Genomic DNA, 57,671 nt, shown 5'->3' with positions numbered 1-57,671 from the left:
GAGTACAAATATGGGCCACATAAGCCAAAATAACGGCAATATGATCGGCTGGCTCTGGAAACTCACTTTGAATTTGCAGCTGACTTTGTTTTAAGAATTGGCTCATTTGTTGATGTTGTTCACCAAACAGTAGCGGTTCATCTTCAGCTTGATTCGCGCTGTTGAGGTACAAGCTAGCGTATGGCGAGGCACTATGTTTAGTGCCAACCAAAAATAATCCACAGTAATCCGCAGCCAACTCCAGCAAGGCCTTATCAGAGGTTAGCCCTTGTAGCTTAGCTACAATTTGCTCAACGTCTTGGCTAAAGCTCGGCTCTGTGGCGAGCTGCTGCCAGAAAGCTAAGGCTTGCTCACTGGTGAGCTCATGCAAGATCTGGTGATCAACCTCTTTGGCAAACAAAGAAGATAACAACTGATAGATACTTGCTCTTGCTTGGTTCATCGCTTGATCTTGTTGTGCGCTCATAGTGCTATCTCAACAGGACCGCTAAAAGCACTGACTTGAGGTACTTTGCCGCGGTATTTTTCAAATTCCACTAAACAGGTATAGGCTGCACAAGCTTGTGCTAGTTTAGAGGTACCAATATCTTGGGTTAGTGTATTCGGGTCACCGTAGCTACACAAGGCGCCAATTTCGGCTCCGCCCTCTTTACTGCCATCTTCGCCTACTGGGCCATACCATGCGCCTTCATGAATGCGGATCACGCCACGAGGGAAATTGTCAGATACCACAGCTCCTGCAAGTAATTGACCTCGGTCATTGAATACCCGAACAATATCACCTGACTGAATGCCGCGTTGCTTGGCATCAACAGGGTTTAAGTATACCGGCTCACGACCATTAACCGCATAAGATTCACGGTAAGCTTCTGATTCACACATCTGTGAATGCAAGCGTTTATCTGGGTGGCAAGACTGCATCCAAATTGGGAATTTTTCTGAACCAGGGCCACCATGGCTACGCTCTGATTTTTCCATCCAAGTTGGGTGACCAGGACAGTCATCATAACCGTATTGGGCAATCTTACGACTGAAGATTTCAATCAAGCCAGAAGGTGTACCCAGTGGATTGATTTCTGGATCTTCTCTAAATGCCGCATGGCGAGTCCAAGGCTTGCCTTCGCCAAAGTGCACATACCCTTGTTTCCAGAAGGTCTCGAAGTCCGGCATGTCAAACTTTTCAGCATTGGCTGCTTTACAGTCATTGTAGAGGTTAGCAATCCACTCACGCTCAGTAAGGCCGCGAGTGTATTCTTTCTCTTTGCCTAACAAGCGGGCAAAACGCGTGAAAATTTCGAAGTCCGATAAGCTCTCAAACAGTGGCTCAACCATTTTTTGCATCGCTAAGATACCGCGATTAGCGTAGCTACCATAAACATCAATATCGTTGCGTTCAAAAGTGGTACAAGCTGGCAATACGATGTCAGAGAAGCGGCAAGTCGCAGTCCAGTTCATGTCGATGGTGACGACACATTCCAGCTTATGGAATGCTTGCTTCATACGGTTACGATCTTGGTGATGATTCCAAGGGTTGTTACCTGAGAACACCATCATTTTGATGTCAGGGTAGGTCACTTTACTACCGTTAGCATCAATGGTTTTACCAGGCTCTAGTATCGCGTCAATCCAGCGTGCAACCGGGATTGTGCTGCTTGTGCCTTTAAAGTCATTGTTGTCAAAAATTGGCTTTTGGCCTTCATCCAAATTACGTGGAAATGCGCCTGGTGCCGCTGCACCCGATGAAGGTACACCGATACTGGAATAGTGGTGGCCATAGCTAATGCCGCCGCCAGGTAGACCAATTTGACCTATCATGGTAGCGAGAACTGCCGCCATCCAATAAGGTTGCTCGCCATGTTGTTGACGTTGAATGCACCAGCCCATCAAAATCTGGGTGCGATCTTTGGTCATCACTTTAGCGAGATCACGAATGATTTCTGCAGATACGCCAGTGATTTTTGCAGCCCATTCCGGCGTTTTTTCCACACCATCAGTTTTACCCTGAAGGTAAGGTAAGAAACGATCAAAGCCCAAGCTGTAGCCTTCAATGAAAGCACTATCATGCAGATCGTTAGCGACCATCTCGTGGGCAATACCTAACATTAATGCCACATCGGTTTGTGGATTAACATAGAGCTGCTCACAGCCTAGATATTGCTGAGTCTTAGTCACAACAGGGTCGATGCTAATTACGCGAATCTCACCTTTTGCCACTTTCTCTTTTAACTGTGCAAGATAGGCATAAGATTCATGGGTTTCAGCGTTCCAGCCCACTTGTAAGTTCTTATAAGGGTCATTTGACCATAAAATAATGGTTTTACTGTTCTCTAGAATAAGTGGCCATGAGGTACCTTGGGCATACACTTCGGTTGAACCTAAAATGTAAGGCAAAATGGTTTGCCCTGCGCCGGTTGAGTAGTCGCCGACTTTTTTAACAAAGTTGCCATGCATACCTACAGCACGCTGCATATGGCTGGTGCTTGAATGTAGCTGCCCGGTCGCACGCCAACCTGTTTGGCCAGCGTGCAAACCCGATGGCCCATACTTGGTTTGCACTTCATCTAAAGAGTCTTTAAATAGAGAAAGTGCTTTATCCCAAGTGACACGTACAAAGCGGAAATCACCGCGCTGTGTGGTATCACTCTTATGGCCTTTTAATAGGAAATCTAGGCGTACCATGGGGTAGCGTACCCGTGAAGGGTTGTACACTAAGCCTTTAACACCATTAATCATATCCGTTGGATATTTGTCGCTATCAAATGGCTTAACTTCAGCTATGACACCATTTTTACGCTTCATTTTGAATGCACCAAAATGTGAGCCTGTCGTTAACCAACCATCAGTGGCATCAGCGCCACTGGCTGCTAAAGCATTGAGCGGGGCTAACACTGATGAGCCGCTTAGGACAACGTAAGAGGTGCCAACTAAGCCTTTTAAGAAATCTCTTCTGTTCATGTTTTGCTGTCCTAATTAATGTGCTGACTTGTCAAACGTTGATGAATGCTCTTGAAGATACTTTTGCACCAGTGCTTGGGTATCTTGGTCCATGTTGACAAAGGCAATCATGCCTTGGAACATGCCTGGCCAGGTGTTAGCGTCAAAGTGCGCAGCATCAGGCTGAGTGTGGCAAACACTACAAGCGGTGTTATAGGTGCCGCGAGCATAGTCCCAAAGTGGTTGTAAATCGCTGAGTAAGTAATCGGTATCGGTCCAAATTACCGCTTCCACACGTTGCCACTTCAATCCTGTCATCGGATCTTCTTGTTCTTCAAAGGTGTTAATTACGCCTTCTTCAAGTGCTGCATCTTTAGTGAGTTGTGCACTTAAGATATTGAGTCCGAAGTCATAGTAAATCACGCGTCCGGCACCAATTTTCTTACGCCAGCCATCAATGCCGATCTTGGCGCGATTACCTTTCACCTCTAGCACTTTTACTTTGGTGGCAATGTTTAAAGTACCGGCTTCTACATCGGTTTTTTCATTGAAGTACAATGGTTTGGTTAAGGCAGTGAAGTAGCTTTGGTTCACTTCAAGGCTGCTAACTCCTGACCCTACCTGACCAATCAGTTCTGGTGCACGGGCAGTGCCCATATCAGGGAGTTTGTGAGCGATACCTTTATGGCAATCAATACAGCTTTGATCTAACTCTGCCGCGCGTTTCATCTGCTTTTGCGCTAGAGCAGACATGTCTTCCCACTTCATGGAATCATAGTTGTGGCAGTTTTTGCATGCCAAAGAGTTATCGCGGTCAAAGCGTTTCCACTCGCGGCTGGCCATTTCTAAGCGTTTTTCTTCAAACTTCTCTGGCGTATTAACCGTTTGCAATAACCAACCCCATACATCATGAGATGCTTCCATTTTACGGCCAATTTTGCGGCTCCACTCATGGGGAACGTGGCAGTCAGGGCAGGTAGCACGCACACCTGAATGATTTGACCAGTGAACAGTTTCTTGTAGCTCTTGGTAGGGCTTGCTTTCCATACTGTGGCAGCTAATGCAGAACTCTTCTGTATTAGTGGCTTCTAGTGCGGTGTTAAATCCACCCCAAAAAATGATCCCCATTAGAAATGCAGAGATACTGATTGATCCTAGGGTTAAATACTGTGCTGGTTTGTTTAATGTGCGCCAGATGTTGATAAACCATCTCATAATCGCATCCTCTTGATAAATATAAACTAAGTGATGGTTTAGTGACCGACTACGCCACCAAATGCTTGAATCATCCAAATGATGAAACCGTAAACGCTGACAAAACTGACGGCGAGTACGGGAAACAGAATAAAGATGATGAAGCTCAGTGCTTTCAACTCATCTTTTTTGTTAGCAGCTGTGGTATTTGCAGCTTGAGGCTTTGCCATGGTCTGACTCCGGCTGAATAAGCAATTTTTGATGAGGCCATTATAGGGAGCAGATATGAATGACGATGGCGATGATAATGAATGGATTAAGACAAGTTATGACAAAATATGAACAGATTTATTTTTGAATTTTTACCTTTACTATCAGTAATTTGGTGTGATTGTTTTCTAAAATATTAAAAATCAAGTTAGTAACTCATTTTATGGTTTTACTCTTTGTTATTAGTCTGCCCTGCATGATATTAACCATACGATAGGAGTGGCGATACCTATGCAGGTAGATTTTTATAAACGGCTAACAGCGCTACTAGATGAGTTGCAGCGAGAACTCAATCAAGAAGTGATTGATTATAACAAGGTTGCACTGTTTGCTGAGTTTGCCTTGAATCGAGCCTATGAAATTTTGTTATTAAATGGTGGTGAGTTTGAGTTGCAACACGCGGAAAGAGTGATTCAGTACACGCTGCAGGTGACGCCAGACATTAGCTCTTTTTTACACCAAGGGCGCAGCTTGCTAAACGATATGGCTAAGGCTAGCAATCAGCAACAGATTGCCTCAATCTGTGCTTTGCTGGTGGAGCAACTACTGTATATAAAAACGATCGCCAATAGCCGGATGAACCTCAGCGAATACCTGTTAGATTAGCAAAACTAGCTAATTAGCCAATAACTCATTAGCTAGACACGCTTTAACCAAGCAACTGCCAGCCAATAAACCCTATCCAGCTGAGGATAAGCAGCAGCCAGGGTAAGATTTGTTGATTCTTAGTGGTGGTATGCTCTGGTGTATTTGATTCAAGATCTGCGCTATCGCGCGCTTTGGCTTTGAGGGCTTGTTTGCGCTGTTTATCTTTGGCTCTTGCCTTGGATTTTTGTTGTTTCTTATATTCGGCAATGCCTTTTTCAATCCCTTGAGCGATCAGCTTAGTTTGTTCTTTCGTTTGTCCCGGCTTTTGGGTCGCTTTAGCTACCTTCATTGCCTCATTTTTAGTTTCGTTGGAGATGGTTTGTGCCATGCTGATGATTAAGTTGCTTGAATTCAACGCGCACTATATCAGGTATAGTAACCAAAATGCAGTGCGCAGATAGCAACAGCTGTTAAGCGGCCAGCTCGTTGCTTGGTGGGTTCTTTGCCAAGAACTCGAATAATCCTGTTTGCAAGTTCACGTTCCAAAATCGGCCTGCTAATGTAAGCTCTAACTGCTGTTGTTGCACTGTGGCTAAGCCATTTTGTTGCCACTTGTTGAATAAGGGCATCAGATGGTTGGCTAGCGCGGTTGGCAGCAGTGCTAAGTTTAGAAGACCTGTGTCTAAGCCGCGTTTGAAAATAGCGTCAAGCTGCGCTTTAGGGTTTGGCGTCATCATCATTTGTGGCACTTGTACCGGTGTGCTTGTTGTTGCGTGTTGATGGGCTTGATGCCAAGCCTTTAAATCGCGTCCATTCATGCAGGCATGCCCATGTATGCTGCCGCCAGCTCCTGCGCCGAAAGGTAAGATTTCAATGCCACTCTTGGCCAATGTATTGTAAATACTGCGTTCTCTTTCATCGCGGCGCCAGTGACAACTTGATAATCTTTGCCAGCCATTGGATTCAAAATGGCTAGCGCCAGTGGCGTACATTTGAGCACGGGTTTGACTGTCAGCTTGAAATTGATTGTTTGCCGGCGCGATAACCTTGCCTTTGTCTTTCGCGTGCTCCATACGCGATCCTTGCAGGCCGATCAATTGATATAAATCGATGCCGTGTACACCGCTATCAAGCACGGCTTGTAGATCTTGTTGCCAAATGTCCATGGTTTGACCGGGCAAACCAAAGATCAGGTCGATCACAACGCTCGCGGTGGGGTGCTGGCTGAGTTGTTGCAGTCGTTCGAGTAGATTGGATTTGTCATCGAAGCGGCCTGCCGCTATGCGCACATCGGTATCAAAGCTCTGCACGCCAAAAGAGAAACGGTTAAAACCATTGTTGGTTGCCGCAAGCCATTTATCATCATCAAGACCATTTAGCCGACCTTCAAGGGTAACCTCAGCATCATCGACTAAGTTGAACCGTTTGATCGCTTGACCTAAGCGACCGATCTCCTGAGCTTGCATATCCGTTGGAGTGCCGCCACCCACGTAAACCGTATCAAATGGCTGACTTTGGGCAAAAGGGGTATCCGCTGCGATATGTAATTGTTCTACCAATACATCTGCGTAGTGACTGACTTTCTCTGGGTTAGTCCCATTTTCAAAGAAGTTACAAAAACTGCAGCGTTTACGGCAAAACGGTAGGTGGATATACAAGGCTCTTTGGCTAGCTTGACTTGGTTGTTGCCACCACTGTTGCCAATGTGCCGAGTCGATATTCACCGGACGAACATTACTTCGCCCAGCATGGGGAGCACTTTTGACTTTAAAAGCATGTTGAAGTGGATCGGGACTATTGAGTCCCGTCATTGTGGGGGTAAATTGCATAGCAACCTCAAGTAACGATTTATTCGATAATAATAATCATTATCAAATGGTTTTTTGTTGCTGCGGATCAAACTTCCAGCAGGGAGTTTGTAAAACTATGTCAATTTTGTCGGTGACTTATCTCTGTCTAATGTAAGTATTTTTTACAATGCAGTTCAGTAGTGGTTCGGCCGCGACATGTGTAAATTTTAAAGGCTTTTGCAGCGCAGCAAAAAGCGGAGTGCCTGCACCTAAAATGACTGGAATTGTGGTAATAATGAGTTTGTCGATAAGGTCCCGCTGCAGAAATTGTTGAATGACCTTACCACCATCAATGTATAAATTTTGGTAACCCTGTTGATGAATGCTTTGTAGTACATCTTCAATCTCGCCGTTGACGATAAAAGCTTTGTTCTCTAACTCTAATGGTACAGAGGTTAATTGATTACTTAATACAAACACTGGCTTGCTATAGGGCCAGTCAACGCCAAAACTCAATACCATTTCAAATGTATTTCGTCCCATCACTAAGGCATCAACACTGCCCATGAACGCATTAAAACCTAAGTCATCATTGTCGGGATTAGGAATATCATGTAACCAATCCAAATTGTCATTCTCGCCAGCGATCAAGCCATCAAGACTCGTTGCAATATAAGCCGTGTTTGTCATGACATTTCCTCATTAAAAGGCCAGCATAGCTTCAGAGCCGTGTGGCAAGCAGCGCCACAATATTGAATTTGCCGACGAAATAAATTAATATTCTACACTGTAGAAAATAATATTTTATCGAGACAAATTCATGACTGTCAAGACCAAGAAGCGCGGTCGCCCGCCAGCATCGGGCCAGCCACTTAGCCAGCAGCGCATTATTTCCCAGGCGAAGCTGATGATGCTTGAGCAGGGAAAAGTTCCTAGCATTAGACAGTTAGCGGCCGAATTACAGGTCGATGCCATGGCGATATATCACTATTTCGACAATAAAAATGTGTTGCTTGAATCACTGGCCATGTCATTAGTTGCTGAAGTGGCAATGGAGCAAACTGCTGATGACTGGCAAGCAGAATTGTTAGCACTTAGTCAACGTTACATTGGCTTATTGAGTCAATATGCCGGGTTACTCGACACCTTGTTAACCATGAAGTCGACCGGGCCAGCAGAAGTGTTCACCACTCAGCTAGTTAACATCTTAGAGCCGCTGAATTTAGACCAGCAACATTTCAATCATGTATTGTGTTTACTGGTTGATTACTTACATGGATTTGCCCTAGCTATGCGCTGTGACACCACCGGGCAATTAACTGTGGCACAATTACAAGGACCCATTTCACTCTTATGTCAGGCAATTGAACTGCCACGCTAATCGCCGTTTAACTAAAACAGTAAAGGTGAGCCGCTATCAGGCGCGTTCACCACAACGGGATCGTAGTGCCAAACTTGACGTACTGTGTCTGCTGTCAGGGTACTTGCGGCGCAGCCATCACCCACGATTTGACCTTGTTCAAGGATCACCAGCCTGTCGGCATAACGAGATGCTTGGTTAAGGTCGTGTAACACGACAATAACCGCATACTGATGCTGATGAGCTAAGGTCTTTGCCAGTGATAAAACTCGATGCTGTTGAGCTAAATCTAATGCTGAAGTGGGCTCATCTAACAATAATATCGGCGTTTGCGGAGCTTGCGCCAATTGAGTCAGTACGCGTGCAAGTTGCACCCGTTGCTTTTCGCCGCCAGAGAGTGTCGGGTAGCTACGATTTTGCAGATGCAGTAGATCGACTTTAACCAATTGCTCGCGCACTAATTCCTGTCCTTGTTGCTGACTTAATGTCAACGGGTAGAGTCCCATCTCAACCACTTCATGGACTTTAAAGGGGAAAGTTAACGACGCATGCTGGGGCAATACTGCGAGTGATTTAGCCAGATGTTGACGATTCCATTGTGGGAGCGCTTGGTCAAATACCTTGATGCTACCCGCATCAAGGCTTATCTCCTGACATAAGCTTTTCAGCAGCGTTGATTTACCAGCCCCATTAGGGCCTAACAACGCGGTCACTTGACCAGCTTGAATGTCTAAGTTGATATCGGTTAAAACGGGTTTATGACCGATACGTACGCTGAGATGACGGACTTGCAGTACCGTATCGCCAGCGACTTGTTCGGGCGTTTTGTTGGGCATTGTCATTATGATACCAACCTATGGCGTTGTTTAAGTAACAGCAAGATGAAAAATGGTGCGCCCAAAAGGGCAGTCACTAGTCCTACAGGTAGCTCTGATGGCGCGACCAATGCGCGAGCGCCAATATCTGCAAGCGCCAATATTGCTGCGCCCAACATGGCGCTAAGGGGCAGCAACTGCTTGTGATCGGGTCCTACCATCATGCGTACTAAATGGGGCACCACTAGGCCAATGAAGCCGATAATACCGGTAGCGGCAACGGCTATTCCAACGCCAATAGCGCATAATACGATCAGTTTGAACTTCAATTTATCGACATCGAGCCCAAGGTGGCGTGCTTCTGCTTCACCAAGCAAAAGCGCATTGAGTGCCTTAGCGCTGCGGTTAAATTGCCAACTCACCAGTGCCAACGCTATTAACGTTAAAATGACATAGTGCCACTGTGCGCCGGCAATTGATCCCATTTGCCACAAGGTTAAATCCCTCAGTGCCATGTCATCGGCCATGTAGGTTAATAACCCGATGCCAGCACCAGCTAGGGCGGCAATGGCTACTCCCGATAACAGCAGTAACACCACCGAAGTACCACTGGGGCTGCTCGCTAAGCGATACACGGTCAAGGTGGTTAACAGGCCAGCAATGAATGCTGATAATGCAACCATGTATTCTCCGCCCTGTGGGAACAGCACGATACATATAGCCGCGCCTAACGCTGCACCGGAAGAGACGCCGATAATGCCGGGATCGGCTAGCGGGTTGCGAAACAACCCTTGCATTACCGCGCCGCATTGCGCCAGCACTGCACCGACAGCAAGGGCTAACAATGTTCTGGGTAAGCGCACATTGTTTATGACGAGTTGCTCATGGGGAGCAACATTGCCCATTTCAAGCTGCGTTGCCCAATTGACCATGGCTTGCAAACTGACGGAAGGGCTTATTTGTAGTGGACCTATGCTGACAGACATCAAGCTTGTGATTACCAATGCGCCAAGTAATCCAGGCCACAGCCAACGACGATTATCCATTGTTTATCCTGCTATTATTTGCTTAGTACTGCTTAACCATGATGAAATCACTTGCCAGTTTATCGGCTGCTTCAATGGCACTTAGGCCGAGCCCACCGAGTAAAGCTTGTGGTTTTAGTGATTGTATTTGCTTGTTCTTACCAGCCGGAGTGTGTGCTAAAAGCGGCATAGCGCTCAGTAGATCTGCAACCGGATCCTCAACAGGTTTATCTGAGCGGTTTGAGATGAGGATGACATCAGGCTGGAGCGACAAAATGCCTTCTTGAGACACCGATTTGTAACCACTAAACCCAGCGATATTATTGCCGCCGGCTAATTTAATGATGATATCTGCCGCAGTGTCGTCACCACCAACGCGGGCGGGGCGGTCAGCTTGTAACAGCAAAAATAGCACTTTAGGGGCGTCACCTTGTTGGGCAATCTTTTGTTGCTTCTGCTCAATGTCTTTGAACGATTGATTAATATTGGCTTGTAAGGTTTGGGCTTGTGGTTGTCGATGCAGCAATTCACCTATTTGCTCAATATTGCTTAGCAGCTGTGCTTTGGTATTCGCGTGGGGCAGTTGCACTACATTGACATTGGCGCCAGACAGTACATCTAAGGTGGCTTTTGGACCCATTGCATCTGTACCTAAAAGCATGTGTGGCGATAAGGCGAGTATGCCTTCTGCGCTTAACATGCGGTGATAGCCTAGTTTAGCAATGTCATCATGGCCTTGTGGCAGTTGGCTGGTTGAATCTACCGCAACCAGCTCATCAATACCGTCTAGTGCCAGCACTAGCTCGGTGACACCTGCACCTGCGCTGACGACCCGCTGTGTTGTCTCATCATTGGCCAAAGCCTGAGTTGATAACAGCATTGACGCCGCGAGTCCCAAGGAACACGCTGCTAATTTTTGTTGTGAAAGACGTTTTATTGTTCTGCTTAGCTTGAACATGGTTTTCTCCAAGGTAATAAGTTATCTGCAACCCGCGCTTTTACTTAGGGTTCCATTAAAATTTGGGTGTTACTGATTTGCTGCCGTTGCAAAAGGGCCAGCACGGTCATAAGCGGCTGTACCGGGGCAGACTTGTCCGCTGCGACAACAACTTTACTGTCTGGTTGGGCACTAAAGGCTTTGATAAAAGCGGCTTCAAAAGCGTCAAAATCATCAAACTTTTGGCCATCGATTGCCCAATGTGGCGCATCTAGCAGAATATTGATGGCGATGTGCTGCTGTTGTGAAAGTGCGCTAAGCTCAGAGTCTGCTTCTGTTGGCACCTCCACAGGCAGGGTTAATAGCTGGGTATTGGCGGTGAGCAATAGAAACACCAAGACAATAAAGATGATGTCGATTAACGGGGTGAGATCGAGGCCGAATGAGCTCGAACTATTATTGCTGTTTGCGCTAATCATTAGGCTTGTCCTACTGTTGGTGCAGCATTGATGGCGGTATTTGCTTGGCTGTGTTCATTGGCACTTTGTGCTGAACGCGAACTGCAGCATTGTGCTTGTTCACAGGTGGCGGCTTTAGAGCAAATTTGTGCGGTGGTATCACGGCCGATGCTTAAAGCACCATCAAAGCCATCTAGCCATAAATTAAGTAAGTTAAGTGCATGGGCAAGTTTGTCACAGCGACGTTCTGCCCACAGGGTAAACAGGTGCGCTAAGGTAATCGCAGGGACAGCAATAATTAATCCTGCTGCGGTGGTGTTCATCGCCAGTCCTAACCCTGATGCGAGCTGAGAAGGGGTAACAGGTCCATCGGAAGCACCAAGCTCTGAAAACATATCAATTAGACCCAATACCGTACCCAGTAGCCCCAGTAATGGTGTGATCACGCCAATAATTTGCAGTACCTTTAGACCAGAGAGTAGGCGGCCTTTTTGCTTAACTAGCCATAAACTGACAATCTCTTCTCGCATGCTGCGCGAGTGTTCACTGTGGCTCAACAAGAGTGCGGTGCCCTGAGCAAGCATGCTGCGACCTTGGCTAATATTGTTCATTAATTGCTTTTGCTCTTGCGCGGTTGCGGTGCGAGCTTGCGCACGTAACTGTGCTAACCATTTATCTCGTTTGGGGAGTTCAAATAGCACCAAAGCTAAGCGCTCTAGGGTGATCAACAAACAGATAAATGCGCAAATAAACAGTGGCCAAGTTAAATAGCCAAGTTGTTCAGACCATTGTTGATAAAGCGGTTGTGACATGATTTTTTCCTCGGTGATCTCTTCGATCCCATAGCCAAAACAAATACGCTGGTGTCATTCCTAAATTGCTGTTGGCATCATTAAACAGATGCAGCCTAACTCCGAGTTAGGTTGTTGTGTGACGAAGTCAGTTAAGGGCAAATTTAATCGGCACCCTAACGGTATAGGCATAAGCGGTTTGCGGCTGCGGTGCTGCAAATTGCCACTTTTCGACTGCGGCCAATGCCGCTTTATCTAAGAGGCGATAACCCGAACTATCCACGAGCTCTAATGACAGTTGCTCACCATATTGGTTGAACATTACTTCAATGGTTGCCGTACCTTGTAGGCCACGTTTACGTGCTTTTTTGGGGTAGTGGGGTTGTGCTGGAGGTGTTGCAAAGGTTGGACTGCTGAGTATTACATTTTGTTGGGTCACACCTTGCTTAGCATCGCTTGCTGCCTGATTGTGTGCCACTTCTAAATCAGGTGTGGTTGATTGTTTGGTATCGGTAACAGGTTGCAATGGTTCTGCTGGAGTTGCTGATTTAGCCGTCGCCGTATCTGAGTCGTTGGTTTCAGCTGTCGGTTTTGCCTGCTTGATAGGTTTAGCTACTTTAGGTTCAGGCTTTGTGGGCTTTTCAATGGCTGGTTTTGGCTTTGGTTTTGCCGCTGGTGCGGCCTTAGCCACTTCCTTAACGGGTTCAGCTTTGGGTTGAGGTTGTTTCGCCGCAGGAGGCTCAGAAGCCTGACTTGCACGCATTGCAATTGATACATTGACTGCTTGGCTTCCCATGGCACTGCCTGCGCTTAAGGCGATGCTAGGTTGAGAATTTTGTGACGCTAATACCGCTCCTTGAAGAAGAACAGTGATGCAACCAAAAGCAAAATAACGTTTAGGAGTCATGAGTAACTATCTTAAAATAATCAAATCAAGCTCAAAATAATCCATAATTTCAGCCTGTTAATACCTAATTCAATCCTTTAGCTAAATAGTGATATCGCCATCTAGTGTAAATAGGTTATACGAATAAAAATAAGATCGCAAATGATAATGATTTTCATTTGATCTGTATTTTTTTCTCAGGTAAAGTGCCCGAAATAATGACAATGGGTGCGGAATCTTCACGCTTAATGGACTAAATGAGTCGACTCAAGCTACCCCTTTTTTACCATTTGAGGATTGAAACATGACCAAGAAGCCGATAGTTGTCGCTGTCGCAATGGCGATGAGCGCATCAGCAGTTGCGCAGCAAGCGGCCAGCGTGACAGAGTTCGACGAAGTACTTGTTACCGCAACGCGAGTGACTGAGAAAGCCTCTGAAACCAGCCGCAGTGTCGCGGTTGTTAATGAAGAGCAGTTACAAGAGTCACAACCAGCTTCAGTTGCGCAAGCGCTAAAGAACGAAGCCAACGTCAATGTCACTAATGGTCCACGCGCATCTTCACAAGGGGTTGAGATCCGTGGTTTAGGCGGACAACGTGTTTTACAAACTATTGATGGTGCCAGACAAAATACTAACTCTGGTCACCGCGGTACCTATTTCATGGACCCTGAATTATTGAGTTCAGTGGAAGTGGTTCGTGGCCCAGCGAGTAGTTTATGGGGGAGTGGCGCTATTGGTGGTGTTGTTGCACAAAATACTAAGTCAGCACAGGACTTTCTTGATGAAGGTGACGGGTTTGGTGGCTATCTTAAGCAAGGGTTTGAAACTAACGGCAACCGTTTAAAAACCAGTGGTGCAATATACGGCCTGACCGAGCAAGCAAGCGGTGGCAGTGTCGATTGGTTAGTTAATGGCAGCTATTACGATAATGACAACATTAAAATTGGTGGTGACAAAACCTTAGAAAACAGTGCCTCTCGCGGTAGCAGTGGTTTGGCTAAAATTGGTTGGCAACCGACTGACGATCAGCGCTTACAGTTATCGGCGCGTTTTTCAGATATTAATGAGTTAGTACCGAGCAACCCAGCCACCGAAGTGGGTAGCTCTGTGCCATTAGTGCGCCGTATGACAAAGGACACTAACGTCACCCTAGATTACAGCATTAACCCGACTAACAATGCCTATTTAGATCTTAATGCCACCTTGTACTGGAATGGCACGGATTACGATGAAGATCGGGTAACTAAAAACCAATTTGATAGCACTGAATATGAAACCCTTGGGTTTAGCATCAATAACCGCTCAGATTTTGGCATGACCAAGCTGACCTACGGGGTAGATGGTTATAAAGACAGCATTAATACCGTGCGTGACGACAGTGGGCAAGCGGGTCAGCGACCAGATAGTCTAGATGGTGAAACCACGGTTTGGGGTGCCTTCACCCGTGCGGATATTGAGCTGACTGAGCGTTGGGCAATTGATGCTGCGGTTCGATACGATGCGTTTGAAAACCAAAGTAATAACCTTAATGCCTCAAGTGACGATAGTGCGTTCTCGCCTTCAGTGGGTTTAACCTGGAAAACGACCAATTGGTTGACCCTAAGCGCGCGTTATGATGAAGCGTTTAGAGCACCTAGCATCGAAGAGATGTACTCAACAGGTACTCACTATTGCATTCCTCCTATTCCAGGTTTTTTACCTAACGGTTTATGCAATACCTTTGAAATCAATCCAGATTTGCAAGCTGAAAAAGCGCAAAACAAAGAGATCAAAGCTGATTTACGATTTGCCAATATGGCAGGTAATGACGAGTTAGCTATGACTTTGAGCGTGTTCAGAAATGATGTCGATGACTTCATTGAGCAGTCTGTTTCTAACCCGCTAATGGGCATTCCAGGTCTTGAGCAAACCACTTCTTGGGATAATGTTGATGAAGCCAAACTTACCGGCTTTGAGTTTTCGACAAAGTACCGTTACCAGCAAACTCGAGTATCACTCAATTATGGTCAAACTGAAGGTAAAGATAAGGCAAATGACGAGTACTTATCGAACATTCCTGCTAAGAAGTTAGCCATCGATCTATCACAGGGACTGATGGAAGGGGATGTCAAAGTCGGTACTCGCTTTACTTATGTTGCTGAGCAAGACCAGCTTCCAGAAGAAAACTTAAATCAATACGACTCTTACAAACTTTGGGATGTATATGTGGCTTGGGAACCAGCCATGGGTACGTTTGAAGGGTTAAGAGTTGACTTTGCGATTGAAAATATCGGTGATGAGGAATATCGCCAAGCGTGGCAAACCTTGTATGAGCAAGGCAGGAACTACAAATTGTCAGCGCGCTATAGCTTTTAACTTGCCGATGTTTGCAAGTTAATCAGCCACTGTATCTGAGGTCGATTTGAGCTAAAGGTCAAATAGGCCTCTTGGTGGTTTTAAGTCTTAACCGTTTTGAGTCTAAGCCTTTTAAGGATAGGCCTTTTTAAGACCAAGCCAATTTAAGGTTAAGTCGTTAAACCTCTTAAATGAGACGGAACAAGATAGGAGATATTCCATGTCAGTCACTGTGACTCAGATTCAACAGTACATTGAAGCCAATCCAAGCGCTATGCCCGGGCAAGTTGCTAGTGAATTGCAAGTGAGCGAATTTACTGTGGCGTCAGCCTTGCCTGCAGAGCAAGTCGCCTTGGTACCACTTAGCCAAAAAGATAACTTGCTTGCCGATTTACCATCGTGGGGAACCATGACCACGATTGTGTCAGCATCAGGCAGTATTTTTGAATTTAAAGGGGCATTCCCAAAAGGAAAATATGCCCATGGGTACTACAACCTCATCACCAAAGGCGATGGCCTGCATGGTCATCTAAAGCTAGATGATATCAGTGCTATCGCGTTAATCAGTAAGCCATTTAGAGGCACTGAAAGTCACTCTATCAACTTTTTTGGTGCCCAAGGAGAGGTGGTATTTAAAGTGTACCTTGGTCGCGACAAAAAGCGTCAGTTGTTACCAGAGCAAGTCGTTCGCTTTATGGCGTTACGTGAATCATCAACGGTAGCTGCTTGATTAGCAATGCCAACTAATGTCACGACAGTTACGAGGAAAAAATCATGACCACAGAAAAAGAGCAACGTCTACGAGACAAACTACTGCCTGAAATAGAAGCCTTCAAACATGAGCGCAACTCATTGCAACTGGCCACCCAAGATGCAACGGGGACACCTAACGCCAGTTATGCGCCGTTTGCGGTTGCCGATGATGGTTTTTATATACTAGTGAGTGAGCTAGCGCGCCATGGTACCAACTTAAAGGTGTCTAACAAGGTATCAGTCATGTTGGTGGAAGATGAGGCGGATGCGAAAAGTGTGTTTGCGCGTAAACGATTAACGTTTGATGCTACAGCCCAATTGATTCAACGTAATACCGACGCTTTCGACAAAGGTATTGACGTTTTAGCGCAGCGCTTAGGCTCAATCATTGATAACTTAGCGACGCTAGAAGACTTTAATTTATTTAAGCTTTCACCTCACCATGGCTTATATGTGAAAGGTTTTGGCCAAGCATTCAGCCTATCGGGTAACGAGTTATTGGATGTTGATTGGAAGCGCGATGGCCACCATGGAACACCAAAAGCTGAGCTTGCCACTAGCAACGAGTCTGTCAGCTAGCTTAAACCCAATTTCAACATCATTGAATAAACATTGCCCGCCCTTGTGCGGGTTTTGTTATTCTAGTGGCGAAATGTGCCTGAGACTTCGCCCAAAATTTTAAGGAATAAGCTTGAGTAATTCTACCGCACCCGCAGATGCTGTTACCCAAAAGTCGACAGCTTCAGAGCAAGTTCAATCAGCTCCTAGTGCTAAACAGCGCGCGATTTTGCCATGGATTGGTGCTTTTTTACGTCCCTATCGATTAAGAGTGGTGGCGGCCATTGTATTTTTGTTTATCGGCTCCCTGGCATGGTTATCTCTAGGCCAAGGTGTGAGGTTAATGGTTGATGAGGGATTTCTTGCTGATAACGGCTCACGGCTCAATGAAATTATCTTATTGGTGATCGCGATTACTGCCTTAAGTAGTTCAGCGATTTTTTGCCGATTTTACTTAATGACCTGGCTAGGTGAGCGTGTCAGTGCCGATATTCGCCTTAAAGTTTATGACCATCTATTGAAACTGTCGCCAGGGTTCTACGCTAAACAGCGCACCGGAGAAGTGATTTCTCGTTTTACCGCAGACTCCACCTTACTACAATCAGTGGTGGGCTCGAGCTTATCCATGGCGCTGCGTGCCAGTGTCACTGTGATAGGCGGCATCTCGATGATGGCGGTTACCAGTTTAAAAATGACAGGCCTAGTATTACTTGCCGTGCCTATGGTGCTAGGACCGATTTTCTTTTTCGGTCGTAAAGTAAGGGATTTATCCCGTAAGAGCCAAGATAAAATGGGCGACCTTGGTGCTTATGTAGATGAAAGCTTACATGAAATTCATACCGTACAAGCCTATTCCCATGAAGATAAAGACCGCGAGCTATTTAATGACCGCATTGAAGCGATAATGGCAGCTGCGAGTGGCCGAATAAAATACCGCTCCATTTTGATAGCCTTAGTCATGTTCTTAAGTATTTTGGCGATCGCATTAGTGACTTGGGTTGGTGCCCATGATGTCATGAGTGGCAATATTACAGGTGGTGAGCTTTCAGCATTTATGTTTTATGCCGTAATGGTTGCCGGCTCCGTGGCGACAATCAGTGAGGTTATTGGCGAAATACAGCGTGCAGCTGGCGCGACTGAGCGGTTAATTGAATTGGTTGAAACGCCCATTGATATTCCAGTTGTGGCTCAACCTGCGACATTACCTGCCAAGGTGAAAGGGCAGCTGCAGCTAAATCAAATACGCTTTAGTTACCGAGATAGCGAATCTGAGGCTTTGGCAGATAACGAAACCGTTACCCCACAGGCGGTTATTAATGACCTTAACTTGCACGTTCACTCCGGCGAGCGAGTGGCATTAGTCGGAGCCAGTGGTGCAGGCAAAAGTACCTTGTTTGAACTGTTGCAACGGTTTTATGTACTTGATAGTGGGGAAATTTTACTTGACGGTATCGATATTGCTCAGCTGTGCCCACAAACCTTGCGAAAGCAATATGCTTTGGTGCCACAGGAGTCGGTTATTTTTGCCACTAGTGTCTTGGAAAACGTGCGTTATGGGCGATTAGATGCCACAGAGCAAGAGGTGAAACAGGCCTGTATCGCTGCCAGAGCGGATGAGTTTATCAGCGAATTTAGCGAAGGGTATCAGACTTACCTTGGTGAGCGAGGTGTCCGCTTATCTGGTGGTCAGAAGCAGCGTATTGCCATTGCCAGAGCGATTCTTGCCGATAGACCGATATTACTGCTCGATGAAGCAACTAGTGCACTGGACGCGGTGAGTGAACTGAAAGTGAAACAAGCGCTCGATACCTTAATGATAGGAAAAACCACCTTGATTATTGCCCATCGATTGGCAACAGTGATAAATGCCGATCGCATTGTGGTGGTCGATAAAGGTCAAATTGTGGCCAGTGGTACCCACCAACAACTGATGCAAAGTAGCGATCTGTACCGTGAATTTGCCAGTTTACAATTGTTGACCGATGACGGCCGAACTTTAGCTGAACAACACAATGAAATACGCCCTAACTAATTGATAAAATAGTGATCGATTCTTTTAACAAACTGGTATTGGGTTTTTAGTATCTTAGGTTTTAGCATCTTTGGTATTTAGCATCTTTGGTTTTTAGTATCTTAGGTTTAGCACCTTAGGCCGAACAAACGAGGTAGTGTGATGGCAAAGTGGATTGGATTGCTTATGTTAGTGTTGTCAGGGTGTACTAGCTTGCCTGATGATATTACCCCGGTAAATAATTTTGAGTTACCTAAATACTTAGGTACATGGTATGAAGTCGCTAGGCTCGATCATAGCTTTGAGCGCGGTATGTCTGCGGTTACGGCGACCTATTCGATGCGAGCAGATGGTGGCGTTAAAGTATTGAACCGTGGTTATATTGATCAAGAGCAGCAATGGGATGATGCTGAAGGGAAAGCTTACTTTGTTGAAAGTAGCGATGTGGGTCACCTAAAAGTGTCGTTCTTTGGTCCTTTTTATCACGTACGCCCACGGTCGATAATGGGTTGAATCAGCGTGTTATACCAATCGGCATAAAGATGTGATCGCTCAGCGAGAGTTTAGCGCTTCTGAGACAAGGCAACGAATGAAGGGCATAGTTACTCTACGTTCAAGTTCGTTTACACAGTATCAGAAGTGCTAAAACTCGCCCTTTGGGAGCTTTTTTGGCTGCCTACTTCTTCGTTGAATAACTTCCCAATAGAACCACTATTACTTAAGTTATTCGTCTCGAACTCGTTTGCCAAAAATAGCTTTGAGTAGATCACTTTCTTATGCCGATTGGTATTAGTGAACAAGCCAAGCAGATGGGTTTTGATACTCAGCAAATTATCTGGGTTGATCAATCGAAAAACGGTTAATAAAAAAGGGAGCTTAGCTCCCTTTTTTATTGCTGATAGCTGAGATTGAAGGTCAATCCGCTAAGCTGGGTTTCTTAATTCTCTACGCAGTATTTTACCTACTGTGGATTTGGGTAAACTGGCAACAAACTCGATAATTTTTGGTACCTTATAAGCAGTAAGCTGCTCACGGCAGTACTGCTGTAGCTGCTGCTTGGCGTCATCTTCTATGGCATTTGGGTCCGCCAATACGATAACCGCTTTGACAGCTTCGCCACTGTGTTCATCACTTACGCCTACAACCGCACACTCAAGCACGGCGTCGTGGCTTGATAAAATATCTTCTACTTCGTTGGGGTAAACATTAAAACCTGAGACAATAATCATGTCTTTCTTGCGGTCGACTATTTTGTGCAGCCCATCTTTAGTCGCAAGGGCGATATCACCGGTTTTGAAGTAGCCATCCTGAGTCATGACCTTGGCAGTTTCTTCAGGTTTATTCCAATAGCCCTGCATCACTTGCGGGCCACTTACTGCTAATTCACCGATCTCACCGATGGCGACTTCATTGTCGTCCATATCTAAAATCTTAACTGAGGTTTCTATAACAGGCTTACCTATGGTGCCAAGCTGCTCTAACCCTGGGGCGTTAAGCGAAACCACCGGCGAGGTTTCAGATAAACCATAGCCTTCGCTAATGGTGCAGCCAGTGGTTTGTTGCCACATTGATGCGGCAGCTTGAGTGAGCGCTGTACCTCCTGAAATGGTGACTTTTAAACGACTAAAATCAAGCGCTTTAAAGGCGGGCTGGTGGCATAAGCCGACAAATAAGGTATTGAGGCCAGCAAAACCGGTAAACTGATGTTGGCTTAGTGTGTCGATGAGGCCAGAGATATCCCGCGGATTAGGGATAAGCACCGAGCAGCCGCCTTGTTCAAAATACAGCACTAAGTTCACCATAAAGGCGTAGATATGATAAACCGGAAGTGGGGCTACAAATACCTCTTCACCTTGAACGAGACGGTCGCCAATACGGGATTTAATCTGCATGGCATTGGCAATCAAGTTTCGGTGACTAAGCATCGCGCCTTTAGAAAGCCCTGTAGTGCCGCCGGTATATTGCAGGACAGCAAGATCGTTTAACTGTGCTTTAACTGGCTGGTAATCAAGTTGCTTACCAGCCTCGATTGCGTCCATCAATCGGGTGAACTCAAAGCCACATGGAGCAACCTCTTGTACTTGATGTAAATCGAGTGCGTGGGTGGCAAATACGTGCTCGATACCCGTAGCTGCGACCACCTCGGTGAGGGTAGGCAGTAAATCTGATAGGACGATTAATGCTTTTGCGCCAGAGTCATTATATTGATGGATAAGTTCACGTGGGGTGTAAAGCGGGTTGGTATTGACCAAAATCATTCCCGCGCGCATGGCGCCATAGGCGGCAATCGCGAACTGAGTAATATTAGGCAGTTGAATGGCAACCCGATCGCCTTTCTGCAGTGGCGTATGATGTTGCAAGTATGCGGCGAAGGCGCGGGATAATCGCTCAACATCATTGAAGCTAGTCGTTTTTTGTAAACACGAGTATGCCGTTTTATCCCCATAGCGCTCAGCAGATTGTTCGATCAGATCTATCATCGATTCATATTGGGAGAGATCGATACGTGTGTCAGCGTCATAGGCCATAAGCTACCTCGTAAATTATTAATTATTGTTGTCGACTTATTTTTGTTGCTTGTTATTCCGCGCATGTTTCGTCTTTGATATTGACGAATTTGTTAATTCAAACGGTTGTTTAGATTAGAGCTAAAAATCACCATAGGTCAACAGCTAATATGAACAGGGTTACTGGTAGGATGAGTGTGGTCGGTTAATGCAAGGCCCGTGACCGACTCTATGAAAGAGTCGGTCAGAAAGTTAATTGGATTAGGTCAACAAGCCCTACGCTTATGGTCGATAAAAGTTGGTATCTTGGGCGACGAGTTGGCTGTAATCACTGATATCTTGCACAATGAGGGTTAACTTACTAAACCCTTGGGTATCGACGGGGGCGGCCTGTACGATAGTGATGGGGTAAGTGAGCTGCTCACCCGCTTTAATAAACAGTTCGGTTTCACTGTTTATCACGTAGGTTTGATTCGCTGTTGTTGCTAACTCATAGTTCCTATCTTGTTGAGTTTTATTGCGAATTTTTAGGGTGTAGCTATTTTCTATTTGTGCTTCGTTGTTTTCTCGATACAAGGCTTGTCGATCACGTAAGATATTGAGTTCAATCGCTGACTTCTGCTGTAAATCGACGGCAAAAATCGCCAGTACGGCCACAAAGGCTAGACCATAGCCAACAAACTTTAGGGATTTAAACCGGTTAACAGTAAGGCCAGCCATGGCATTTTCGCTACTGTAGCGAATAAGCCCTGTTTGATAACCAAATTTGCCCATGGTTTCATCACAGGCATCAGCGCAAGCTCCACAGTTAATGCATTCGTATTGCAAGCCATTACGAATATCGATACCAGTTGGGCAAACATCAACACATAGGTGACAATCTACGCAATCACCGAGCTCGGTTGCTTGATTGCGCTTACGGGGACCTCGAGATTCACCTCGAGTTGCATCATAGGTGACAGCCAAGGTATTGGCATCGTACATCGCCGATTGAAAACGGGCATAAGGGCAGCAATGTAAGCACATTTGCTCACGCATCCAGCCAGCATTTAAGTAGGTGCAGGCGGCAAAAAACCATACCCAAGCGCCTACCCAAAACGACGTATTGAAGCTAAAAACATCGTAGTAGAGTTGATTGGCTGGGACAAAATAGGCAATAAACCCACAGCCAGTAATTAAGGCGACGAGGGCCCAACTAAGGTGTTTGCTACCTCGCTTGAGTAGCTTTTGTGGGTGCCACTTTGCTTTGTCTAAGGCATGGCGTTTATTACTGCTACCTTCAATCTTTTCCTCAATCCAAATATAGATAAATGACCAAGCGGTTTGCGGACACAAATACCCACACCAAATACGCCCCCAGAACACGGTTATAAAAAACAGTAGGAAGGCGGCTGCAATAAATACCCAGGCAAGTAATGTAAAGTCTTGTGGCCACAATGTGGTGCCAAAGAAACGGAACTGCTGCAATTCTAAATCAAATAAAATGGCTTGTTGCCCTTGGTATTGAATAAACGGAATCGCAAAAAACAAGACGATGAGAAAACTATTAAATATACTTCGCAGCCGTTGATAACGACCCTTTTGTGATTTGATATGGATCTTTTTTGGGGTGTCGATGTTTTTAACTTTTATTGCTTGTTGTTGATATTTATGACTGACTTTTTCGGACGATGAAATTGCCACTGAAGAAGTTTGTTTAGCATCAAGGTGATATTTAACCTTGTTATTATTAGGGTTAAAGGCGCTATTATTCATTTTGGTTCCAACTGCTGAATTGCCCACATAGTGACACTGCTATAGCAATCTAGAGACCAACTTTTTCATTGTTTAAGTTCTTGAATAACAACTGGTTTTTTAAATGGTAGCGTTGGTTGGGTCGCGATATATCGTGTCTTGGCGATATATCGTGACTTTATTAGCGCTAAATTCACATCATGGAACTGAAATTAGGGGCGAGTGATGGCAAGTTTATGCATGCGGGATCGTAAGGTGCTAGGCGGCAAGCCAAGGGCATTTGCGGCACCATTTGGCCCAGAAATGCGCCAGTTGAAGCGTTGAAGTACTGATTCGATATGCTGCTTTTCAATCTCGCTTAGGCGCATGTCATCGCTATGGGGGGCCGTAGCGGTGGTGGTGAGTTTGGGTATTTGTAGCAGTTCACCTAGAGCCAAAATGCTGTAACGCTCCAGTAAGTTTTGCAGTTCACGGACATTTCCTGGCCAGCTGTAAGCGCTGAGGTGTTGTAAGCTATTGCGGCTAATACCGGTTATTTTTTTACCCAGCTTTTTATTGATATCCGACAGAATATCACTAACCAGCAAGGGTAAATCTTCGAGTCTATCCCTTAGTGGCGGTACATGGATGGGAAATACGTTAAGTCGGTAGTATAGGTCCATTCTAAACAAACCTTGCTCTACCCGCTTACTCAGATCATGGTGGGTGGCTGCTATCAGACGAATGTTAACCTTAATTGTTTGGCTGCTACCGACGCGCTCAAATGCTTGTTCCTGTATGACCCTGAGCAATTTTGATTGTGCTTCTAGGGATAGCTCTGCAACCTCATCAAGAAACAAGGTGCCATTATCTGCCAGTTCAAAGCGGCCTTTTCGCCTTGTGGCAGCCCCGGTAAAGGCGCCTTTCTCATGGCCAAACAGTTCACTCTCTAACAAACTGGGGCTGAAGGACGCGCAGTTGACGCTAATCAGTGGTTTATCAGCTCGGTCACTTAATTGGTGTAAGTTTCGCGCGACTAACTCTTTACCTGTACCATTTTCACCGCTGATCAATACCGTGCTGTCGGTATGGGCAACAAGTTTTATTTGCTGAGCAACTTGCTGCATTTTAGGACTATCGCCAGATAAACTGACATCGCCATTGTGGTTGGCTAGCTCGCTGAGCAGGTAATGGTTTTCGTTGGCCAGCTTCTCCGAAAGCGCTTGTACTTGTTCTAATGCTTGGCGCAATGAGTCTTCAGTTTGCTTTTGAATGGTGATGTCACGAAATATCGCGACTACGCCAATGAGCTGGTTGTCTCGGTAGACTGGGGTAGAGGTGTAATGTACTGGAAAGCTACTGCCATCTTTACGCCAAAACACATCGTGACTCACTTCGCGAGCAATACCGTCGTTGAGGGTATTGTAGATGGGGCAGTCTTCTTGGGGGTAGTGACTGCCATCAGCATGACTGTGATGGTGGCAATCATGAATGTTTTTGCCTAATAGCTCGGCACTGTCCCAGCCTGTCATCTTTTCAGCAGCAGGATTGATAAATACCGCGTGACCGTTGAGATCGAAACCATATATGCCTTCATTGACTGCATTAAGTATCAGCTTATTTTCCGGCAAAAATTGGGTAAGCTGTTGTTCACTATTGCTTTGTTTTTTACTACTTACTCGTAATGTGGGCTTGTCCATATTGCTAAACCAGCAGTTTCAATGGCCTTACATTGTAGCCTAGTTTATCAATATTAACGATATATCGTGACTCACAAATAAGTTGAATGCAGTGGCCACTTTTGCTGGTTTGTTATTTCCTCGCATCATCACAATCACCCTTGCCAAACAATATAAAAATATTTGCGAATGTTTTTAGTTATTAAATCAGGGCTTAATAAATTTGAGTGCTAGACCTTGGTCGAGTCTCACTAATTTAGCGTTAGCTTTTATTTCTTTTTTGTTATAGAAAAGTAAATGAAATGTTTAATTTCATTTCTGGGGAAGGCCTGTTTTGCTGTAAAATTCGCCAGTAATAAGAGCGAGGCAGTAAGCAATGGGGTCAAATTATAATAATCAAAAGAGAATAATGATGACTTTTGACAATAACAACGCAATAAACAAAAGTGCGCTGAGTTTAGCCGTTTCATTGGCTTTATCCGGTGCGAGTTTTTCAACTTTGGCACAAGAAGAAGTTAGCCTTGAGGATGTGGAAAAAATCGCTGTAGTGGGGTCACGTGCCACACCAAGATCAATTGGTGATTCGCCGGTTCCCATTGACATTATTGGCTCCGAAGAGCTCACTAAATCGGGTAATTCCGATATGCTCGAAGTGCTTAAAGGTTCAGTGCCTTCGTTAAACGTACACTCTAACCCAATTAGTGATGCGGCAAGTCTAGTGAGACCTGCAAATTTACGTGGCTTGTCGGCGGACAGTACCTTGATTCTTTTAAATGGTAAGCGTCGCCATCGCTCGTCAGTTATTACCTTTTTAGGCGGAGGGATAAACGATGGTGCCCACGGCCCTGATATTTCTGTAATACCGAGTATCGCATTGAAACAAGTGGAAGTCCTTCGTGATGGTGCTGCGGCTCAGTATGGCTCAGACGCAATTGCAGGGGTGATTAACTTTGTCCTTAAAGATAACGCTGAAGGCGGCAGTATCGAGGCAAAAGTCGGTGAGTATTATGAAGGAGATGGGCAAACCACAGAGGTGGCTGGCAACATTGGTATGCCGTTGACAAAAGATGGCTTTGCCAACTTTAGTTTTCAATATAAAAACGCCGATCCAACCAGCCGCAGTGTGCAGCGACCTGATGCACAAGCCTTTAATGATGCGGGGTTAGAGGTGGCCGATCCTGCGCAAATTTGGGGCTCGCCTGAAATCAAGGATGATCTAACAATCTTTGCCAACTTTGGTATTGATTTAGACGATAAGTCAGAAGCTTATATGTTTGGTAACTACTCTGAACGTGATGTTAAAGGTGGCTTTTACTACCGTAATCCCAATACCCGTGGTGGCGTATATGGCGGCATAGTGCGTAATGTGGGTGGCGTCAATATGTATCGTCCAGGTGATGATGACCCAACGGGTCAAGAAGCATGGGATAATGCGACACCTACCGTACTTGTTGGCTCGTTAGACGGTCGAGACCAACAGCTCAATTGTCCACTGGTTGAAATTGGCGCCAATGGTTTGCCTAATCAATCAGCGCTTGATTCTTTGGCTGCGGCCAATTGTTTTGCGTTTAACAACATGATCCCTGGTGGCTTCACTCCTAATTTTGGCGGCAACATTAAAGATAGCTCGCTAACGTTAGGTACCAAGGGTGAATTTGAGATTGAATGGCTAAGTGGTGTGTTGTATGACTTTAGCGCCAATATGGGACGCAATGAATCTCGCTATTTTATCTATAACACAGTAAATGCTTCACTCGGCCCAGATACGCCAAGAGATTTCAGCCCAGGTAAATATATCCAGTCGGAAACCAATTTTAACGCGGATTTCGTCAAGTTTGCCGATTTTGGCCTTGCTGATGATGTGTCAATTGCAGCAGGTTTAGAGTGGCACGATGAAACCTTTGAAGTGGTCGCGGGTGATGAGCCATCATTTATCGCCGGACCGTTAACTGACCAAGGCTTCGGCATTGGCTCAAATGGATTCCCTGGCTTCCAACCTTCGGCTGCCGGTGAGTATAGCCGCAATAACTCAGCCATTTATGTGGACTTGTCATTACCGTTTACTGAGAGCTTGCTGGCTGAGTTGGCTGTTCGCTATGAAGACTATGATAGCTTTGGCTCTACGGTGAACTATAAAGTTGCTGCTAATTACGCTATCACCGATGATATTGCGTTACGTGGCTCTTATAACACGGGTTTTAGAGCGCCAACTGTGGGTCAGGCCAATGTCAGTAACGTGCAAACTAACTTATCTAATGGTCAACTGGTCGACTCGGCATTGTTGCCACCAACCAACCCTATTTCGGTACAGTTAGGCGGTACGGAGCTGACACCTGAAGAGTCGAAAAGTTATACCTTCGGTGCGGTATATAACCAAGGTGATTTCTTCTTAACTGTCGATTATTACAATATCCAGGTTGAGGACCGTATTAGCCAGTCGGAAAAAATCACTTTAACCGAAGCCGATAAAGAAGCGTTAAAACAGGCGGGCGTTCCCAATGTGGATGGTTTATCACAGGTGAGTTTTTTCACCAATGACTTTGATACCACCACTGAAGGGGTCGACATTGTCGCTAATTACAGTGCTGATCTCTTTGCTGGCGATTCAACCTTCTCGTTGGCCTATAACTGGAATGAAACCACTGTAGACAGTTATTCTGATATCACTGGCGACTTTAAAGTATCTCGATTGGAGAACGACCTTCCTAATCATCGAGCCACATTTACCTGGGCATCAAACTGGGATCATATTGGTCTATTTACTCGCGTGAATTACTTCGGCGAATACCAAGGTGTGCACGTGGATTATGATGCCACTATTAATACGGGTGAAGCTGCGGTCACGGTTGATATGGAGCTAAGCTATTTTATTAATGAATCGTTTACGGTTTCGATTGGTGCGCAAAATATCTTTGATCAACAAGCCACAGAGATTAACTTTACTGAAGAAGGCGCGGCGGCTTGTGGAGGCTGTGTCAATAATCAGTGGGGTGGTAAGTATTATGAAACATCGCCATTTGGCTTTAACGGCGGTTATTACTACCTAAAAGGGGCTTACAACTTTTAGCTGCTAATCGCATAACTGAAAAAGCCCTGCAGTATTGCAGGGCTTTTTAGGTTATTGCACGTATTAGGTTATTGTACGTAGCTAAGCGCTTGCTCAACATCATCAATGGTAAGTTTGCCGGGTAACACCACGCCTTGTGGCACTTTGGGGCCATATACTCGATTATAAGGGATGCCTGATTGACCATTGTGCTCTAAAAACTGCTCCACTAACGCATTGGGCGAACTAAGATCGCCACGCATTAAAACGATGTGGCTGTTATCGAGTAAATCGACAATGATTTCACGATTAATCACGCTGTCTTTATTACGTTTACAGATACTGCACCAATCTGCGGTGACATCCACAAACACAGTTTTACCTTCAGCAACCAGTGAATTGATTTGGCTTGGTGCTAATGGCTGCCAAGTCAAACGTTTATAAGCGTTAAAATCTTCTTTTGGATAAACAAAGTAGCTTACCGCAGCATTCATACTGCAAAATATAGCGAGTAAAACAATCACGCCTGAGGGAAGCGTGCTGCCGCGCAGCTTTTTATACAGCAACCATAAGGTCACAGATACGAGTAGTAACAAGGTGATCAGGCTTGCCAGCACAATGGTATTCATCAAATAAGCCAATAAGAAGAAAGCCTTAGTTTAGCAAACTCATTGCAGAAATTAATCGGTTAGATTTTTTGCTCGCTCACAAATTTCGCGATAAGCTGGCGGCTTTTGTAATGCAATTCATATCAAGGTGGTTTTATGACCTTTAGCGCGTGGCTAGGGCTGTTAGCAATTTGCTGTCTCGGTGCAATGTCGCCTGGGCCAAGCTTAGCAATGGTAGTGCGCCATACATTAGGCGGTGGCAGAGGCAAAGGGATTATTTGTGCGTGGGCCCATTCTATTGGGATTGGGGTCTACGCGTTGATCACCTTGCTTGGTCTTGCGGTACTACTTAAGCAAGCGCCCATGGTGTTTAATGCGATTGCCATATTAGGGGCGTTATACCTTGCGTGGATGGGGATTCAAGCGTTGCGCTCAAAAGGGGGCGTGTCTGAAAAGTTACAAGCGGGCGAGCAAACTGATGCTTGGACAGCCGCGCGTGACGGTATCGCGATTTCTTTGTTTAACCCTAAAATCATGTTGTTCTTTTTGGCTTTGTTCAGTCAGTTTGTGATGGTAGCCGATGACTTATGGGGCAAATCTTTAATCGTACTAACGCCGCTCATTGTTGATGGGCTTTGGTACACACTAATTGCGTTGGTACTGTCCCATAGCGCGATTTTGCCTAAGCTTCGGCAACGTGCCGCCTTAATCGATAAGTTATCTGGTGTGGTGTTGATTTTGCTAGCTGTGCGGGTGCTGGTGACGATGTAAAGGGTAGATGCGGGGAATTGCTGTTTATTGACGATTAAGGCCATGAAAACAGCTTTAACTTGCAATAAAAAAGCCATCAAAAAGATGGCTTTTTTTGTGATAATGGCCGGTTTTATTGACCGTTAAACACCTGTACTGACTCATCCTTTTTAGGCTCTTCAGCAGCCTTTGGTGGGTTTTGGATGTGGTCATCTAAGTTGTCGCTCAACATATCGTGGAACTCTTTAGTGAACCACTCAAGTGCGTTGTCTTTTTCTGCTTTTAGATCAGAAGATTTAATTGCTGCTTCAAACGCATTAAAACGGGCGGCAGCGAAACGCATCGCGGTACCCACTTTACCGACATCTTGCTCTTGGCTATTTAACTCATTGGCTAGGGCAATGAATTGGTCGGCTAGTTGAAAAATAGTCGTCGCTTTCTGTTCTTCTGACATGCTGTACTCACTCTTAGAATGATAAATTTGATGTTATTTTCGAGCATGAATACTAACGTAATTCAGCAATGAATGAATCATCAAATTTGGGTTTATGGGATCTAACTCAAGCTGCTAGCCGTGTGGTTAGCTGGTTGGATCGGAGTCTGTGATAACTCGTCCGTCGCGGGAGTCATAGTAAATTGATAAGGTTGGCAGTGGGTTATAAAAATAACGGCATTGATCTGGCGAGATATAAGTGGCCTGATAGGTTGAGTTTTCAGGATCGCTTGAAGTCGAGATGCTCGGTGCATCTTGCAAGATAGTGCGCCAAACAGACATACAATCATTGGTGTTATTTAGTCGAGGGCTAGACTCAAAAGGTGGGTAGTTTTGTGCCGGAAACCCCCACAAATTGATATCGAGTTGGCCTTCAGTTCCGCCAGGGAAAATCTGTAAATTGTCAGCAGGACCAGTGTTACCTAGCGCCGCCCATTTTACATTAGCCAGCGTAATCCCCCCGCTAAATGCACCGCCCATGCCTTGAACAGTAGCAACTTCAGCATCCTGTTTGATATTAATAAACTTAGGCAGGGCTATGACAGCCAAAATCGCCAATACAATAATGACAACCACAAGCTCAATTAATGTAAAGCCAGTTTGTTGATATTGTGTTTTTGACGGCGAATTAAATAACACTGATTAGCCTTTGGGTATTTATTGACAATGATTTGAGTATAACATCGGACTTTTCAAGCAGATAGCCAAATGGCTAAATAATTTTAACGCCTGAGTTTCAAAGTTTGCATTTTGCTACAACTAGCTCAATTTTAGATAGAAGGTCAGATGACTTGCGTCAGGCTAGCTAGCCCCTTAAGCTTGGGCCAGTGATGAAATAGCGATAGTGTTGAGACGGTAATGGCAGATTGGCAAGCTTTTTTGGCTGAGCAGCAACAGCAACAGTATTTTAAACAGCTACAAGATTTTGTAAGTAGTGAGCGTCAAGCCGGCAAAGTGATTTTCCCACCTCAGGAGCAAGTGTTTAGTGCATTTGATATCACTGCACTTGAACAGGTGAAAGTGGTGATAATTGGTCAAGACCCTTATCACGGCCCCAACCAAGCTCATGGACTGTGTTTTTCAGTACAAAAAGGTGTAAAAGTGCCACCTTCGTTGGTGAACATTTATAAAGAATTGGCTGACGATATTGAGCAGTTCACCATACCTGAACATGGCAATTTAACCCCGTGGGCGCAGCAGGGTGTGCTGATGTTAAATACCGTGCTTACAGTAGAGCAGGGTAAAGCGCATTCTCATGCCAAAGCGGGCTGGGAAACCTTTACAGATAATGTTCTGAGCTTATTAAATCAGCAAACACGGCCGATAGTGTTTGTGTTGTGGGGGGCCCATGCGATTAAAAAGGGCAAGCTGATTAATGCGCCACAGCACCAGATTGTTTCTGGCCCGCATCCATCACCTTTGTCAGCGTATCGTGGCTTTTTTGGGTGTAAGCATTTTTCTAAAATCAATCAGTTACTCATTGAAGCAAAAAATACCCCTATTGATTGGTGTCTAAACTAACCTTTGCACACTTGCTGTATCAGCAAAAGCTGATTATAGTTATCTATGTAAGCGGTAACAATGGATGTACTGATTGCGTAGATTTATGTGCAATCTACCTAATTAATGGATTATGCCTCGCAAGCCGAGGAAGGTAGCAGATTATGTTTTTTGCAATTAAACGGGGTTCGTTAACCCGCTGGGATGGCAAAAGTCATGTGGGGTTTATCGAGCCAGACGATGGCACTGAGCCCCTCATGGTGGCAGCTAAACACCTTGAACCTATTGATTACCTTCCGAAAGTCGGCGACCGAGTCGCCTATTTAAGAACCTCCAATACCCAACATCCACTGTTAAGTGTGCGCGCACAAATTGATAACGGTGAGCCGATCCGTTTAAGTCGCTATAAGCGGCAGATATTCGATGTTGATTGGCTGTCGAAAATGAATGTGCTACTGGCGGTTTTGTTAACCGTTGGCATGGTGTTTTTGAGCTTAAATGTTGAATACAACCCATTTGTAGGCGACCGAGTGCAGCCGCCTGAGGGATTGTTTCCTGCAGGCTCTGAACACTATGTTGGCAAAACCGATACCAGTGATATGGTGTTTGAATGTCAGGGTAAAACCCAATGTATGCAGATGACGTCCTGTGGAGAGGCGAAGCATTATGTCGCCCATTGTCCCAACATGCAGACCCAAGTCGGCAGTTCGTCTTGTTTGAGCTTATGGTGTATTAACCCATAAGCCCTTATGTCCTTGAACCTATCAGTGCGTTTTGGTTAAACGATAGTGTTCAGCCAATGCCCCTTGAATCCGCTTGCCTTGTTTATCAAGCATGAACAGTTGATTTTCCCCTACCAAAAATAGTGGTTGTGACTCGCCTTCGCCCAACCGGATGATATTACCTTGCCCCAACCAAAATAGGGTGCCGGTTGATTCAAATACTTGCTCATTTTCGCCCAAGTATTGGGTACGCATAGTAAAGGTGTTATCACGATTTAGGGTTATTTCAGTGGCAATACCTTCACAGCTAGCACACGGGGTGACGCCTTGATAAGTGCCATTCCAGTCGAGGGCATTTTGGCTGGTGTCTCCCACGGGGATCGGATCAGCTGCTTGTAAGTGAGCAGGCATAGGCGTTGGGCTAGCAGGCTGCTTTGTGGTGCTGCAACCTGTTATCATCAGCGCCAGTATCATTGGGGCAACTATTTTCATTACTTAATGCTCAGTGAGTCATGGGGTAGGCTTATCATCTGAATTAATACAGCGCTTGTCTAGGTCGAGTTGAGCTTTCGTGCTGATTTTAGCAGTTAGTTGTTGATTATTTGAATAAGGCTGCAACTTAAAAACTTAATGACTCTACTTAAGACGCATAATAGTTAGGTGCCATACTGCTAGCCAATCGAAAGCTATTTTGATGAGCCATCCCAATCAGCATAAAATTCAACCTCAGCAGTTCAAACCTGAACGCCATTTACCTTGTTGATACGATCATGCTCACCGTAACCCATATAACCTGTCTATACTAAAACTTAGCTACTAGAACTAAGCTACTAAAACATTAGCTAATAAGATTAGTGTAGGTCACCCATATTGAATGCTCGGACTCTTTTATTCACAGCGCTGATTTGGTCGCAGTTTGTTATCGCCTGCAGCACTCCTAACGCGAGTGCGGCTTCACTGAAAACGGTGTCAAATGATTATGCGCCATTTTACTCTCAAGACATGCACTTAAATGGCGTCGTCTATCAGTTGGCCACCGAAGCGTTACATCAAAGTGGCTATCAAACCGACCATGACTTTTATCCGTTTGTACGTGCCACCGCGTTAACCCGAAATGGTTTAGCTGATGGGATTATTGGCCTTTGGTATCGGCAAGAGCGTGAACAATGGGCCAGTTACTCTGAGCCATTATTATCGGTAAACATCGTGCTGCTTAAGCGAAAAGACAGTGATATCCATTTTAAGTCGTTGGCGGAGCTAGCTCCTTACCGCATTGGTATTGGTCGTGGCTATGCCAATCCCGAGGCTTTTAAGCAGGCTAGCCTTAAAACCGAGGCGGGTAGCTCCGATGCTGAAAATTTGAAAAAGCTATTTTTAGGCAGGGTGGACTTAGTGCTGATCAGTGAGGATGTGGCTCAGCATCTTATCGCATTAGGTCCTACTGAGTATCGCCATGCGTTTACTGTGGTAGGCCAGCCGCTGAGTGTAGAGCTGTTTCATTTTGGTGTCTCAAAACAACGTCAGGATCATTTAAAAATTGTTGAGCAGTTTAATCTGGCGCTTAATGAAATGAAGCACAGCGGTCGAGTCAATGATATTTTGCGTCTGCACGGATTTGAGGACAACAGCTACTGGCTACAAGAGTTTAAACGTAAAGGGTTAAAGTAGCGCTGTTGGCCTAGCCGTTGTTAACTCCTAAAATCAAACACCTCAGTAGGCGTAATAATCATAGGTAAGGGAACATCCCAATCTGCCTGGTTAAGCTGGATGACCTGTTGGCAATCGTGCGCGTAGCCAACGGGCAGTGGTTTTCCTAGAGTCTGCCAATTACTCAGGGTTCGGTCATAGTAACCGCCGCCCATTCCCATGCGTGCACCGCTGGCGTCAAAAGCAACTAAGGGAGTCACAATCATATCGAGTTCATGGGGCAATACCATCTTGGTAATATCCAGCTTTGGCTCGGCAATGTTTAATTTATTGATGATTAATGGCGTGTCAGCTGTGTAGGCCAGAAAAATCAGATTTCCGCGGCTAAAAGGGTGTAGTCGAGGTAAGTAAACTTCAATCTGGTTTTGCCAAAGCGCCTGAATAAGGGGTTGTGTGTCGAGTTCACCGTCATTGGTAAGGTAAACCGCAATACGTTGCACACCTTGCTGTTTGACGATAGATAATAGGCGCTCCATGGCTTGTTGAGCAAACAGAGCTTGCTCGGCGGGCCTAATGGCATTGCGTCGCTGACGCACTGTTTGCCTGAGGGAGTGTCTATCGATGTTATCTTGTTTATTTAGTGGCATAGCGGCATGGTTGCGCAGGTTTCAAGTATATTTGCTGATTATGCGAAATAAGCTTAGTACTTATCAAGTTGATGCCAGGCTTTCACGCTTAACTTGTTAGCAATTACGGTGAAGGGCATTAGCAGCTTTATTTCAGTGCTAGTGCTCAAGTGAGACAGTGAAGATGAAAAAAGCCACCTATGAAGGTGGCTTTTAAGTGTTTGAATTGCTCCCCAGAGTGCCGACCTGTCGGTGTAGCCCTTGAACCGTAGGTTCAAGGCGGGTAAACGATTAAATCCTAAGGCTTCTCGGTTCAAGCCGAGCTTGCGCAATGTCAATAAAGCATTCACCCTGAGATTGTAAATATCGGCACAGGGACATAACCAACTGACGCACACCCCAGGGAGCAAAAAAGTTCATCGATACCATGCAATAGTGCATTTATCTTGGTACCTTGCCAGCAAGGCTGACTACTGTATTGCTACAGTTTAATCTGCTTTTGAAGAGCGCTCAACCAGTGCACCTTCAAGTGTAGATTGTAACAGACCGATTTTATCATCCATCTGCTTGATATAATCTTGGTTTTTCTTCTGCTCTTCGAGCAGTTCATAACCAATGTTTAAGGCTGCCATAATGGCAATCTCTTCACGGCTTAGATTGTTAGTACGCGATTTTAAGGTACTTAACTGTTTTTCTAGCTTGTCAGCCACCTGCCGTAATGCATTCTCTTGCCCAACTGGACAAGCGATGGAGTAGGTTCGGCCTAATAAGCTAATCTCAATAGCATGGCTACTCATTGCAAAGGGGCATCCGTTAATGTGGCTCTTGTGCGGACTATATCGGTCTGTTAGACAAAGTGCAATAAGTAGCTCGTGCTAATAAGATATAGTTAGATTAAATGTTGTTTAGATAACCAAAATTCAGATTAACCGTGCAATTTTTACCATTCTGAATCGCAAATTTTAAGCTTTAATTCAGCCAAGCAAGCCGCGCAATGACATAAGTAAACATTGCCATTGTGAACGGTTGCAGTTCACACTGTGGCATAAAAGCTTGCTAATTGGTTGGTTTTCACCCAAAACAGCTCGATAGCTTATGTGGCTTTTTCTTGGTGGCTTTAGTCAGATCTGCTAGCATGGCGCAAGATTATTTAGATTTGGAATCAGGTTATGGCAACTCCTCCCTCACTTAGCATCGATAGCCTTTTGGCAGAATTGAATGCCGCCGAAATTGGTCAACACCCCGTTGAAGTTCATGGTGCCTTAGTTGGCTTAATTTGCGGAGGAGTCAAGCATGCGCGTTCAGCTTGGGTAAAACCACTACTTGAGCTGATTAATGACGGCCAACCTTTGCCAGAAACACTACAACAGTTAGTTGAAGAGTTATTTCAAGACACCTTGACCCGCATCACCGATGTCGATTTTGGTTTCAGCCCTATGTTACCCGAAGAAGAAGAGTCGCTTAGCCAACGTGTTGAAGCGCTATCTTTGTGGGTACAAAGTTTTCTAACCGGTGTTGCCATAGTGCAACCTAAGCTTAATAAGGCTTCTGCTGATGTGCGTGAAGTGATTAGTGATTTGGCTGAGATTGCTCAAGTCGAGTTTGATGTTGCCGAAGACGATGAGTCAGAAGCTGCTTATATCGAATTGATGGAGTTTGCGCGCATGGGCGCATTGCTGTGTTATTCAGAGTTTGGTCCAGAACCTACCGACGATAGCGGCGAAAGCGACCCAGTTATCCACTAATCGACAGCAATTAGTTCGCAAAGCTAGGCAGAAATTTGTATGAGTGATGATTCATCCGCAGGCGAGATGCCAACCAAGGATATGACAGCCAAAGTACAACAGGTTGATATTGCTATCGTCGGCGGTGCCATGGCCGGCAGTACGTTAGCACTGGGATTGCAGCAACTAAGCCAGTCGCTGGATAAGCCGTTGACAATAGCTTTAATTGAAGCAGCAGCGCCCAGCGATAGTCACCCAGGGTTTGACGCACGCTCGATCGCTATCTCCCATGGTTCGATTTTTGAGTTAAATCGCTTAGGTGTATGGCCGATAATCTCAAAGCTTGGCACCGACATTAGCCATATACATGTATCCGACAGAGGCCACTTTGGCATGACTAGTCTTGATGTTGAAGACTTTCATGTTGATTGTTTTGGCCAGGTGGTAGAGCTTGCCCCTGTGGGGGCTGCATTATTTGCCCAAGTAAAAAAATCATCGGTAAGCCTGCATTGCCCAGCCAAATTGGCAAAATTAGACACCTTCAATGACAAGCAACAGTTAACCTTAGATGACGGCAGCATACTTGAAGCAAAGTTAGTTGTTGCCGCTGATGGCGCGCATTCGCAAGTTCGTCAAAGCGTGAGCCAAGCGGTGACTAAAGTCGAGTTTGATCAGGTCGCTATTGTCGCGAATGTCAGTGTTGATAAGCCTCATCAGGGGCGTGCTTATGAACGCTTTACTGATTCTGGACCGATTGCTGTATTACCTATGGCAGACAGTGATGGACTGGCGCGAATCTCTTTGGTGTGGGCGCTGAAAAGCACTGATGCTGAGCGCGTACTAGCGCTAGATGAAAGTGCGTTTTTAAGTGAGCTTCAACAAGCTTTTGGTCATCGGGCTGGGCGCTTTATTGCGGTTGGTAAGCGAGTTAGCTATCCGTTGGCGTTATCGTACATGCCAAGGCCGATTTATCATCGCACCGTGTTTGTGGGCAATGCTGCGCAAACGCTGCACCCTATTGCGGGTCAAGGCTTTAACTTAGGTTTACGCGATATTGCCACCTTGCTGGCTGAGATAAAGCATCAGCTGCTCCAGGGCAGTGATGATGTGGGTGAAACGGAGTTATTGCATCGCTATTTAACTGCGCGGCAACACGATAGGGATACCACCATCAATAATGTTGAAATTTTAGTGCGCGGTTTTTCCAACAATCATTGGCCTTTAGTGCTTGGACGCAATTTGGGGTTGCGGTTACTGTCTTGGTTGCCGCCGTTGAAAACACCAGTAGCAAGAAAAGCAATGGGCTGGAAAGCGCCGCAAAAGTTAACCGCCCAATAATCATGGCGCGGTTAACACAACAGATTCTAAGAATTGGCTAGAGGAAAGTTTCATGTTTAGTGCACAAACCTATGATGTCGCCATTGTTGGTGGAGGTATGGTGGGCTTAGCCACAGCAATTGGTCTAGCAATGGCCGATATGCGTGTGGTGGTGATTGATGCAGGGGAAACCCAAACCCTATCCGGCGAAGCTCGCCTGCGGGTCAGCGCTATCAATAAAGCGAGCGAGCGCTTACTTAATTACCTAGGAGCGTGGCATTACGTTGATGAAGCACGCGCAGCGCCATATTCAAAAATGGCGGTGTGGGATAAAGACAGCTTGGGTAAAATCGGTTTTGATGCCGATTCAATGAGCGAAGACCATTTAGGCAGCATCATCGAAAATGACAATATTTGCCAAGCACTGGCAAAGCGCGCTAGCGAGTTTAGCAATATTAATCACCTTGAAAATCAGCGTCTCAGTCAACTGGCCTTTGGCGAGCGCGAAGCTTGGCTTAGCTTAGAAAGCGGCGACAACCTCAGTGCCGCCTTGGTGATTGGTGCCGACGGGGCTAACTCTTGGGTGCGCGGACAGTGCAATATTCCGATGACATTTTGGGATTATGGTCATCATGCGCTGGTGGCCTCTATTCGCACTGAAATCCCCCATGGTGATACTGCAAGACAGGTATTTCTTGAAGGTGGGCCGTTGGCATTTTTACCGTTATTTGAATCTGACTTGTGCTCAATTGTATGGTCTTTACCGCCTGAGCGCGCTAAACAGCTACTTGATGCAGAACCACAGTCTTTTGAACGACAACTGACCGCCGCGTTTGACGGCCGCTTGGGCTATTGCCAATTGGCGAGTCAGTTGCAAGCGTTCCCGCTTCGCATGCGTTACGCGCGTCATTTTGCCCGCCATCGTTTGCTGCTGGCCGGCGATGCGGCCCACACCATTCATCCATTAGCTGGGCAAGGGGTGAACTTAGGCTTTTTAGATGCAGGTGCGATTATTGAAACCATTAGCGAGCTGCAAGCCAAAGGCAAAGACATTGGCGATTACGGCAATTTGCGTGCCCTTGAACGTTGGCGTAAAGCCGATGCTTTAGAGATGATTGCGGCAATGGAAGGCTTTAAACGCTTATTTGAAGGCAATAATCCATTGAAAAAAGCGGTACGCGATCTCGGCTTAAATCTGGTCGATAACCTTTCTCCTGTGAAAACACTGTTTATGCAACAGGCCATGGGCAATAAAGGCCGCTTACCCACCCCCTGCCAACCTCAATAGAGTTTTATGGTCAAAACGCAGAATAAGTTAAATAAAACAGTGGTTTGTTTTAACTTATTCTGCATGAACTTTTTTCATGTAAAAAAACTACACAAGTAACATGAGAAAAAGTAATGACAAAACCGTTCGGATTAGAAAATTCTCTTGTATACAAAACTGTGACGCAAGGTATAATTTCGCCGCATTTTGATACCATTGATGGATCTGCATCCTAATGTGAATGACAGATTATCGATGCATCTTTATTTATCCTAGAGGCTAGTTTGACTATCCTTTAGTCCACACCTTGTCCTTATGTACCCTAACCATAGAGGCGAGGCCCCGACAGGGCATAAAGAAGAGATAATAATGGCTAATAAAACTGTACTCTTTAACAAGCACTTAGAAGCTGGCGCTAAAATGGTTGATTTCCACGGCTGGGATATGCCAATCAACTATGGCTCGCAAATCGAAGAACACCACGCAGTGCGTCAAGACGCTGGTATGTTTGATGTATCACACATGACCGTAGTTGACGTGACTGGCGACCAAGCTTGTGACTTCCTACGTAAACTGCTTGCTAACGACGTTGCCAAACTTAAAGTACCGGGTAAGGCACTTTACGGTGGTATGTTAGACCACAATGCAGGCGTCATTGATGACCTGATCACCTATTATCTTAGCGATACCCATTACCGCATCGTGGTTAACTCAGCCACCCGTGAAAAAGACTTAGCTTGGATTGCTGAGCAAGTTAAAGGTTATGAGGTCACCATTACTGAGCGCCCAGAGTTGGCAATGATTGCCGTTCAAGGTCCACAGGCCAAAGCCAAAGCTGCTGCGGTATTTAATGATGCGCAAAACCAAGCGGTTGAAGGCATGAAGCCATTCTTTGGTGTGCAAGCTGACTCACTGTTTATCGCCACAACCGGTTATACCGGTGAAGCGGGCTATGAAATCATCGTGCCAGAAGCTGAAGCTGAAGCGCTATGGCAGGCACTACTTGATGCTGGCGTGCGTCCATGTGGTTTAGGTGCACGTGATACGCTGCGTCTTGAAGCTGGCATGAACCTATATGGCCTAGATATGGACGAAAGCGTTAACCCGCTAGCGGCGAACATGGGCTGGACTATCGCATGGGAACCAAGCGATCGTGACTTTATTGGCCGTGAAGCATTAACAGCGATTAAAGCTGCGGGCACTGATAAGTTAGTTGGTTTAGTGATGGAAGCTAAAGGCGTCATTCGTCCAGGTATGGCTGTGTTCTTTACCGACAGTGACGGCGTTGAACAACAAGGTGCTATCACCAGTGGCACATTCTCGCCAACATTAGGCTATTCTATTGCGATGGCGCGCGTACCAAATTCTGTTGGTGATGTCGCAGAAGTAGAGATGCGAAAGAAGCGCGTCCCTGTTAAAGTTATCGCACCATCGTTTGTACGCAATGGTAAACAAGCATTCTAGTTCCTGTGGGTTGGGCTAAACGCTTAACCCCTCAAGGACATTGCTAGGTTGATATGCAGGAAAATTAGCCAAATGGCTAATTGAGTTAATCTTAGCAACAAGTAAACCTTTGGCTAACTTGTTGCGTATTAGCGATAAGCTCATCAACCTAGACACAGTTTTAGCCTAATAGACTTTATAAAAAGCATTAGAACATCAGATAAAGGATCGAAAAAATGAGCAACATCCCTGCTGAACTTAAATATGCCTCTTCACACGAGTGGATCCGTAAAGAAGAAGACGGTTCTTACACTGTTGGTATCAGTGAGCACGCCCAAGAGTTGTTGGGTGACATGGTATTTGTTGAGTTACCAGAAGTTGGTGACACAGTAAGCGCTGGTGAAGATTGTGCGGTTGCAGAGTCTGTTAAAGCTGCTTCAGACATCTACTCGCCACTATCTGGTGAAGTATTGGCGATTAACGAAGCACTAGAAGATTCTCCAGAGCTAGTTAACAGCGATGCATACGGTGACGGTTGGTTCTTCCGCGTTATGCCATCAGATGTCGCTGAAATTGATAACCTGCTTGATGCTGAAGGCTATCAAGCAGTTGTTGACGACGAGTAAGCGGTCGTAAACTACAAAGCCCCAACGCGCTGTGCTTGGGGCTTTGTTCGTTATACTCGCTTTCATTGGTATAGCGAATGACATAGCTAAGTGACTTTTACGGGTAGGGGATAACACCCTATCGCAGACCTCAAGCTCAATTATCGAGACTAGAAGTTATTTAGCTATTGCGTACAGGGTTTGTTCTTGGCCTAGCCAGACAAACACGACTTAACAACGAGACCGGTAACTCTGCACCCTACAGGCAAGATACTGGCAAATATGGAACTAGGTTAATCATGACCAAAGAAACACTCACACAGTTAGAGCAGCATGATCGCTTTATCGGTCGTCACATTGGCCCAGATAGCGAGCAACAACAAGAGATGTTGAACTTTGTTGGTGCTGAATCTTTAGAAGATTTAACCGCACAAATCGTCCCGGAAGGTATTCGCCTTAACCGTGACCTAGCGGTTGGTGATAGCGTTGGTGAAGCTGAAGGTCTTGCCTATTTACGCACTGTAGCGAATAAAAACAAGGTTAATAAAAGCTACATTGGTATGGGTTATTACGGCACTGAAGTCCCATCGGTTATCCTACGTAACGTATTTGAAAACCCAGGTTGGTACACCGCGTATACGCCGTATCAGCCAGAGATCGCCCAAGGCCGTCTTGAAGCCATTTTGAACTTCCAGCAGTTGTCTATGGACCTCACCGGCCTAGACTTAGCGTCTGCATCACTGCTTGATGAAGCAACCGCAGCGGCTGAAGCCATGGCGCTGGCTAAGCGTGTATCGAAAGCCAAAAAAGCCAACATCTTCTTCGTTGCTGACGATGTGTTCCCACAAACATTAGACGTGATTAAAACCCGCGCTGAGTGTTTTGGTTTTGAAGTGATTGTTGGCCCAGCCAATGAAGCGGTTAACTATGAGCTATTTGGTGCACTGTTCCAGTACACTAACAAGCACGGTCAAATCAGTGACTACACTGAGTTGTTTGCTGAGCTAAAAGCCAAGAAAGCGGTTGTGACGGTAGCGGCTGACATCATGTCACTGGTGATGCTGAAATCACCTGGGTCTATGGGCGCAGATGTCGTCTTTGGTAGCGCACAACGCTTTGGTGTGCCAATGGGCTTTGGTGGTCCACACGCTGCGTTCTTCGTATCGCGTGACGCCCACAAACGTTCACTGCCAGGCCGTATCATTGGTGTATCACAAGATACCCGTGGTAACCGTGCACTGCGTATGGCAATGCAAACTCGTGAGCAACATATTCGCCGTGAGAAAGCTAACTCAAACATCTGTACTGCACAGGTGTTACTTGCCAACATGGCGTCGTTCTATGCCGTTTTCCATGGTCCACAAGGCCTGAAAACCATTGCTGAGCGCATTCACCGTCTCACTGACATCTTGGCTACTGGTTTGAGCCAAAAAGGCGTGCAGCTAGTTAACGACACTTGGTTTGATACCGTATCGTTTAGCGGCCTTGATGTTGCTGCTGTTAAGCAGCGCGCAGCAGAGGCTGGTGTTAACCTGCGTTTTGATACTGACGGCATTGTTGGCGTCAGCTTGGCAGAAACTACACTACGCACTGATATTGCGGAACTATTCGATGTGATTTTAGGTGCAGGTCATGGCCTTGATGTTGACGCATTAGATGCAGAAGTGATGGCAAACAGCGCATCAGTTCCGGCTGAACTCGTACGTGACGATGCTATCTTGACGCACCCAACCTTTAACCGTTATCACAGTGAAACTGAGATGATGCGTTACATCAAGCGTCTAGAGAACAAAGATTTAGCGCTTAACCATTCAATGATCTCGCTTGGCTCATGTACCATGAAGCTAAACGCGGCCACAGAGATGCTACCGGTGAGCTGGCCTGAATTTGCCAACATGCACCCATTTGCACCACTGGATCAAACTGAAGGTTATGCGCAGCTAGTTCAAGAGCTATCTGACTGGTTAGTGGATATCACAGGTTATGATGCGGTTTGCATGCAGCCTAACTCTGGTGCACAAGGAGAGTACGCAGGTCTACTTGCGATTGCCAAATACCACGAGTCTCGCGGTGAAGCGCATCGTAACATCTGCTTAATCCCACAGTCTGCTCACGGTACTAACCCAGCATCAGCCCAGCTTGCGGGTATGAAAGTGGTCGTGACTGCATGTGATAAAGACGGTAACGTCGATATGGAAGACTTGAAAGCGAAGGCTGCTGAAGTGGCTGAGAACTTGTCTTGCATCATGATCACTTACCCATCAACTCACGGTGTATATGAAGAAACCGTGCGTGAGATTTGCGAAGTGATCCACAGCCATGGCGGCCAAGTTTATCTTGATGGTGCTAACATGAACGCGCAAGTCGGCCTAACTTCACCTGGCTTTATCGGCGCTGATGTATCACACCTTAACCTGCACAAAACTTTCGCTATCCCACACGGTGGCGGTGGACCAGGTATGGGCCCAATCGGTGTTAAATCACACCTAGCGCCATTTGTTGCTGGTCACGCGGTAGTGAAGCACGGTCGCGACTCTGACAACAATGGTGCGGTTTCAGCAGCACCATACGGTAGCGCGGGTATCCTGCCTATCACTTGGATGTACATCAAGCTACTTGGCAAGCAAGGCCTTAAGCAGTCAACGCAGATGGCACTACTGAATGCCAACTACATGACCAAGCGCCTAAGCGACCATTACCCTGTGCTTTACACTGGCCGTAACGGACGAATTGCTCACGAGTGCATCATTGACCTACGCCCGCTTAAAGAAGCCTCAGGCGTGACTGAAATGGACATTGCTAAGCGTCTTAACGACTATGGCTTCCACGCGCCAACCATGAGCTTCCCTGTTGCAGGTACGCTAATGATTGAACCAACCGAGTCTGAGTCTAAAGTTGAGCTAGACCGTTTTGTTGATGCGATGATTGCCATTCGTGGTGAGATTGCACGTGTTGAGTCAGGTGAGTGGCCAGCGGATAACAACCCGCTACACAATGCACCACACACCATGGCAGACATCATGGACCCAGCGTTTGATTCACGTCCTTACAGCCGTGAAGAAGCTGTGTTCCCAACGGCGGCGGTTAAAGCGAACAAGTTCTGGCCAACGGTTAATCGTATTGATGATGTGTATGGGGATAGGAACCTTTTCTGTGCCTGTGTACCAATGAGCGACTACGAGTAATCTTTGCTGCTTAGGCTCGCTACTGCGGTGTTGAACCTCGGCTCCAGTCCTCATTGACAACAGTCAACTCCGGGCTAGAGCCTTCGGTTCGCCTAGCATTAGCATCGCCAGCGACGCAATGACAGTGGTAGTTGGGTTATAGAAGTTTGTTATTTATAAAGAGAGAAAGCGACCTTAGGGTCGCTTTTTTACAATACACTCTTTATATATTCGGTTTTTCTCCAAAATACTCGAGCCAATGTTCTTCCCATTTTTCAGCCAATGAAAAAGTTTTAAACTTTGTATGCAAATCATCTCTTATTAATAACCATGGTTGCTGGTTTAGACCTGTAGTTCGTAATGCTCTAGAAACATTGGGAGATGCTTTTTTGTTTTGTTCATCAACAATATACATGTTAATTGTCTTGGTTAAGTCTATGCCTTGACTTGCTTCATGTCCTAAGAACTTTCTAATTAACAATGCCGTGAAAATCAAAGGTGCATATTCAGATTTCTCTTCTCGTACTATATCGAGAGTTGTAGGTATGAGGTCTGCGATTAGCTCTTCTAGATCACTTTCATCATTTTGTGGTGTAGATGAAATATCATCGATGCCACCAAATTCGAAACTAGATTGTAATAGGTTGCTATTCTGATATGTTTTTTGTTTGAAGTTTGATTTTAGGTAGTTAATGAAGTCGTCTATTTTTTGTTCTGAAGCTTTTATTTCTGAGTCTGAATTTAATAGAGATTCGCATATGCGTTCTTGTTTAAATTGATTTAATAGGTATGACGATATGGAGCTACTCAACCCCGAATTTTCAATAAGCGATAATCCATCTCTGATTACTTCTGAATAGGTGTCCCCCATGTAAGAAAAAAATTCTTCATACTCCTTTTTAGTGGAATTAAAATGTTCTTTATCGTGGAATGGGAGTTCATTTGCTATCAGGGATAGATATACTTTGTTACTTACTATGTCTTTAACAAGGATTGCACCTAGTGGGGATATTTTAAATGTTTTTCCTTGGCTAATTGTGAAGTTTAAAGTGTTTCCGCCATCAGTGGGTATTTCTACGCACTCAATTAATCTGTGCTTGATAGATTCCTCTATCGCGATAGTTATCCAATTACTATGGTAGCCATACATTTTTGCAAAGCTAATAAGCTTCTTTAGAGGAGTTCCATAAGGTGAGTCATTATTCAACAAAAAATGAAGTAGCCTTAGTTTTAGAAAGTATGATTTGTTTATATTCTTTGTTGGTATGAATATATTAGGTATTGGAGCTAGCGCATAGCTGTCTTCTGAAATCATGAGTGAGGCGATAACTTCTTCAAACTCCCATAGTTTATCATTTCCTATTTTCTTGTGAGTGCTTTTTAAAATCTTGTGGAACATTCTTATGTTGTGCCATGATATACAGGATAGTGTCTCTAGGATTCGTTGTCCTACAATTTTTCTTTGTATGGTTTTTTTTAATACTTCTGCATGTTCTAGACAAGATTTCTTGAATTCATTTAAATCGTAAGATTTTCTCCACTCTTTTATTCTAAAGTCTTCGTCGAAGTGTTTTTCAATATACTTTATTCTTTTGGATATTATTTTGTTGAAATCTGGTGCTTTAAGATGAATTACTCTATCTCCACTTCTTACATCTAACCAGCCACTATCCTTGTTGGTGAAGTAAGTAAACTCTCTCATGGTTATAATGACTGTTGAACCAGATTCTTTTGCGATTTTGTGTGCTAAAACATATGTCTCCTCTTGAAAGTGTTCTGAAGCCCTGTCTACATTATCAATGATCAAAATTGCTGGTTTTCCCTTATGCTTCTGATTCTTTAGCGTCCTAATTACAAAGTTATCGGTTTTTGATTTTAATTTTTCTAAGAGCTCCGCTTCTTTGTCAATGTATTTACTAAAATCAGATTTGAATTGTAATTGATAAGGCCCACTTTTTAGGGCGTTTATTTCACTGTTATACGTTTGTTTTAAGTTCTCGTATTCAAGAGTTTCTGGGAATTTTTCTAATAGTGCTTCATTTACACGATTTATTATTATATTTTTCGCATCAACCTCCCTCTGGGTAACATCATTTATCAGATCCACAATTATTGGTGTGGTAGAGTGTTTGTGATTTATTTTTGTCTCATTGATTACTTTCTGAACTAATGTAGACTTTCCACAGCCGACTGAGCCGGTTATTAGAATAACCTTTCCAGTTTGATGGTCGTTGATGATTGCTCTTGCGCTTTCTCCAGGATCTAGGTCTTCAGTGTCAAAAGGAAGATAGTTAGGCGTTGTATCTTTAAGTAAACGCTTTAAATCCCCTTTGTACTGTTCTAGTTTAGAGTCTGCTACGAAACAGTGCTCAAGCATTTTCTTTTGATTGCTATTAGTTATTTCGTCAAAAAAGCTTAAGTAAAATTCGTCTGTATACTTAGTAGAGTGGTAACTCCCCCATTTTAACTTTCCATAGTGGTTGCTCAAAGTTAAGTTGATAGGTGATGGGGCATAGTTTATCTCATTTAGGTATTGCTCTAACTCTCCAGATGAAACGCTATTTTTTGATAACAAGTCATAAAATAAATCGTAATAGAAATTGTCAGTAAATAAATTTCCAAAATAAATACCTTTCATACCATCAATGGACTTTCCAGGCTTTGGTACAAGTTGCATGGCAAACCACTCTGCGCCATTCGTAATCACAGCATGTGTGACCCGATTATCTTTACAGTACTGACTTGCTTGATTAATGGTATCTGTTAGGTTCTGCTTGAAGGCTTGCTTAAAATAAGAAATAGCGTAGTCGTTGTTGTGCATTTTTCTATTTGATGGCGAACTAAATGTTACGCCTATTTTCTTAGCTTCAACAACTAACTTAGGAACACCATCATGTGTTAACAGGTAATCTACGAACCCATTTGATGTTGTATGACTTTCTGGGTTAAAGTCGTTTGGGTGCCATCCTAAAATCTTTAAAGTTTCATCGATTAAAAGCAAACGAGTTGAGGCTTCGTTTGCATTATGAATAGTCGAGCTTTTGTTTGAATATTTTGCGATGAGCGATTTAATTTTGTCCAGCCCAACCTCTTTTTCGCTTTTATTAGTTTTCAACTCTAGTCCTTATGCTAACTCACTATTTTTCAATGCATGCGATATGAGTTTATTGAATCAAATAATAAATGGGTTAAGAGTAAACTTTTCAATTGGTGCTTGTATGGTTCAAATGAACTGAATTTTACAAGCGAATGATTGGCTTCTTCTTCCCTGAAAGGCGCTCTCTTATTGGATTAAGAGCTTGGCCTGCGTTTATTTATTTTGGTTATAGATTACGCTATTTCTTTTACAGTTTTCAATAGTGTATACAATCTAATCACGATTATTTTTGATGATAATTAGAGAGTTGTGGTTTATATGGGGTTAACTAATTTAATTAGCCTTTGCTAAATTAATTTGGCTGGCAAATAGGTCAGCTATTTTTCCTTTTGCCTTTTTTAGTCCAACGCTTTTAAGCATTACTGATTTAGCGTTATTACGTGTTTGGAATAGTGACTTTTGGGTAAGGACACAAAATGTCACATCTGTTGAGTGCTCGGTGTGTTCTGCATTGTGGCACCAAAGGGTTATTTCTGATATTGCTTATGGTTGAATTGCTATCGTTTAGGTAAATTGGTTGTGTTAGGTTTTATAGTTGCCTGCTTTTATCGAAGTAGTGTTCATATTGGTTGTACATAAAAGGGATTTTTATGAGATGTTTACCAGCCTTATTCTTGCTTGCCACGCCGTTTTCATCGCTCGCGATAGATGCTTATCATGTGGAATGCACAAGCTGCTTCACTGAAAGTGAGTTTGTTCAGGTTGCGAAAGAAAATGCTATTGATAAACAGACCATTGTCGTTAATGTGTTTAATGCCGAAAATGCTGACTTACGCAAATACTTAGTTGAGAAAAGTTCGAGAACGGTATGCGATCCAGACGGTAGAGAGCCCGATGCAGAGGGCGGTGTTATCGCTAATTGTTGGCAAGAAAACATTTTGACTGCTAAAAAGCAGGGTTTGATAGATGTTGAGCAGACAAACTTTCATGACTTTTCTTCGGCATTGATAGAGTTCAGGGCGCTGTCAGAAGGCACCTCAGTTAGTATTCCAGAAAAGCTTGTTCCTAGCGGCTATGACTTAGTAGGCGCTTCTTTTCGTCAAAACGATGTTATCGATTACTTTAATGGCCAACCTAGTAAGAACAAAGTTTATGAGAAGCTGATTCACTATATTAATTTGGGTTCAAAAATAAATGATTTAGGTATGACATTCCCAGTACCCGCGATCGCTTTTGAGTTTCCAGATAAAAGTAAGGCCTATGCGATAGTGGACTTTGTCGATATAGATAACAATATCCATTTTAAGTTCTCTAAAGTTATCGATAACAATGGCAATGTAGTGGATTTGAAAGCGCAAAATCCATTCTCCAAGTTTTATGATGTAAGTGGACTTTCTTTACCGTCTTGGCAATCGCTTCATCGCGCACTAGAAGCATACGGGCTGGGGGTGGTTGACGTAAGTAGGCAAGTAGTCCCCCAAGGCGTCATCACTATTATTGATTGTTCAGCGAGTACAGAAACGGTATGTCGGAATCCTAAATAGGAAGCAAGCCGCTTTGCAATAAGAACTGCCACTGGCAGCTCTTTAGCTAGCAAGAAAAGTGGGTATACTGGTTGCCTTCACTCCCCTATGTAATCTATCGAAAACTTAGCCAATCCTTCGTAATAGTGCTTCCCTAAATTCCTGTGGGTTTCTATGTAGTGCTTCGAAATAGGCTACATAAGCCGCATATTTTTGCGTTTGCATAAGTATCCTAGCTAAAACAGGTAGTGATATGAGCATCATGAAGAACCACTTGTACTCATGTTCAAGCACCATGGCGATAAATAAGTAGCTAACTAGATTAAAGAAAATGCTAGCCTTGTTAACTAATACAGCATTAGCTCTGCCTCTAATAACGAGTAAGTTAGCGATGATGAGTGGCAAAGCTATCACTAACTCTATAGACAACAAAAGAATTCCAAAAGTTTGGTTAGAAAACTCACCAACTATGGATTGCAGCGATAGCAATAATAATGGTGCGATAACGCCAGAGCTAATGATTAGCAGCATGATTACTGTTATACCAACCGCAAAAATCCATAGCGAGAAGTCGTATTCATCGAAGAAATTATCGGTCATTTTCACTCAGATCCTCATAGATGCCGATGGCAATAGTTTTTATCGAGCCATCGAATGTGCTTCCTGTAACACTTAAGCTTGCACTGACAGCATTTTTTAGATTTAAAGATACCGCGTTAATGATTGCTTGACTGCCGTAACGCTTTGTTAGTTTTCCTGAATTTGTTAAAGCCTTTAATGTTTGAGTACCAATTCCCGGATGATTTAGTCTTTGAATCTCAAGCGTTAGCCTACGTCTTTCTGGTCGACTAAGTCCTTTTAGTATTGCTGGTAAGGGTTTAGAGGTCGTGACTCGAAGTGTTTGTACCATTTTTATGGTTGTAGCACCTGCTGAAACAGCTCCCCCAAGTGAGATAATATCTAGCGATGTTGTAATAGCTTGATACCATTCTTGGTTATCCAGCCAATCCAGTTGCTGGGGGTTAGTAGGCTCTAAGGTTATGCGTCCCAAGCCATTAATACATTGAAGCCCCGAGGCCACAGCTGCTGCATTTCCTAGGTAGGTAACAATGGTACTAGCACCACCTGTGAGAGGAATTGCTGTAGTGGCGCCAGCAACGACAATCCAGCTTAGTACTGCGGCAGTGCAGCTCAATCCAGTATTTATTAGCTCGCCTGTTAGCTTACTTTCACGGCGTGATGTTTTTAGTTCACTAGCATAGTTTGCGGGTGAGAGTTGTTTTGGTGGTTCTCTTAAAATTAGCCGTATCGGATCTTTACGGCATATTGGAACGAATGGTCTTAATGTGACAACAGTGAATTCATGATCAATGAAAACTACGCCAGCACCTGTAGTATTTGGATCTGAGTCCAATGCTTTGAATATATCAGCAATATTCAATTGGTTTTTAAGGCGTATTTTGAGGCTTTGTTCTCTGTATTCCTGCAGGGGAGAACGTAAAAAAGTCGCAGACATGTTTTATTCCTTTAATCTTTCTCAACCATCCATTGGTTGAAAACGATTCTACGACGAAACCTTTCTATTTTATAGCCGCTAGCTCTTCGAAAACCGATGGTTTCTATTATTTAATACTTACAGTTTATTTAGCATGTATAAAGGAGGGGCATACTAGATTGTTGTCAGGCAAGGTAGTCGGGGAAGTGGGTAAAAGCAAACATGTTGCCGATTGCTTTTACCCACAATGACACCCATAGAAATATTTAGGTTGCTTTGTGAACACCTCTCTTTAGCAATTTAGGTGTGGTTTTTGCAAAGTCGGTGTTAGCTTACTCATAAAATAATCCGTGAAATTACTTTAACAAACATACCGTTTTTATCAAGAAAGGTAACACTGGAAATTCAATATTTTCAAATTCATAGACTTGTTCGTCGTTGGTTAACTCAGCATCTAGACTCTTCATTAGTTCGATAAATGTATCGGGTGTGTCAGTTTCTCTTTGGTATGCGAGCCAAATAAATAACTCTTGAGATTGAAATTCAGTAAACAAAATTTGCCTTATGGATATCTCATGAAATATGTTACCCGGCAATCTAGATTTAATTGATTTTCTTGGAAATTGAAACGTGCCATCTAGATCCGTTATACACTTGTCAACAATTTCGTTGTCATTGTATGTAAGGCTTCTAATAACGGTTTGATTTGGAAGTGGTAGACCGTTGTGCGTCAATCTTCCATTAACATCTGGACATAACTCAACGGTATATTTCTTAAGCATTCCTAGCATGATGATTGCTCCTTGCAATTTAGTTGCTGATTATATGTACTGACCACTACAGACACCCATAGTTAATGGCGTAAATTACAACCTCCGACTATGCTTGATTTGCGCATTTAACAAGGAGGTTGCATGCCAAGGCCTAGACGAACCCTCATTAGTCTCGAAGATACTGCTTACTATCATTGCTGCAGTCGAGTTGTACGACGCGCTTTCTTATGTGGTGATGATAAGTACACTGGCAAAAATTATAATGACCACTACAGACACCCATAGTTAATGACCACTACAGACACCCATAGTTAATGGCGTAAATTACAACCTCCGACTATGCTTGATTTGCGCATTTAACAAGGAGGTTGCATGCCAAGGCCTAGACGAACCCTCATTAGTCTCGAAGATACTGCTTACTATCATTGCTGCAGTCGAGTTGTACGACGCGCTTTCTTATGTGGTGATGATAAGTACACTGGCAAAAATTATGACCACCGCCGTGGTTGGGTAGAAGCTCAAATCTTGAAACTTACCGAAGTATTTGCCATTGACGTGGCAGCCTATGCAGTGATGAGCAACCACCTTCATGTCGTCCTTCATATTGATCTTGAACAAGTTAACGCCTGGTCAGATAGGGATGTCGTATTACAATGGCATAAATTGTTTAAAGGAACTGGCTTAACGCAGAAATTTGCCAAAGGTGAAGTGATTGAAGAGTATGCAGTTGCTCAGCTTAAACATCTGATAGCGACGTATCGCTCGCGCCTTTGCGATATTAGCTGGTTCATGAGGTGTCTAAATGAGCCTATTGCAAGACAAGCTAATCTCGAAGATAACTGTACAGGACACTTCTGGGAAGGGCGGTTTAAATCACAAGCATTACTCGGTGAAGCGGCGGTGTTGGCCTGTATGGCCTATGTAGAACTTAATCCGATACGCGCTAAAATGGCGAGTACGCCAGAAAAGTCGGACTTCACAAGTATCAAACTCAGAGTAAAAGCAGCACTTACAGGAGAGCAACCTAAACGCCTTTTACCATTCATTGGAAATGAACGTGCCAACCAACCCAAAGGTATCGCTTTATCACTGCAAGACTACCTCATACTAGTCGATGAAACAGGCAGAGTGATTCGAGATGACAAGCGGGGCGCTGTTGATTCAAAGGCTTGTGACATACTAAATAGGCTAAATATCCCCTCAGCCAACTGGCTTAAAATTGTCACTGAGTTTGGTCAGTTGTTTCATGGCCCAGTAGGGACATTGGAGGAGTTTAGCCACTACTGTGAACATCTAAATAGGCGAAGGCGACACTTCTCAAGTAGTTGCCAGTTTATGCTAGCTAACTAAGTTTAAACTTTCACATTTCCCGCAACCCTCAGTTCCTTTAGCAGAGTTAACGCCCCGTGCGCTAAAAACAGCAATTAACGCCAGATTTTGCCAATTTAGGCTGATTTATAATACTAACTTTTACTAAGCACAGCATTAGAAGGTACAAATCTAATTCGTCTTTGAGCAGTTAGCAGCAACCTTGTTATATTGTTGATTAATAATGGCTGTCTATAGTCTCGTTTTCTTCTGTGATTGGTGTTCAGCCGATCCGTTCAGAATGCTCGGTAATGTTGTGCATAAATGCGCAAATTCCGATCCGTTCGTACCTCACTGAGCGAAATTTGCGCATTTTCGCACAGTCGCTAGCTTCGCTAGCTCCTCTAGTAAGGACTTTTTACATATATGAAAAAGGAATTTGGGTATGTGGTACAAACACCCGAGATATTTGAATGCTAAAAAGCGCTTTATAAAAGAGTCAAATGCTTCAACTTTGGGTAATTTGTCAAGCCACCTTCCTAAAATCATTTTTATTTGTGGTGGTGATGAAAAAAAGTGCCATAACAGAGAAAAGATCGAGTCTTATTTGGATCGGTACCATAGTAAATTACTGCATTTTCGGGCTGAATACGCTTGGGCGGAGATGTCTAGTGTCGTAAGTAAGAGCAATACTAACGCCCTAGACTTAGAGAAGTGGCTAGCTGGTTTCTCGGACGCTGTCGTTATCCTTGTTGAGTCATTCGGTACAGTTGCAGAGCTCGGGGCATTCTCAATTAGTGACCCGCTCAGAAAAAAATTATTGCCAATATTAGACAAGAAGTTCCAAAATGATGACTCGTTTATTAATACAGGGCCTATCAGGTGGGTTGATAATGATTCTGTTTATAAGCCGAGTGTTTATACCGACTTCTCTACGATCCTAACCTGTATGCCTGAAGTCGTTTCAAGGCTTGAAGCCAAGACCGTTTATAAATCAAGAGATTTAGAAGACCGGTTTGGAAACCTTGAGTTTTCACGTAAAGAGTTAATGTTTTTTATCCTCTATATAGTTACAGCTTTAGGGCCTATTTCTGCGAAAGAGATTTGTGATATATCTCACAGCATTATTGATTACGGCAAAGGGGCAAAACATAAAAATGAGATATCTTTTATCTTGTCACTATGTATTGCGTTGCGGTTGGTAGAATTTACGGTTATAGATGAAACAAAGCTATTTACTTGTGTCGACTATGTGAAACTATACCGCCATGAATCGACGAAGAGAGCATTAAGGTTATCGCAACATCTAAGAGCTAGATGCCTTTCTGATCTTTTGTTAATACCAGAATTTAATGAAACTTTGAGGAAGGTTGATAAGAATGTTGCTTGAGTATCTATCGAATACTTTACTTCTAGAAAAGTCATACATAGCAGATATTGCAGATACAGCATCTCAAAGATATAAGTTATTTCACGTTAAGAAGAAGTCTGGCGGACAACGAACAATTCTTCATCCTGCTAGAGAATTAAAAGCTCTTCAAAGAGTTATTCATGATGATATATTGAATTCTCTTCCTCTTCATGAATCGGCATTTGCATACCGTAAAAATATTAGTCTACTTAATCATGCAAAAGTTCATGCTGGTGGGAGCTTTGTTTTGAGGATGGATTTTAGTAACTTTTTTGAGTCCATATTACGTGATGATGTTGTGATTTTTGTCGAACAAAATAAGAGTTTGATGGGGGATGGTTGGTGCAGTGAAGATACGGAACTCTTCACTAAACTAGTTTGTTTCGGGAACTCGCTAACAATTGGTTCTGTTACTTCACCTTCGTTATCAAATGTAATGTGCTACGGGTTAGATGAGAAGCTTAAAAAATTATCTTACGCACATGATGTAAAATATTCTCGCTATGCAGATGATTTATATTTTTCGACACATAGGCCAAATGTATTAAGAAAGATACAGCTTGAGGTTGTAAAAATCGTTAGGCAAATTAGTTTACCTAGCAATTTATCAATAAATACATCCAAAACTCATCATACTTCACGGAAAAAGAAAATGGCCGTTACTGGCTTGACTCTTACTACTGATGGTAGTGTTTCTATTGGTCGTGAAATGAAGAGGAAGTTGAGAGCAATGATTTTTTCTTGGGAGAAGTTGAATGGTAAGGAAAAGAAGTTTTTAGTTGGATATTTATCTTTCTGTTCGTCAGTAGAGCCGGAGTTTATAAATTCTCTATGTAGAAAGTATGGAGCAGAACTGATTACTAAAATCCAGCGATCGATTTTAAAGTAGTTTAATTCAAACTAGCATTGGAAGTTTTAAGGCCTCATTTTGGCTATTTTACATCGGTAATAGCATACGAAAATCCCAGTTATTCCTCCTTTAAGACACACAACACCACCCCAAATTAAAAATAATTGAAATTATTTTTTAGTCATTTAAGCCATCTATTTTCCCTCAAAATTATAACTTTCTCTGAAAACATCATTTTTCACCTATACGTAACCGATTGAAAAATAGACACTCTTAAAAAAGTCCTCGCGATTCGCATTGGTAAGCCGCTTGTTCTTTGGCTCTAGCTAGCATAGCGATTTCATCATTTAGTGCATAACAGTAACCAAAGATGAACAGTGTCAGTAGGAGTATCGCGAATAATGCGTGAGCTTTTTTGTTGTTCAATAGTTTCATAATTCATAGTTATCTTGTGCTCACAAGTAAGCGTTATTCTTTAAAGGTCGTTGTTGATTGACGCATCAGTATTTGTACTATCAGTTTTGTGTCAGTACTTCGGTATTGTTGATTGACCTGCTCTGCTAACTCTAATGCATTAAGCTCAGTTGATTTTGCTCTAAGTGATATATCTGCGCCATGTGCTATTAGAAACTTCACTGAAGAAAAATCCTGATTTAAGATTGCCGCATGCAATGGTGTTAAACCTAGCCCATCAATATGGTTAATACCGTCGATATTTACGCCTTTGTTTATAAAATACTCAGCCAAGGCGAGTTTTTTTTGCTGATTATTACCTGCCAATATGAAGCTAAGTCCCGTGGTTTTCGATAACTCCTCAGCATAGGCTTCGCCCCCTAGATTCGTAAGTTGAAATTCACATATGAAAGGCGGCAAGTAATACCCGCTCGCATCATCGCTACAGACGATAAGCTCCTCTACTGACATATTGTATAGATTGTAAGAGGTTGCTATAGCTGTAGAACACAATATGAGCGACATTAAAACTGCTATTTTTTTCATTAGCGTATTTACCCTAGGCCGAGTTGTTTTTCGATAGCCGGCGTTAATATAAAAGCAATTTGCTGGTTTTGCTTGTCATTGATGTTACTGAGACCTGTCGCTAAAAGTTGAAATTTGGTTTTAAATCGCCTTGCGAGTTCATTACGAACAGCAACGTAGATCTTCACATTTTTTAGATCGTTTATCGTGGCATATTTAAACCAATGTTTAGCAGCATTTTTGGTGAAATCTTGGATTACTTTTTGTGTCGATGTGGTTGGGTTGGCAGTAGCTCTAAACAGTGCTTCTACGTAACCTATTGAGTAGCTTGCATCAATAGCACTGACCAGCAATGCTTGGGTAAACTCTTTGATAGAGTCATTGATTGTTAGATTGTCTATCAGATCGACTGGCATGCGATTAAAGATGAATTTAAGTACTAATTTAGTTTCTTCGCTAGTTAAAATGAGTTCGTCTTGTGTAAAGGTTCTTAAGTAGATAGGTCTAGTCATGGCTCATCCTTGATATGACTCTAAGAAACAGAGTGTTCTAACTCTAAATGGAGAGGCTGAAAGCTGCTTATTTTCAAGCTCGTAAACTTGCTCTTCAGTAGTCAATTCAGCGTTTAACTTACTCATTAATCGAATAAATACTTTTGGGGTATCAGTTTCTCTTTGGCATGCGAGCCAAATAAATAACTCTTGAGATTGAAATTCAGTAAATAAAATTTGCCTTATGGATATCTCATGAAATACGTTACCCGGCAATCTAGATTTAATTGATTTTTTTGGAAATTTAAACGTGCCATCTAGACCCGTTATACATTTGTCAACAATTTCGTCGTCATTGTACGTAAGGCTTCTAATAACGGTTTGACTTTGAAGAGGCAGATTGTTGTGAGTTAATCTTCCTTGAACCTCAGGGCATAACTCGACGGTATATGTCTTTCGTAGCATTCCTAGCATGATGATTGCTCCTTGCAGTTACTTCAATGCACAAAGAGCTCTAATAATTAACGGGTAAGCAGGCGCTTCAACATTGGCTAATTCATACACTTGTTCTTCATTAGATATATCTGAAACGAGATTACGTAAGTGCAGTTTGCAAATTTCTGGACAAGAAATGTCATGTTGGTTTGTTGCCCAAATATAAGTTTCTTCTTTGTGATTAGAGAGAGTAAACTCAATCACCTGCCTCACTACCGGCTCATGGAAAATATTTCCAGGAAGGCGAGATTTGATAGACTTTTTATCAAAATGAAACTCACCATCAGCATTAGTTAAGCAATTATCTGAATACTCTTCATCAGCGTAGGTTAAGCTGCGTTCTATAAGAAGGTTTTCTATTGGGGTACCATCTTTAGAGATTCTTCCATGAACCTCAGGGCATAACTCGACGGTATATGTTTTTCGTAGTATTCCTAGCATTCCTAGCATGATGATTGCTCCTTGCAATTCAGTTGATGATTATATGTACCGCATATTGCCATGTAAACTTATTTCTTAATTACGTATAGACTCTGTTTAGTTGCTAATAAATAAAGATAATTTTGTAATTGAAGTAATACTTGTAGGCGTAGAATAAAGGCCCGAGTGATGAATATTGAAGACCTCAACGTCAGTGAATTTGTGCCCCAGTTTAAGTACGTTTTTGCTGTCAGTTATTTTGGCTGGCTGGGGAGATGTTGACGCGGTTTCGACCTGTAGCCTTGGCTTGGTAGAGTGCTTTGTCGGTACGTTCTATTAACTCTTTGTAAGACTCTTTGCCTTTTTCGCCCACACCAAAGCTTGATGTCACTTTGATTGCATAGGGCCAGCGATGATCTTCAATGAGCTCACGCAGTGATTGTGCCAGTTGGTAGGCATCGGCCAATCTTGTGTTGGGACACAGGAGCAAGAACTCCTCGCCACCCCAGCGGCATAAAAAATCGCTGGTTCTGATGTGCTCGCTAATAACGCGAACAATAAGCTGTAGCACTTCATCTCCTGCATTATGCCCATGGGTATCATTGATTATTTTAAAATGATCGATATCGAACATAATGATTGAGACAAGTGGCATATCGTTGGCGAGTACTTTTCCAATCCCGTGTCGATTCAAGGCGCCGGTTAATGCGTCTCTCTCTACCTGAGTTTTTAATGCCGCGGCCTCATCATTTAGCAGCTGGTTTAATTGTTTTAATTCGTAGGCTCGTTGCAGGGCGTTAGCCAGTTTGGCCTTCGCGCGAAAGATGTTAACACACACTCCGGTACACGCGGCCAGCAGCCACATGATAATCAGGCTACGATAAACAGCGGTGTCGCTAAATCGCTTACCAATAAATTCAATGCTTTCTATTCTAATTAAGTATTTACCGGGCTTTATGTTATTACCTGTTGCAAATTCTAGCTCGACAACATTGTCCAACTCAGGGGCAATCATATCGATCGGTAACTGCTTTTCTACTAACCACCATGTGGGAACCTGTAACGCTGAAAGTGGGATAGTAATATGACGTTGTGCGACAGTGGGCCAATATTCAATGCCACTATATTTCCATGAGGCTTCATCATTAATAGAAGAGTAGTGAGGGTTAAAGCTTCGCAGATGCAGTCTAAATCCCGATAATGGCTGGCGTTGATTTAAATAATAGGCAGACACCTTAACGGACGTAAACTGGGTTAGGTCGATCGTATTGGCCACAGTGTGTGTGGCATCTAACCCAAAGCTGAATGATAACT

At 44.0% G+C, this 57,671-nt stretch carries 52 protein-coding genes, 1 other RNA gene and 2 pseudogenes (2 of these 55 running past the window's edge); 23 read left to right on the top strand and 32 right to left on the bottom strand.

Annotated elements, in window-relative coordinates:
- The 4 genes in view from torD to torE are tightly spaced (at most 38 nt apart) and all read right to left on the bottom strand, a layout consistent with a single transcriptional unit that may run on beyond the window.
- A protein-coding gene (gene torD / locus ACHUFW_RS11390) for a molecular chaperone TorD (protein WP_394203144.1) crosses the window boundary here: on the bottom strand, window positions 1-466 show its 5' portion. The gene continues 170 nt to the left of window position 1, outside the view; the window shows 466 of its 636 coding nt (coding positions 1-466); it begins with the start codon at window positions 464-466; its stop codon lies beyond the left edge, outside the window.
- The gene (gene torA, locus ACHUFW_RS11385; protein WP_394203142.1) at window positions 463-2,955 is read right to left on the bottom strand and encodes a trimethylamine-N-oxide reductase TorA; all 2,493 of its coding nucleotides are present in this window, start codon (window positions 2,953-2,955) and stop codon (window positions 463-465) included. The genes torD and torA overlap by 4 nt, the downstream gene beginning before the upstream one ends.
- Before the next feature lie 15 nt (window positions 2,956-2,970).
- Window positions 2,971-4,149, bottom strand: coding sequence for a pentaheme c-type cytochrome TorC (gene torC / locus ACHUFW_RS11380; protein WP_394203141.1), 1,179 nt, complete (start codon window positions 4,147-4,149; stop codon window positions 2,971-2,973).
- A 38-nt stretch (window positions 4,150-4,187) separates the two neighbouring features.
- A complete protein-coding gene (torE, locus tag ACHUFW_RS11375) occupies window positions 4,188-4,358 on the bottom strand; it encodes a trimethylamine N-oxide reductase system protein TorE (protein WP_394203140.1) in 171 nt (56 codons plus the stop codon).
- A 271-nt stretch (window positions 4,359-4,629) separates the two neighbouring features.
- Between torE and ACHUFW_RS11370 the strand changes: the two genes are divergently transcribed.
- The gene (locus ACHUFW_RS11370; protein WP_394203138.1) at window positions 4,630-5,004 is read left to right on the top strand and encodes a hypothetical protein; all 375 of its coding nucleotides are present in this window, start codon (window positions 4,630-4,632) and stop codon (window positions 5,002-5,004) included.
- A gap of 43 nt (window positions 5,005-5,047) precedes the next feature.
- Here the strand turns inward: ACHUFW_RS11370 and ACHUFW_RS11365 are convergent, their stop codons facing one another.
- From ACHUFW_RS11365 to ACHUFW_RS11355, 3 genes are all read right to left on the bottom strand, one after another.
- The gene (locus tag ACHUFW_RS11365; RefSeq protein WP_394203403.1) at window positions 5,048-5,374 is read right to left on the bottom strand and encodes a DUF2956 domain-containing protein; all 327 of its coding nucleotides are present in this window, start codon (window positions 5,372-5,374) and stop codon (window positions 5,048-5,050) included.
- Window positions 5,375-5,456: 82 nt separating this feature from the next.
- Window positions 5,457-6,815 carry a heme anaerobic degradation radical SAM methyltransferase ChuW/HutW gene (gene hutW / locus ACHUFW_RS11360; protein WP_394203136.1) on the bottom strand — a complete coding sequence of 453 codons (1,359 nt, stop codon included), beginning with the start codon at window positions 6,813-6,815 and terminating at the stop codon, window positions 5,457-5,459.
- 117 nt (window positions 6,816-6,932) lie between these two features.
- Complete coding sequence (locus tag ACHUFW_RS11355; protein ID WP_394203135.1) at window positions 6,933-7,466, bottom strand: dihydrofolate reductase family protein; 534 nt, start codon at window positions 7,464-7,466, stop codon at window positions 6,933-6,935.
- A 130-nt stretch (window positions 7,467-7,596) separates the two neighbouring features.
- Between ACHUFW_RS11355 and ACHUFW_RS11350 the strand changes: the two genes are divergently transcribed.
- Entirely contained in the window at window positions 7,597-8,157 is a 561-nt protein-coding gene (locus tag ACHUFW_RS11350; RefSeq protein ID WP_394203133.1) for a TetR/AcrR family transcriptional regulator, read from the top strand.
- An 11-nt stretch (window positions 8,158-8,168) separates the two neighbouring features.
- Here ACHUFW_RS11350 and ACHUFW_RS11345 read toward each other — a convergent pair whose 3' ends face one another.
- From ACHUFW_RS11345 to ACHUFW_RS11320, 6 genes are all read right to left on the bottom strand, one after another.
- Entirely contained in the window at window positions 8,169-8,978 is an 810-nt protein-coding gene (locus ACHUFW_RS11345; protein ID WP_394203132.1) for a heme ABC transporter ATP-binding protein, read from the bottom strand.
- Entirely contained in the window at window positions 8,978-9,997 is a 1,020-nt protein-coding gene (locus tag ACHUFW_RS11340; RefSeq protein ID WP_394203130.1) for a FecCD family ABC transporter permease, read from the bottom strand. Before ACHUFW_RS11340 ends, ACHUFW_RS11345 begins: the two co-directional genes overlap by 1 nt.
- A gap of 22 nt (window positions 9,998-10,019) precedes the next feature.
- A complete protein-coding gene (locus ACHUFW_RS11335; protein ID WP_394203128.1) occupies window positions 10,020-10,934 on the bottom strand; it encodes a heme/hemin ABC transporter substrate-binding protein in 915 nt (304 codons plus the stop codon).
- Between the two features lie 44 nt (window positions 10,935-10,978).
- Complete coding sequence (locus ACHUFW_RS11330) at window positions 10,979-11,392, bottom strand: ExbD/TolR family protein (RefSeq protein WP_394203126.1); 414 nt, start codon at window positions 11,390-11,392, stop codon at window positions 10,979-10,981.
- Entirely contained in the window at window positions 11,392-12,183 is a 792-nt protein-coding gene (locus ACHUFW_RS11325; protein ID WP_394203124.1) for a MotA/TolQ/ExbB proton channel family protein, read from the bottom strand. Before ACHUFW_RS11325 ends, ACHUFW_RS11330 begins: the two co-directional genes overlap by 1 nt.
- A 127-nt stretch (window positions 12,184-12,310) precedes the next feature.
- Complete coding sequence (locus ACHUFW_RS11320; protein ID WP_394203122.1) at window positions 12,311-13,069, bottom strand: energy transducer TonB; 759 nt, start codon at window positions 13,067-13,069, stop codon at window positions 12,311-12,313.
- 283 nt (window positions 13,070-13,352) lie between these two features.
- Here ACHUFW_RS11320 and ACHUFW_RS11315 point away from each other — a divergent pair, with 283 nt between their 5' ends.
- The 5 genes and pseudogenes from ACHUFW_RS11315 to ACHUFW_RS11295 all read left to right on the top strand — a co-directional run.
- The gene (locus ACHUFW_RS11315) at window positions 13,353-15,404 is read left to right on the top strand and encodes a TonB-dependent hemoglobin/transferrin/lactoferrin family receptor (RefSeq protein ID WP_394203120.1); all 2,052 of its coding nucleotides are present in this window, start codon (window positions 13,353-13,355) and stop codon (window positions 15,402-15,404) included.
- A 199-nt stretch (window positions 15,405-15,603) separates the two neighbouring features.
- Window positions 15,604-16,113 carry a heme utilization cystosolic carrier protein HutX gene (gene hutX, locus ACHUFW_RS11310; protein ID WP_394203119.1) on the top strand — a complete coding sequence of 170 codons (510 nt, stop codon included), beginning with the start codon at window positions 15,604-15,606 and terminating at the stop codon, window positions 16,111-16,113.
- A gap of 44 nt (window positions 16,114-16,157) precedes the next feature.
- Complete coding sequence (hutZ, locus tag ACHUFW_RS11305) at window positions 16,158-16,715, top strand: heme utilization protein HutZ (RefSeq protein WP_394203118.1); 558 nt, start codon at window positions 16,158-16,160, stop codon at window positions 16,713-16,715.
- Between the two features lie 205 nt (window positions 16,716-16,920).
- The gene (locus ACHUFW_RS11300) at window positions 16,921-18,726 is read left to right on the top strand and encodes an ABC transporter transmembrane domain-containing protein (RefSeq protein WP_394203401.1); all 1,806 of its coding nucleotides are present in this window, start codon (window positions 16,921-16,923) and stop codon (window positions 18,724-18,726) included.
- 141 nt (window positions 18,727-18,867) lie between these two features.
- A pseudogene (locus tag ACHUFW_RS11295) lies at window positions 18,868-19,188 on the top strand (lipocalin family protein); the annotation flags it as partial.
- 440 nt (window positions 19,189-19,628) lie between these two features.
- Here ACHUFW_RS11295 and ACHUFW_RS11290 read toward each other — a convergent pair.
- From ACHUFW_RS11290 to ACHUFW_RS11280, 3 genes are all read right to left on the bottom strand, one after another.
- Window positions 19,629-21,233: an AMP-binding protein gene (locus ACHUFW_RS11290; protein WP_394203117.1), complete on the bottom strand. Its 1,605-nt coding sequence runs from the start codon at window positions 21,231-21,233 to the stop codon at window positions 19,629-19,631.
- Between the two features lie 261 nt (window positions 21,234-21,494).
- The gene (ccoG, locus tag ACHUFW_RS11285; protein WP_394203115.1) at window positions 21,495-22,967 is read right to left on the bottom strand and encodes a cytochrome c oxidase accessory protein CcoG; all 1,473 of its coding nucleotides are present in this window, start codon (window positions 22,965-22,967) and stop codon (window positions 21,495-21,497) included.
- Between the two features lie 191 nt (window positions 22,968-23,158).
- The gene (locus ACHUFW_RS11280) at window positions 23,159-24,625 is read right to left on the bottom strand and encodes a sigma-54 interaction domain-containing protein (RefSeq protein WP_394203113.1); all 1,467 of its coding nucleotides are present in this window, start codon (window positions 24,623-24,625) and stop codon (window positions 23,159-23,161) included.
- 391 nt (window positions 24,626-25,016) lie between these two features.
- On the opposite strand from ACHUFW_RS11280, the gene ACHUFW_RS11275 reads away from it, so the two are divergent.
- On the top strand, window positions 25,017-27,671 hold the full coding sequence (locus ACHUFW_RS11275) for a TonB-dependent receptor plug domain-containing protein (protein ID WP_394203399.1): 2,655 nt from the start codon (window positions 25,017-25,019) through the stop codon (window positions 27,669-27,671).
- A gap of 68 nt (window positions 27,672-27,739) precedes the next feature.
- Here the strand turns inward: ACHUFW_RS11275 and ACHUFW_RS11270 are convergent, their stop codons facing one another.
- The gene (locus tag ACHUFW_RS11270; RefSeq protein WP_394203111.1) at window positions 27,740-28,279 is read right to left on the bottom strand and encodes a thioredoxin family protein; all 540 of its coding nucleotides are present in this window, start codon (window positions 28,277-28,279) and stop codon (window positions 27,740-27,742) included.
- A 135-nt stretch (window positions 28,280-28,414) separates the two neighbouring features.
- Between ACHUFW_RS11270 and ACHUFW_RS11265 the strand changes: the two genes are divergently transcribed.
- A complete protein-coding gene (locus ACHUFW_RS11265; RefSeq protein WP_394203110.1) occupies window positions 28,415-29,029 on the top strand; it encodes a LysE family translocator in 615 nt (204 codons plus the stop codon).
- 112 nt (window positions 29,030-29,141) lie between these two features.
- Here ACHUFW_RS11265 and ACHUFW_RS11260 read toward each other — a convergent pair whose 3' ends face one another.
- Window positions 29,142-29,462, bottom strand: coding sequence for a DUF3144 domain-containing protein (locus ACHUFW_RS11260; RefSeq protein WP_394203109.1), 321 nt, complete (start codon window positions 29,460-29,462; stop codon window positions 29,142-29,144).
- A 126-nt stretch (window positions 29,463-29,588) separates the two neighbouring features.
- Entirely contained in the window at window positions 29,589-30,140 is a 552-nt protein-coding gene (locus ACHUFW_RS11255) for a type II secretion system protein (protein WP_394203107.1), read from the bottom strand.
- Window positions 30,141-30,359: 219 nt separating this feature from the next.
- On the opposite strand from ACHUFW_RS11255, the gene ung reads away from it, so the two are divergent.
- Entirely contained in the window at window positions 30,360-31,022 is a 663-nt protein-coding gene (gene ung / locus ACHUFW_RS11250) for a uracil-DNA glycosylase (protein ID WP_394203105.1), read from the top strand.
- 143 nt (window positions 31,023-31,165) lie between these two features.
- The gene (locus tag ACHUFW_RS11245) at window positions 31,166-31,744 is read left to right on the top strand and encodes a hypothetical protein (protein ID WP_394203103.1); all 579 of its coding nucleotides are present in this window, start codon (window positions 31,166-31,168) and stop codon (window positions 31,742-31,744) included.
- Window positions 31,745-31,765: 21 nt separating this feature from the next.
- Here ACHUFW_RS11245 and ACHUFW_RS11240 read toward each other — a convergent pair whose 3' ends face one another.
- Window positions 31,766-32,215: a copper resistance protein NlpE gene (locus ACHUFW_RS11240; RefSeq protein WP_394203102.1), complete on the bottom strand. Its 450-nt coding sequence runs from the start codon at window positions 32,213-32,215 to the stop codon at window positions 31,766-31,768.
- Between the two features lie 378 nt (window positions 32,216-32,593).
- Here ACHUFW_RS11240 and ACHUFW_RS11235 point away from each other — a divergent pair, with 378 nt between their 5' ends.
- Window positions 32,594-33,391, top strand: coding sequence for a substrate-binding periplasmic protein (locus ACHUFW_RS11235; protein WP_394203100.1), 798 nt, complete (start codon window positions 32,594-32,596; stop codon window positions 33,389-33,391).
- Between the two features lie 20 nt (window positions 33,392-33,411).
- Here ACHUFW_RS11235 and ACHUFW_RS11230 read toward each other — a convergent pair whose 3' ends face one another.
- The 3 genes from ACHUFW_RS11230 to ACHUFW_RS11220 all read right to left on the bottom strand — a co-directional run bounded on the left by ACHUFW_RS11230 (window position 33,412) and on the right by ACHUFW_RS11220 (window position 34,793).
- On the bottom strand, window positions 33,412-34,017 hold the full coding sequence (locus ACHUFW_RS11230) for a 5-formyltetrahydrofolate cyclo-ligase (RefSeq protein ID WP_394203099.1): 606 nt from the start codon (window positions 34,015-34,017) through the stop codon (window positions 33,412-33,414).
- A 205-nt stretch (window positions 34,018-34,222) separates the two neighbouring features.
- Window positions 34,223-34,405, bottom strand: a non-coding RNA gene (ssrS, locus tag ACHUFW_RS11225) — 6S RNA.
- 79 nt (window positions 34,406-34,484) lie between these two features.
- Complete coding sequence (locus tag ACHUFW_RS11220; RefSeq protein WP_394203097.1) at window positions 34,485-34,793, bottom strand: cell division protein ZapA; 309 nt, start codon at window positions 34,791-34,793, stop codon at window positions 34,485-34,487.
- A gap of 372 nt (window positions 34,794-35,165) precedes the next feature.
- Between ACHUFW_RS11220 and ACHUFW_RS11215 the strand changes: the two genes are divergently transcribed.
- From ACHUFW_RS11215 to gcvP, 6 genes are all read left to right on the top strand, one after another.
- Window positions 35,166-35,741 carry a UPF0149 family protein gene (locus ACHUFW_RS11215; protein ID WP_394203095.1) on the top strand — a complete coding sequence of 192 codons (576 nt, stop codon included), beginning with the start codon at window positions 35,166-35,168 and terminating at the stop codon, window positions 35,739-35,741.
- Between the two features lie 39 nt (window positions 35,742-35,780).
- Window positions 35,781-37,058: a 2-octaprenyl-6-methoxyphenyl hydroxylase gene (gene ubiH / locus ACHUFW_RS11210; RefSeq protein WP_394203093.1), complete on the top strand. Its 1,278-nt coding sequence runs from the start codon at window positions 35,781-35,783 to the stop codon at window positions 37,056-37,058.
- 52 nt (window positions 37,059-37,110) lie between these two features.
- Window positions 37,111-38,325 carry an FAD-dependent monooxygenase gene (locus ACHUFW_RS11205; protein WP_394203091.1) on the top strand — a complete coding sequence of 405 codons (1,215 nt, stop codon included), beginning with the start codon at window positions 37,111-37,113 and terminating at the stop codon, window positions 38,323-38,325.
- A 348-nt stretch (window positions 38,326-38,673) separates the two neighbouring features.
- Window positions 38,674-39,768 (top strand): glycine cleavage system aminomethyltransferase GcvT, encoded by a 1,095-nt coding sequence (gcvT, locus tag ACHUFW_RS11200; RefSeq protein WP_394203089.1) that lies wholly within the window; start codon window positions 38,674-38,676, stop codon window positions 39,766-39,768.
- Window positions 39,769-39,983: 215 nt separating this feature from the next.
- Complete coding sequence (gene gcvH / locus ACHUFW_RS11195; RefSeq protein ID WP_394203087.1) at window positions 39,984-40,373, top strand: glycine cleavage system protein GcvH; 390 nt, start codon at window positions 39,984-39,986, stop codon at window positions 40,371-40,373.
- A 278-nt stretch (window positions 40,374-40,651) separates the two neighbouring features.
- Entirely contained in the window at window positions 40,652-43,537 is a 2,886-nt protein-coding gene (gcvP, locus tag ACHUFW_RS11190) for an aminomethyl-transferring glycine dehydrogenase (RefSeq protein WP_394203086.1), read from the top strand.
- Window positions 43,538-43,739: 202 nt separating this feature from the next.
- On the opposite strand, the gene ACHUFW_RS11185 is transcribed toward gcvP, so the two are convergent.
- Window positions 43,740-46,631: a P-loop NTPase fold protein gene (locus ACHUFW_RS11185; RefSeq protein WP_394203084.1), complete on the bottom strand. Its 2,892-nt coding sequence runs from the start codon at window positions 46,629-46,631 to the stop codon at window positions 43,740-43,742.
- 632 nt (window positions 46,632-47,263) lie between these two features.
- Here ACHUFW_RS11185 and ACHUFW_RS11180 point away from each other — a divergent pair.
- Window positions 47,264-48,157 (top strand): hypothetical protein, encoded by an 894-nt coding sequence (locus ACHUFW_RS11180; protein ID WP_394203083.1) that lies wholly within the window; start codon window positions 47,264-47,266, stop codon window positions 48,155-48,157.
- A 105-nt stretch (window positions 48,158-48,262) separates the two neighbouring features.
- On the opposite strand, the gene ACHUFW_RS11175 is transcribed toward ACHUFW_RS11180, so the two are convergent.
- From ACHUFW_RS11175 to ACHUFW_RS11165, 3 genes are all read right to left on the bottom strand, one after another.
- Window positions 48,263-48,742, bottom strand: a complete 480-nt coding sequence (locus ACHUFW_RS11175; RefSeq protein WP_394203082.1) for a hypothetical protein — start codon at window positions 48,740-48,742, stop codon at window positions 48,263-48,265.
- The gene (locus ACHUFW_RS11170) at window positions 48,726-49,652 is read right to left on the bottom strand and encodes a hypothetical protein (protein ID WP_394203081.1); all 927 of its coding nucleotides are present in this window, start codon (window positions 49,650-49,652) and stop codon (window positions 48,726-48,728) included. Before ACHUFW_RS11170 ends, ACHUFW_RS11175 begins: the two co-directional genes overlap by 17 nt.
- A 335-nt stretch (window positions 49,653-49,987) precedes the next feature.
- Entirely contained in the window at window positions 49,988-50,413 is a 426-nt protein-coding gene (locus tag ACHUFW_RS11165) for a DUF6795 domain-containing protein (RefSeq protein WP_394203397.1), read from the bottom strand.
- A gap of 132 nt (window positions 50,414-50,545) precedes the next feature.
- Here ACHUFW_RS11165 and ACHUFW_RS11160 point away from each other — a divergent pair.
- The 4 genes and pseudogenes from ACHUFW_RS11160 to ACHUFW_RS11145 form a co-directional block, all read left to right on the top strand.
- Window positions 50,546-50,680, top strand: a pseudogene (locus tag ACHUFW_RS11160) (transposase); the annotation flags it as partial.
- 96 nt (window positions 50,681-50,776) lie between these two features.
- Window positions 50,777-51,754 carry a transposase gene (locus tag ACHUFW_RS11155; protein WP_394203079.1) on the top strand — a complete coding sequence of 326 codons (978 nt, stop codon included), beginning with the start codon at window positions 50,777-50,779 and terminating at the stop codon, window positions 51,752-51,754.
- 403 nt (window positions 51,755-52,157) lie between these two features.
- The gene (locus ACHUFW_RS11150) at window positions 52,158-53,102 is read left to right on the top strand and encodes a retron St85 family effector protein (RefSeq protein ID WP_394203077.1); all 945 of its coding nucleotides are present in this window, start codon (window positions 52,158-52,160) and stop codon (window positions 53,100-53,102) included.
- Entirely contained in the window at window positions 53,092-54,012 is a 921-nt protein-coding gene (locus ACHUFW_RS11145) for a retron St85 family RNA-directed DNA polymerase (RefSeq protein WP_394203075.1), read from the top strand. The genes ACHUFW_RS11150 and ACHUFW_RS11145 overlap by 11 nt, the downstream gene beginning before the upstream one ends.
- A 429-nt stretch (window positions 54,013-54,441) precedes the next feature.
- On the opposite strand, the gene ACHUFW_RS11140 is transcribed toward ACHUFW_RS11145, so the two are convergent.
- The 5 genes from ACHUFW_RS11140 to ACHUFW_RS11120 all read right to left on the bottom strand — a co-directional run.
- A complete protein-coding gene (locus ACHUFW_RS11140; protein WP_394203073.1) occupies window positions 54,442-54,972 on the bottom strand; it encodes an ankyrin repeat domain-containing protein in 531 nt (176 codons plus the stop codon).
- Window positions 54,973-54,980: 8 nt separating this feature from the next.
- Entirely contained in the window at window positions 54,981-55,463 is a 483-nt protein-coding gene (locus ACHUFW_RS11135; protein WP_394203071.1) for a hypothetical protein, read from the bottom strand.
- Window positions 55,464-55,466: 3 nt separating this feature from the next.
- Window positions 55,467-55,916 (bottom strand): DUF6795 domain-containing protein, encoded by a 450-nt coding sequence (locus tag ACHUFW_RS11130; protein ID WP_394203070.1) that lies wholly within the window; start codon window positions 55,914-55,916, stop codon window positions 55,467-55,469.
- Between the two features lie 18 nt (window positions 55,917-55,934).
- Window positions 55,935-56,387 (bottom strand): DUF6795 domain-containing protein, encoded by a 453-nt coding sequence (locus ACHUFW_RS11125; RefSeq protein WP_394203068.1) that lies wholly within the window; start codon window positions 56,385-56,387, stop codon window positions 55,935-55,937.
- A gap of 220 nt (window positions 56,388-56,607) precedes the next feature.
- Window positions 56,608-57,671: the 3' portion of a GGDEF domain-containing protein gene (locus ACHUFW_RS11120; RefSeq protein ID WP_394203066.1), read on the bottom strand. Its footprint extends 247 nt past the window's final position; the window shows 1,064 of its 1,311 coding nt (coding positions 248-1,311); its start codon lies off the right edge, out of view; it ends in the stop codon at window positions 56,608-56,610.

Origin of the sequence: Shewanella waksmanii (assembly GCF_043643685.1) — a bacterium.
Lineage (GTDB): Bacteria > Pseudomonadota > Gammaproteobacteria > Enterobacterales > Shewanellaceae > Shewanella > Shewanella waksmanii_A.
Note: the sequence above shows the minus strand (reverse complement) of the source record. Positions and strands in the feature narration are given on the sequence as shown.

What these genes read in the sequence shown, in the direction of transcription:
- ACHUFW_RS11260 (WP_394203109.1), bottom strand. Translation starts at nt 29,462, where the DNA reads ATGTCAGAAGAACAGAAAGCGACGACTATTTTTCAACTAGCCGACCAA.
- gcvP (WP_394203086.1), top strand. Translation starts at nt 40,652, where the DNA reads ATGACCAAAGAAACACTCACACAGTTAGAGCAGCATGATCGCTTTATC.
- ACHUFW_RS11370 (WP_394203138.1), top strand. Translation starts at nt 4,630, where the DNA reads ATGCAGGTAGATTTTTATAAACGGCTAACAGCGCTACTAGATGAGTTG.
- ACHUFW_RS11165 (WP_394203397.1), bottom strand. Translation starts at nt 50,413, where the DNA reads ATGCTTAAGAAATATACCGTTGAGTTATGTCCAGATGTTAATGGAAGA.
- ACHUFW_RS11315 (WP_394203120.1), top strand. Translation starts at nt 13,353, where the DNA reads ATGACCAAGAAGCCGATAGTTGTCGCTGTCGCAATGGCGATGAGCGCA.
- ACHUFW_RS11125 (WP_394203068.1), bottom strand. Translation starts at nt 56,387, where the DNA reads ATGCTAGGAATGCTAGGAATACTACGAAAAACATATACCGTCGAGTTA.
- ccoG (WP_394203115.1), bottom strand. Translation starts at nt 22,967, where the DNA reads ATGAATAATAGCGCCTTTAACCCTAATAATAACAAGGTTAAATATCAC.
- gcvH (WP_394203087.1), top strand. Translation starts at nt 39,984, where the DNA reads ATGAGCAACATCCCTGCTGAACTTAAATATGCCTCTTCACACGAGTGG.
- ACHUFW_RS11130 (WP_394203070.1), bottom strand. Translation starts at nt 55,916, where the DNA reads ATGCTAGGAATGCTACGAAAGACATATACCGTCGAGTTATGCCCTGAG.
- ACHUFW_RS11145 (WP_394203075.1), top strand. Translation starts at nt 53,092, where the DNA reads ATGTTGCTTGAGTATCTATCGAATACTTTACTTCTAGAAAAGTCATAC.
- hutX (WP_394203119.1), top strand. Translation starts at nt 15,604, where the DNA reads ATGTCAGTCACTGTGACTCAGATTCAACAGTACATTGAAGCCAATCCA.
- ACHUFW_RS11150 (WP_394203077.1), top strand. Translation starts at nt 52,158, where the DNA reads ATGTGGTACAAACACCCGAGATATTTGAATGCTAAAAAGCGCTTTATA.
- ACHUFW_RS11280 (WP_394203113.1), bottom strand. Translation starts at nt 24,625, where the DNA reads ATGGACAAGCCCACATTACGAGTAAGTAGTAAAAAACAAAGCAATAGT.
- hutZ (WP_394203118.1), top strand. Translation starts at nt 16,158, where the DNA reads ATGACCACAGAAAAAGAGCAACGTCTACGAGACAAACTACTGCCTGAA.
- ACHUFW_RS11365 (WP_394203403.1), bottom strand. Translation starts at nt 5,374, where the DNA reads ATGGCACAAACCATCTCCAACGAAACTAAAAATGAGGCAATGAAGGTA.
- ACHUFW_RS11330 (WP_394203126.1), bottom strand. Translation starts at nt 11,392, where the DNA reads ATGATTAGCGCAAACAGCAATAATAGTTCGAGCTCATTCGGCCTCGAT.
- ACHUFW_RS11240 (WP_394203102.1), bottom strand. Translation starts at nt 32,215, where the DNA reads ATGAAAATAGTTGCCCCAATGATACTGGCGCTGATGATAACAGGTTGC.
- gcvT (WP_394203089.1), top strand. Translation starts at nt 38,674, where the DNA reads ATGGCTAATAAAACTGTACTCTTTAACAAGCACTTAGAAGCTGGCGCT.
- ACHUFW_RS11270 (WP_394203111.1), bottom strand. Translation starts at nt 28,279, where the DNA reads ATGAATACCATTGTGCTGGCAAGCCTGATCACCTTGTTACTACTCGTA.
- hutW (WP_394203136.1), bottom strand. Translation starts at nt 6,815, where the DNA reads ATGCAATTTACCCCCACAATGACGGGACTCAATAGTCCCGATCCACTT.
- ACHUFW_RS11275 (WP_394203399.1), top strand. Translation starts at nt 25,017, where the DNA reads ATGACTTTTGACAATAACAACGCAATAAACAAAAGTGCGCTGAGTTTA.
- ACHUFW_RS11355 (WP_394203135.1), bottom strand. Translation starts at nt 7,466, where the DNA reads ATGACAAACACGGCTTATATTGCAACGAGTCTTGATGGCTTGATCGCT.
- ACHUFW_RS11155 (WP_394203079.1), top strand. Translation starts at nt 50,777, where the DNA reads ATGCCAAGGCCTAGACGAACCCTCATTAGTCTCGAAGATACTGCTTAC.
- torE (WP_394203140.1), bottom strand. Translation starts at nt 4,358, where the DNA reads ATGGCAAAGCCTCAAGCTGCAAATACCACAGCTGCTAACAAAAAAGAT.
- ACHUFW_RS11135 (WP_394203071.1), bottom strand. Translation starts at nt 55,463, where the DNA reads ATGACTAGACCTATCTACTTAAGAACCTTTACACAAGACGAACTCATT.
- ACHUFW_RS11215 (WP_394203095.1), top strand. Translation starts at nt 35,166, where the DNA reads ATGGCAACTCCTCCCTCACTTAGCATCGATAGCCTTTTGGCAGAATTG.
- torA (WP_394203142.1), bottom strand. Translation starts at nt 2,955, where the DNA reads ATGAACAGAAGAGATTTCTTAAAAGGCTTAGTTGGCACCTCTTACGTT.
- ACHUFW_RS11180 (WP_394203083.1), top strand. Translation starts at nt 47,264, where the DNA reads ATGAGATGTTTACCAGCCTTATTCTTGCTTGCCACGCCGTTTTCATCG.
- ACHUFW_RS11230 (WP_394203099.1), bottom strand. Translation starts at nt 34,017, where the DNA reads ATGCCACTAAATAAACAAGATAACATCGATAGACACTCCCTCAGGCAA.
- ACHUFW_RS11245 (WP_394203103.1), top strand. Translation starts at nt 31,166, where the DNA reads ATGTTTTTTGCAATTAAACGGGGTTCGTTAACCCGCTGGGATGGCAAA.
- ACHUFW_RS11140 (WP_394203073.1), bottom strand. Translation starts at nt 54,972, where the DNA reads ATGAAAAAAATAGCAGTTTTAATGTCGCTCATATTGTGTTCTACAGCT.
- ACHUFW_RS11350 (WP_394203133.1), top strand. Translation starts at nt 7,597, where the DNA reads ATGACTGTCAAGACCAAGAAGCGCGGTCGCCCGCCAGCATCGGGCCAG.
- ACHUFW_RS11335 (WP_394203128.1), bottom strand. Translation starts at nt 10,934, where the DNA reads ATGTTCAAGCTAAGCAGAACAATAAAACGTCTTTCACAACAAAAATTA.
- ACHUFW_RS11320 (WP_394203122.1), bottom strand. Translation starts at nt 13,069, where the DNA reads ATGACTCCTAAACGTTATTTTGCTTTTGGTTGCATCACTGTTCTTCTT.
- ACHUFW_RS11345 (WP_394203132.1), bottom strand. Translation starts at nt 8,978, where the DNA reads ATGACAATGCCCAACAAAACGCCCGAACAAGTCGCTGGCGATACGGTA.
- ACHUFW_RS11205 (WP_394203091.1), top strand. Translation starts at nt 37,111, where the DNA reads ATGTTTAGTGCACAAACCTATGATGTCGCCATTGTTGGTGGAGGTATG.
- ubiH (WP_394203093.1), top strand. Translation starts at nt 35,781, where the DNA reads ATGAGTGATGATTCATCCGCAGGCGAGATGCCAACCAAGGATATGACA.
- ACHUFW_RS11325 (WP_394203124.1), bottom strand. Translation starts at nt 12,183, where the DNA reads ATGTCACAACCGCTTTATCAACAATGGTCTGAACAACTTGGCTATTTA.
- ACHUFW_RS11265 (WP_394203110.1), top strand. Translation starts at nt 28,415, where the DNA reads ATGACCTTTAGCGCGTGGCTAGGGCTGTTAGCAATTTGCTGTCTCGGT.
- torC (WP_394203141.1), bottom strand. Translation starts at nt 4,149, where the DNA reads ATGAGATGGTTTATCAACATCTGGCGCACATTAAACAAACCAGCACAG.
- ACHUFW_RS11290 (WP_394203117.1), bottom strand. Translation starts at nt 21,233, where the DNA reads ATGGCCTATGACGCTGACACACGTATCGATCTCTCCCAATATGAATCG.
- ACHUFW_RS11220 (WP_394203097.1), bottom strand. Translation starts at nt 34,793, where the DNA reads ATGAGTAGCCATGCTATTGAGATTAGCTTATTAGGCCGAACCTACTCC.
- ACHUFW_RS11340 (WP_394203130.1), bottom strand. Translation starts at nt 9,997, where the DNA reads ATGGATAATCGTCGTTGGCTGTGGCCTGGATTACTTGGCGCATTGGTA.
- ACHUFW_RS11170 (WP_394203081.1), bottom strand. Translation starts at nt 49,652, where the DNA reads ATGTCTGCGACTTTTTTACGTTCTCCCCTGCAGGAATACAGAGAACAA.
- ung (WP_394203105.1), top strand. Translation starts at nt 30,360, where the DNA reads ATGGCAGATTGGCAAGCTTTTTTGGCTGAGCAGCAACAGCAACAGTAT.